53 protein-coding genes (2 of these 53 cut by a window edge) are annotated in these 56,920 nt (G+C 60.0%); 18 read left to right on the forward strand and 35 right to left on the reverse strand.

Annotated elements, in window-relative coordinates; genetic code table 11:
- Positions 1-1,593: the 3' portion of a PAS domain-containing protein gene (locus tag V6S97_RS20165; protein WP_334427665.1), read on the forward strand. 1,383 nt of this gene lie to the left of the window's left edge; only the last 1,593 of its 2,976 coding nucleotides appear in the window; its start codon lies beyond the left edge, outside the window; the stop codon is at positions 1,591-1,593.
- A gap of 24 nt (positions 1,594-1,617) precedes the next feature.
- Here the strand turns inward: V6S97_RS20165 and V6S97_RS20170 are convergent, their stop codons facing one another.
- The 10 genes from V6S97_RS20170 to V6S97_RS20215 form a co-directional block, all read right to left on the reverse strand.
- A complete protein-coding gene (locus V6S97_RS20170) occupies positions 1,618-2,562 on the reverse strand; it encodes a 2-hydroxyacid dehydrogenase (RefSeq protein WP_112294090.1) in 945 nt (314 codons plus the stop codon).
- Between the two features lie 127 nt (positions 2,563-2,689).
- Positions 2,690-5,038 (reverse strand): polysaccharide biosynthesis tyrosine autokinase, encoded by a 2,349-nt coding sequence (locus tag V6S97_RS20175; RefSeq protein ID WP_003508505.1) that lies wholly within the window; start codon positions 5,036-5,038, stop codon positions 2,690-2,692.
- Between the two features lie 107 nt (positions 5,039-5,145).
- Entirely contained in the window at positions 5,146-6,051 is a 906-nt protein-coding gene (locus V6S97_RS20180; RefSeq protein ID WP_003508507.1) for a UTP--glucose-1-phosphate uridylyltransferase, read from the reverse strand.
- Between the two features lie 67 nt (positions 6,052-6,118).
- On the reverse strand, positions 6,119-7,114 hold the full coding sequence (locus V6S97_RS20185) for a glycosyltransferase family 2 protein (RefSeq protein WP_003508509.1): 996 nt from the start codon (positions 7,112-7,114) through the stop codon (positions 6,119-6,121).
- The gene (locus V6S97_RS20190) at positions 7,114-8,058 is read right to left on the reverse strand and encodes a glycosyltransferase (protein WP_003508511.1); all 945 of its coding nucleotides are present in this window, start codon (positions 8,056-8,058) and stop codon (positions 7,114-7,116) included. The genes V6S97_RS20185 and V6S97_RS20190 overlap by 1 nt, the downstream gene beginning before the upstream one ends.
- On the reverse strand, positions 8,055-9,053 hold the full coding sequence (locus V6S97_RS20195) for a glycosyltransferase family 2 protein (protein ID WP_112356994.1): 999 nt from the start codon (positions 9,051-9,053) through the stop codon (positions 8,055-8,057). Before V6S97_RS20195 ends, V6S97_RS20190 begins: the two co-directional genes overlap by 4 nt.
- A gap of 17 nt (positions 9,054-9,070) precedes the next feature.
- Positions 9,071-10,252: a glycosyl transferase family 1 gene (locus V6S97_RS20200; RefSeq protein WP_113081238.1), complete on the reverse strand. Its 1,182-nt coding sequence runs from the start codon at positions 10,250-10,252 to the stop codon at positions 9,071-9,073.
- Between the two features lie 83 nt (positions 10,253-10,335).
- Positions 10,336-11,127, reverse strand: coding sequence for a glycoside hydrolase family 16 protein (locus V6S97_RS20205; RefSeq protein WP_003508517.1), 792 nt, complete (start codon positions 11,125-11,127; stop codon positions 10,336-10,338).
- A gap of 4 nt (positions 11,128-11,131) precedes the next feature.
- A complete protein-coding gene (locus tag V6S97_RS20210) occupies positions 11,132-12,280 on the reverse strand; it encodes an acyltransferase family protein (protein ID WP_077998598.1) in 1,149 nt (382 codons plus the stop codon).
- 371 nt (positions 12,281-12,651) lie between these two features.
- Entirely contained in the window at positions 12,652-14,130 is a 1,479-nt protein-coding gene (locus V6S97_RS20215; protein ID WP_112357034.1) for a lipopolysaccharide biosynthesis protein, read from the reverse strand.
- Positions 14,131-14,247: 117 nt separating this feature from the next.
- Here V6S97_RS20215 and V6S97_RS20220 point away from each other — a divergent pair, with 117 nt between their 5' ends.
- Positions 14,248-15,213, forward strand: a complete 966-nt coding sequence (locus V6S97_RS20220; RefSeq protein WP_060723447.1) for a glycosyltransferase family A protein — start codon at positions 14,248-14,250, stop codon at positions 15,211-15,213.
- 52 nt (positions 15,214-15,265) lie between these two features.
- Positions 15,266-16,234: a polysaccharide pyruvyl transferase family protein gene (locus V6S97_RS20225; RefSeq protein WP_099086343.1), complete on the forward strand. Its 969-nt coding sequence runs from the start codon at positions 15,266-15,268 to the stop codon at positions 16,232-16,234.
- A 257-nt stretch (positions 16,235-16,491) separates the two neighbouring features.
- On the opposite strand, the gene V6S97_RS20230 is transcribed toward V6S97_RS20225, so the two are convergent.
- The gene (locus tag V6S97_RS20230) at positions 16,492-17,481 is read right to left on the reverse strand and encodes a glycosyltransferase family 2 protein (protein ID WP_111793073.1); all 990 of its coding nucleotides are present in this window, start codon (positions 17,479-17,481) and stop codon (positions 16,492-16,494) included.
- Between the two features lie 110 nt (positions 17,482-17,591).
- The gene (locus V6S97_RS20235; RefSeq protein ID WP_003508530.1) at positions 17,592-17,870 is read right to left on the reverse strand and encodes an exopolysaccharide production repressor protein; all 279 of its coding nucleotides are present in this window, start codon (positions 17,868-17,870) and stop codon (positions 17,592-17,594) included.
- Positions 17,871-18,210: 340 nt separating this feature from the next.
- Between V6S97_RS20235 and V6S97_RS20240 the strand changes: the two genes are divergently transcribed.
- On the forward strand, positions 18,211-18,477 hold the full coding sequence (locus V6S97_RS20240) for a DUF6074 family protein (protein WP_020812422.1): 267 nt from the start codon (positions 18,211-18,213) through the stop codon (positions 18,475-18,477).
- A gap of 71 nt (positions 18,478-18,548) precedes the next feature.
- On the opposite strand, the gene V6S97_RS20245 is transcribed toward V6S97_RS20240, so the two are convergent.
- Together V6S97_RS20245 and rpsU are read right to left on the reverse strand one after the other, a co-directional pair.
- Positions 18,549-19,445 carry a tetratricopeptide repeat protein gene (locus V6S97_RS20245; RefSeq protein ID WP_003508539.1) on the reverse strand — a complete coding sequence of 299 codons (897 nt, stop codon included), beginning with the start codon at positions 19,443-19,445 and terminating at the stop codon, positions 18,549-18,551.
- Between the two features lie 133 nt (positions 19,446-19,578).
- The gene (gene rpsU / locus V6S97_RS20250) at positions 19,579-19,806 is read right to left on the reverse strand and encodes a 30S ribosomal protein S21 (RefSeq protein ID WP_003508541.1); all 228 of its coding nucleotides are present in this window, start codon (positions 19,804-19,806) and stop codon (positions 19,579-19,581) included.
- A gap of 317 nt (positions 19,807-20,123) precedes the next feature.
- On the opposite strand from rpsU, the gene V6S97_RS20255 reads away from it, so the two are divergent.
- The 5 genes from V6S97_RS20255 to V6S97_RS20275 are packed head-to-tail and all read left to right on the forward strand — an operon-like array spanning position 20,124 to position 25,620.
- Entirely contained in the window at positions 20,124-21,377 is a 1,254-nt protein-coding gene (locus tag V6S97_RS20255; protein ID WP_003508543.1) for a sarcosine oxidase subunit beta family protein, read from the forward strand.
- Between the two features lie 2 nt (positions 21,378-21,379).
- On the forward strand, positions 21,380-21,790 hold the full coding sequence (locus tag V6S97_RS20260; protein WP_035213317.1) for a hypothetical protein: 411 nt from the start codon (positions 21,380-21,382) through the stop codon (positions 21,788-21,790).
- 11 nt (positions 21,791-21,801) lie between these two features.
- On the forward strand, positions 21,802-22,116 hold the full coding sequence (locus V6S97_RS20265; protein ID WP_020809520.1) for a sarcosine oxidase subunit delta: 315 nt from the start codon (positions 21,802-21,804) through the stop codon (positions 22,114-22,116).
- A complete protein-coding gene (locus V6S97_RS20270; RefSeq protein ID WP_112357033.1) occupies positions 22,113-25,073 on the forward strand; it encodes a sarcosine oxidase subunit alpha in 2,961 nt (986 codons plus the stop codon). The genes V6S97_RS20265 and V6S97_RS20270 overlap by 4 nt, the downstream gene beginning before the upstream one ends.
- Positions 25,066-25,620 carry a sarcosine oxidase subunit gamma gene (locus V6S97_RS20275; protein WP_020809522.1) on the forward strand — a complete coding sequence of 185 codons (555 nt, stop codon included), beginning with the start codon at positions 25,066-25,068 and terminating at the stop codon, positions 25,618-25,620. Before V6S97_RS20270 ends, V6S97_RS20275 begins: the two co-directional genes overlap by 8 nt.
- Positions 25,621-25,707: 87 nt before the next feature.
- On the opposite strand, the gene V6S97_RS20280 is transcribed toward V6S97_RS20275, so the two are convergent.
- The 10 genes from V6S97_RS20280 to V6S97_RS20325 form a co-directional block, all read right to left on the reverse strand.
- Positions 25,708-26,316, reverse strand: coding sequence for a hypothetical protein (locus V6S97_RS20280; RefSeq protein ID WP_003508557.1), 609 nt, complete (start codon positions 26,314-26,316; stop codon positions 25,708-25,710).
- Positions 26,317-26,458: 142 nt separating this feature from the next.
- Positions 26,459-26,998: a hypothetical protein gene (locus tag V6S97_RS20285; RefSeq protein WP_162697156.1), complete on the reverse strand. Its 540-nt coding sequence runs from the start codon at positions 26,996-26,998 to the stop codon at positions 26,459-26,461.
- 107 nt (positions 26,999-27,105) lie between these two features.
- Positions 27,106-28,143 carry a DUF2332 domain-containing protein gene (locus V6S97_RS20290; RefSeq protein WP_112357032.1) on the reverse strand — a complete coding sequence of 346 codons (1,038 nt, stop codon included), beginning with the start codon at positions 28,141-28,143 and terminating at the stop codon, positions 27,106-27,108.
- 23 nt (positions 28,144-28,166) lie between these two features.
- Positions 28,167-28,655 (reverse strand): MaoC family dehydratase, encoded by a 489-nt coding sequence (locus V6S97_RS20295; protein WP_003508562.1) that lies wholly within the window; start codon positions 28,653-28,655, stop codon positions 28,167-28,169.
- Between the two features lie 54 nt (positions 28,656-28,709).
- Positions 28,710-30,665 (reverse strand): glycogen debranching protein GlgX, encoded by a 1,956-nt coding sequence (gene glgX, locus V6S97_RS20300; RefSeq protein WP_112278397.1) that lies wholly within the window; start codon positions 30,663-30,665, stop codon positions 28,710-28,712.
- Positions 30,666-30,770: 105 nt separating this feature from the next.
- A complete protein-coding gene (locus V6S97_RS20305; RefSeq protein WP_003508565.1) occupies positions 30,771-32,399 on the reverse strand; it encodes an alpha-D-glucose phosphate-specific phosphoglucomutase in 1,629 nt (542 codons plus the stop codon).
- 4 nt (positions 32,400-32,403) lie between these two features.
- Positions 32,404-33,846 (reverse strand): glycogen synthase GlgA, encoded by a 1,443-nt coding sequence (gene glgA / locus V6S97_RS20310; protein ID WP_060723437.1) that lies wholly within the window; start codon positions 33,844-33,846, stop codon positions 32,404-32,406.
- Positions 33,847-33,851: 5 nt separating this feature from the next.
- Positions 33,852-35,114: a glucose-1-phosphate adenylyltransferase gene (gene glgC, locus V6S97_RS20315; RefSeq protein ID WP_003508574.1), complete on the reverse strand. Its 1,263-nt coding sequence runs from the start codon at positions 35,112-35,114 to the stop codon at positions 33,852-33,854.
- 21 nt (positions 35,115-35,135) lie between these two features.
- Positions 35,136-37,343, reverse strand: a complete 2,208-nt coding sequence (gene glgB / locus V6S97_RS20320; protein ID WP_003508576.1) for a 1,4-alpha-glucan branching protein GlgB — start codon at positions 37,341-37,343, stop codon at positions 35,136-35,138.
- Positions 37,343-39,805 carry a glycogen/starch/alpha-glucan phosphorylase gene (locus tag V6S97_RS20325; RefSeq protein ID WP_003508578.1) on the reverse strand — a complete coding sequence of 821 codons (2,463 nt, stop codon included), beginning with the start codon at positions 39,803-39,805 and terminating at the stop codon, positions 37,343-37,345. Before V6S97_RS20325 ends, glgB begins: the two co-directional genes overlap by 1 nt.
- 36 nt (positions 39,806-39,841) lie before the next feature.
- On the opposite strand from V6S97_RS20325, the gene V6S97_RS20330 reads away from it, so the two are divergent.
- On the forward strand, positions 39,842-40,174 hold the full coding sequence (locus V6S97_RS20330; protein WP_223564973.1) for a hypothetical protein: 333 nt from the start codon (positions 39,842-39,844) through the stop codon (positions 40,172-40,174).
- A 123-nt stretch (positions 40,175-40,297) separates the two neighbouring features.
- Here V6S97_RS20330 and V6S97_RS20335 read toward each other — a convergent pair whose 3' ends face one another.
- Together V6S97_RS20335 and V6S97_RS20340 are read right to left on the reverse strand one after the other, a co-directional pair.
- Complete coding sequence (locus tag V6S97_RS20335) at positions 40,298-41,068, reverse strand: class II glutamine amidotransferase (RefSeq protein ID WP_112278394.1); 771 nt, start codon at positions 41,066-41,068, stop codon at positions 40,298-40,300.
- Positions 41,069-41,782 (reverse strand): aspartate/glutamate racemase family protein, encoded by a 714-nt coding sequence (locus tag V6S97_RS20340; protein WP_003508582.1) that lies wholly within the window; start codon positions 41,780-41,782, stop codon positions 41,069-41,071.
- 167 nt (positions 41,783-41,949) lie between these two features.
- Between V6S97_RS20340 and V6S97_RS20345 the strand changes: the two genes are divergently transcribed.
- The gene (locus V6S97_RS20345; RefSeq protein WP_003508584.1) at positions 41,950-42,411 is read left to right on the forward strand and encodes an Lrp/AsnC family transcriptional regulator; all 462 of its coding nucleotides are present in this window, start codon (positions 41,950-41,952) and stop codon (positions 42,409-42,411) included.
- Positions 42,412-42,428: 17 nt separating this feature from the next.
- Here the strand turns inward: V6S97_RS20345 and V6S97_RS20350 are convergent, their stop codons facing one another.
- From V6S97_RS20350 to V6S97_RS20360, 3 genes are all read right to left on the reverse strand, one after another.
- Positions 42,429-43,412, reverse strand: coding sequence for an aldose 1-epimerase (locus V6S97_RS20350; protein WP_112346914.1), 984 nt, complete (start codon positions 43,410-43,412; stop codon positions 42,429-42,431).
- A gap of 149 nt (positions 43,413-43,561) precedes the next feature.
- Positions 43,562-44,455, reverse strand: coding sequence for an NAD(P)-dependent oxidoreductase (locus V6S97_RS20355; protein ID WP_112346900.1), 894 nt, complete (start codon positions 44,453-44,455; stop codon positions 43,562-43,564).
- Between the two features lie 89 nt (positions 44,456-44,544).
- Positions 44,545-45,300: an SDR family oxidoreductase gene (locus tag V6S97_RS20360; protein WP_107677826.1), complete on the reverse strand. Its 756-nt coding sequence runs from the start codon at positions 45,298-45,300 to the stop codon at positions 44,545-44,547.
- A 219-nt stretch (positions 45,301-45,519) separates the two neighbouring features.
- On the opposite strand from V6S97_RS20360, the gene V6S97_RS20365 reads away from it, so the two are divergent.
- Entirely contained in the window at positions 45,520-46,551 is a 1,032-nt protein-coding gene (locus V6S97_RS20365) for an L-idonate 5-dehydrogenase (protein WP_003508592.1), read from the forward strand.
- Positions 46,552-46,688: 137 nt separating this feature from the next.
- Here V6S97_RS20365 and V6S97_RS20370 read toward each other — a convergent pair whose 3' ends face one another.
- Positions 46,689-46,943, reverse strand: a complete 255-nt coding sequence (locus V6S97_RS20370) for a hypothetical protein (protein WP_334427666.1) — start codon at positions 46,941-46,943, stop codon at positions 46,689-46,691.
- On the opposite strand from V6S97_RS20370, the gene V6S97_RS20375 reads away from it, so the two are divergent.
- The 6 genes from V6S97_RS20375 to cydX all read left to right on the forward strand — a co-directional run bounded on the left by V6S97_RS20375 (position 46,933) and on the right by cydX (position 53,958).
- Entirely contained in the window at positions 46,933-47,511 is a 579-nt protein-coding gene (locus V6S97_RS20375; protein WP_003508593.1) for a GbsR/MarR family transcriptional regulator, read from the forward strand. The two genes, V6S97_RS20370 and V6S97_RS20375, sit on opposite strands and share 11 nt — an antisense overlap.
- A 17-nt stretch (positions 47,512-47,528) precedes the next feature.
- Positions 47,529-49,316 (forward strand): thiol reductant ABC exporter subunit CydD, encoded by a 1,788-nt coding sequence (cydD, locus tag V6S97_RS20380; RefSeq protein WP_112357031.1) that lies wholly within the window; start codon positions 47,529-47,531, stop codon positions 49,314-49,316.
- Complete coding sequence (gene cydC, locus V6S97_RS20385) at positions 49,313-51,004, forward strand: thiol reductant ABC exporter subunit CydC (RefSeq protein WP_112346903.1); 1,692 nt, start codon at positions 49,313-49,315, stop codon at positions 51,002-51,004. Before cydD ends, cydC begins: the two co-directional genes overlap by 4 nt.
- A 67-nt stretch (positions 51,005-51,071) precedes the next feature.
- Positions 51,072-52,649, forward strand: coding sequence for a cytochrome ubiquinol oxidase subunit I (locus V6S97_RS20390; RefSeq protein ID WP_111820660.1), 1,578 nt, complete (start codon positions 51,072-51,074; stop codon positions 52,647-52,649).
- 6 nt (positions 52,650-52,655) lie between these two features.
- A complete protein-coding gene (cydB, locus tag V6S97_RS20395) occupies positions 52,656-53,813 on the forward strand; it encodes a cytochrome d ubiquinol oxidase subunit II (RefSeq protein WP_060723432.1) in 1,158 nt (385 codons plus the stop codon).
- 22 nt (positions 53,814-53,835) lie between these two features.
- A complete protein-coding gene (gene cydX / locus V6S97_RS20400) occupies positions 53,836-53,958 on the forward strand; it encodes a cytochrome bd-I oxidase subunit CydX (protein ID WP_107677753.1) in 123 nt (40 codons plus the stop codon).
- Positions 53,959-54,191: 233 nt separating this feature from the next.
- Here cydX and V6S97_RS20405 read toward each other — a convergent pair whose 3' ends face one another.
- The 5 genes from V6S97_RS20405 to V6S97_RS20425 form a co-directional block, all read right to left on the reverse strand.
- Positions 54,192-54,380 (reverse strand): hypothetical protein, encoded by a 189-nt coding sequence (locus V6S97_RS20405; RefSeq protein ID WP_080864605.1) that lies wholly within the window; start codon positions 54,378-54,380, stop codon positions 54,192-54,194.
- Between the two features lie 22 nt (positions 54,381-54,402).
- Positions 54,403-54,819, reverse strand: coding sequence for a DUF3597 domain-containing protein (locus V6S97_RS20410; RefSeq protein WP_080867088.1), 417 nt, complete (start codon positions 54,817-54,819; stop codon positions 54,403-54,405).
- A gap of 12 nt (positions 54,820-54,831) precedes the next feature.
- Positions 54,832-55,083, reverse strand: coding sequence for a GlsB/YeaQ/YmgE family stress response membrane protein (locus V6S97_RS20415; RefSeq protein ID WP_003508605.1), 252 nt, complete (start codon positions 55,081-55,083; stop codon positions 54,832-54,834).
- 144 nt (positions 55,084-55,227) lie between these two features.
- Positions 55,228-56,085, reverse strand: a complete 858-nt coding sequence (gene nadC / locus V6S97_RS20420; RefSeq protein ID WP_112278391.1) for a carboxylating nicotinate-nucleotide diphosphorylase — start codon at positions 56,083-56,085, stop codon at positions 55,228-55,230.
- A 1-nt stretch (position 56,086) separates the two neighbouring features.
- A protein-coding gene (locus V6S97_RS20425) for an L-aspartate oxidase (protein WP_112278390.1) crosses the window boundary here: on the reverse strand, positions 56,087-56,920 show its 3' portion. The gene runs 738 nt beyond the window's last position; the window shows 834 of its 1,572 coding nt (coding positions 739-1,572); the start codon falls outside the window, past its right edge; it ends in the stop codon at positions 56,087-56,089.

Consider the following 56,920-nt stretch of genomic DNA (forward strand, 5'->3'; position numbering starts at 1 on the left):
CTGCAACAGGCGCAGAAGATGGAATCCATTGGCCAGCTGACCGGCGGCGTCGCGCATGATTTCAACAATCTTCTGCAGGTGATCGCCGGCAATCTGCAATTGCTCTCCAAGGATGTGATCGGCAATGAGCGCGCCGAAAGGCGGCTGGAAAATGCGCTGGCGGGTGTCCATCGCGGCGCAAAGCTGGCCAACCAGCTGCTGGCCTTCGGCCGTCGCCAGGCGCTGGAACCGCGCGTCATCAATATTTCCCGTTTCGTGACCGGCATGGACGATCTGCTTCGCCGTTCGCTCGGTGAGGCGATCGAGGTGGAGGTTATCACCTCGGGCGGTCTCTGGAACACCTATGCCGATCCCAACCAGGTGGAGAACGCGCTTCTCAATCTCGCCATCAATGCGCGCGACGCCATGGAAGGGCACGGCAAGCTGACCATTGAAGTGGGCAATGCGGTGCTCGACCGCGATTATGCCCGCAAGCATTCGGAGGTTTCGGCGGGGCAATATGTCATGCTCGCCGTCACCGATACCGGGTCGGGCATGTCGCCGGAGATCCTCGAAAAAGTCTTCGAGCCGTTCTTTTCGACCAAACCGGAGGGCAAAGGCACCGGTCTCGGCCTTTCGATGGTCTATGGTTTTGCAAAACAGTCCAGCGGCCACGTCAACATCTATAGCGAGGTGGGGCAGGGCACGACGGTGAAGATGTATCTGCCGCGCTCCGCCGCCGATGAGGACCGGGAAGTAGTGATGCCGACCGGCCCCGTGGAGGGCGGAACGGAAACCATTCTTGTGGTGGAAGATGACGAGGAAGTGCGCAACACCGTCGTCGAGACGCTGAGTGATCTCGGTTACCGGGTGCTCACCGCCCGTGATGCGCAGGCCGGTTTGACGGTGGTGGAAAGCGGCATTCCGATCGATGTCATCTTCACCGACGTGGTAATGCCCGGGCCTTTGAAAAGCCGGGAAATGGCGCGCCGCGCGCAGGAAAGGCTGCCCAACCTCGCCGTTCTCTTCACCTCGGGTTACACCGAAAACTCCATCGTGCATGGCGGCAAGCTGGATGCCGGGGTGGAGCTTCTCTCCAAGCCCTATACGCGCGAAGCGCTGGCACGGCGCATCCGCCATGTGATTGCCAACCGCAAGCAGGTTTCTTTGGCGAGAGCGCGGCCGGCAGTTGCGCCGGGTTATTCCAAGCCTTCCGAACCGGTGAGGACGGTCGAAAACGAAAACCGGTCCATACGCGTCCTTCTGGTCGAAGATGACGAGCTGATCCGGATGAATTCGACGGAGATGCTGGCGGAGAGCGGCTTTGCCGTCGTCGAGGCCGGAAATGCGGCTCAGGCGCTGAAGGTGATCGAGGCAGACCGCATAGATGTTCTCGTCACCGATCTCGGTCTGCCCGACATGGAGGGCGGCGAGCTGGCGGTGGAGGCTCTGCGCCGCAAGCCGGGGCTTGCCATCGTGTTTGCGACGGGCGACAGCCATTTGCCGGAAGGGGCGCCCGAAAGCGCGGTGCTGCTCACCAAGCCCTATGACGAACAGCAGATCGTTTCGGCGGTCGAGCAGGCCCATACGGCAAAGAGCGCCGTGGCGGAATAGTACGCCCGCCGTTTTGTTGCCGGCTCAGTAACCTCTGATCATGTCAACCGTTTCCGGCAGCCTGCCGGTCTCGCGCCATGCGCGAACATTGCCCGCGACGATCCGCGCCGAACTTTCGCGGCTTGTCGGGGCGGAAATATGTGGCAGGACCGTGACTTTCGGGTGCTGCCAGAATGGCGAAGCCGTGGGCAGCGGCTCCTGTTCGAAGACATCGAGAACGGCATGCGAAAGGCGGCCGGAATCGAGCGCCGCGATCAGGTCGTCGGCGACGATGACCGCACCGCGGGCGAAGTTGATCAGCGCCGCCCCCTGTTTCATTGCGGCGAAACGGCCGGCATCGAGAAGGCCACGCGTCGCGTCGGTGAGCGGGACGAGGCAGACGAGAATGTCGCTTTTTTCCAGCAAGGCTTGCAGCCCGGCATCGCCGGTCAGCGTTTCCACGCCTTCGATCACCTTGGCCGAGCGGCTCCAGCCGGCGACATTGAAGCCGGCATGGGTGAGGCGCTCGGCTGCAGCGGTGCCAAGCGCTCCAAGGCCAAGGAGACCGATGGTCATCTCGCCGGGATGGCGGTAGTCCAGCTCCTGCCAAAGGGCCTTTTGCTGGTTTTCACGATAGGCCGGCATGTCGCGCTGCAGATAGTAGGTCCATGCCAGAACGGCTTCGGCCATCACGCGGGAAAGCTCCGGGTCCTTCAGCCGGACGATGGGGGGAGCCTTGTCGCCCAGCTCCAGCACCAGCCGCTCGACGCCCGCCCACAGGCTGTGAATCCATGTGAGGCCCGGAAGCGCGGCGATATCGGCGGGATCGGGATTGGCGACGATGGCAAAGTCCACTGCCCGTCGCTGTTCGTCCGTCAATTCGGAGAAGGAGAGGATGTCCTCCTGCGGCATGGCGGCGCGCAGCGCCTGTTTCCAGACGGCTTCCGTTTCCGCATTCATCCGTGAAACAAAGGCGATGGGTGATGGCATGGCATTGGTCCTGCTTGCGGTTGGCTTTCTGCCATCAATGCGCAATTTCGGGGGGCAATACCATGGGTTTATCGTTCGAATCTTCCACAGAATAAAACGGCCCGGTTTTCACCGGGCCGTTTCACGATTACGCCTCTTCCTTCACCGGCGGCTTCGCATCGCCGTAATAGGCCGAGAATTTCTCGTGATAGTGCTCCGAACCGCCGGGGCCGGCATAACGCTGCAGTTCCGTCATGTCGGTCTTGTTCAGCACGATGCCGAGCGTCTTGTTGGCGATCTGCGGCTCGTTGGCCATCAGGTTCTGCACCATCTGGATCGGCGTCTTGCCCCATTCGGTGACGAAGACGAAACCGTCCACCTGCGGTGCAAAGGCCTTGGCATCGATGACGGGGACGACAGGCGCCAGGTCGACGATGATGTAATCGCAGGCCTCGCGCGCCGAGTCGATGAATTTGCGCATGCCGGAGGAGGACAACAACTCGCTCGAATGGGCGAACTGGTTGCTGGTCGAAACCGGCAGGATGCCCATTTTCGTGCGCGTATCGACCTTTACCGCCTGCGTCCACGGAATTTCATCGAGCACAACTTCCACCAGACCGGCGGATTGCCGCGTCGTCAGCATGCGGCTGAGGCCGGGATTGCGGATATCCGCATCGACGACGAGGGTGCGCTTGCCGGTGGAGGCGATCAGACCGGCGAGATTGAGCGCCACGACCGACTTGCCCTCGTTCGGCAGGCAGGAAATGACGCCGATGACCCGGCATTGACGTTCCTGAATGACGACATCCGCGGTCAGCTTCACGTTGCGCAACGTTTCCGCGAAACTGGAGCGCGGGCTGTCGACGGCAAGGCGCAGCATTTTCTGGAACGAGACCTGCCCGCTTTCGTCAAGCGTGGCATGTTCGCCGCCGGGGGTGGCGGCGCTGGTGCCGGCCTTGGCGTTTTCCACGCCCCTTTCCCCAATGAAGGGGAGGTAGCCGAGAAAGCGCATGCGCAGATTGTCACGCACGTCATTGCCGGTGTGGAAGAAGCGGTCCCGGAACTCGAGAAGCGCCGCGATACCCCCGCCCAGCATCAGGCCGAGAACGACCGAAAGCGCCATGGTCATGGTCTTTTTCGGGCTGGAAGGCGATGTCGGCAGGCCCGCTTCGGAGATGATGCGTGCCTTGGCGATCGGCAGCGACTGCTTTTGCGAGGCTTCCTCGAAGCGGCCGAGATAGGACTGATAAAGGGTGCGCAGCGCCGTGGACCGCTGTTCGAGTTCACGCAGCTGCACCATGGTGATGTTGGCTTGAGAATTGCGACCAGCTACCTTGTCGATACTGTCACGCAACGACTGCACGCGCGAATTGGCAACGTCGACCTCGTTCTTGAAGCTGCCGGTCAGCTGCTGCAATTCCTGGAAGATTTGCTGCGAAATCTCTTTTTTCTCGGCGTCGAGCGCGGCTGCCTGCGGATGGTCGGCGCCGAATTGCTGGACGATGCCGCGCTGCCTGTCGGAAATGGTGATGTAGCGCTTGCGCAAATCCTGAATGACCGAGTTGTCGGTATCACGGGCCGACACGACGGCATTGTCGACAGCTGTCTCCGGCCCGCGGTCGATAATCGACTTGTACTGGCTGTAGCGGGCAGAGGCAGTAGCTGCATCCGCCTGTGCGGAAATCAGTTGGCCATTAAGATCGGCAAGCTGGCTTTCCGACATAAGCTCACCGCGTGAGGATACGATATTGTTGTCAGACCTGTATTTCTGAACTGCAAGTTCGGCTGCCTGGGCGCGCTGGTTGAGGTCGGTCATGCGTTCCTGCAACCATACAGAAGCGCGCTCGCTGGCGTCGAAATTGGCGTTCAGCTGTTCGGTGAGGTAGGCCTGTGCATAGGTCTTGGCGATCTGCGCTGCGAGCTGGCGGTCGGTCGAGCGGGTGGAAATCGCGATGACCGAGCTGCGGCCGACACGTTCCACCGTCAAGGACTGCTGCAGCACGGCGGCGGCCTTTTCGCGGCGTCCGGCGCGGATTGCGGCTTCGGAGACGGGCGGATCGCCCGGCAGGACGAGATCAAGGATACCACGCACGGAGGTTTTGACGAGTTCGACCGGCGACATCGGCGGATTGACGATGATGTCATTCTCGTCGAACTTGGCCTTGTCGACCACTGTCAGCGCCATTTCCTTGGATTTCAAAATTTCCACGGCGCTGGCGATGCGGTTGTCGACGATCTGGGCGGCGGGCACCGGCGATTCCTCTTCCGCATAACGGGAAAGGCTTTCATCCAGCAGCACCTGCGTCATCGCGGTGTAAACGGGGGTCGCAAGCACCAGATAGAGGCCGGCCAGAACCACGGCTGCAATGACGGAGGCGGCAATGACATTGGCACGACGCACCACGGCGGCCCACAGGCGGTCGAGGTCGATGAACGTGTCGGAATCCTTGCCGGACTCCGGAAAACCGATATTGGATTTAAAGGTCTTGTGGTGCATGGACCTACCTTGTGAATTAAAAATGGTACGCGGGAAGCCGAATAAACTCGCCTTCCCGCCCCCCGTTATTGGTGCGCCGGCCGCCTCCCCCGGCGGCGCGATTAAAGTCAGGCCGCCTGGACGCGGCTTTCGTGGTTCGCCACCAGTTCCTTCACCGAAGCGAGAACCTGGGCTTCCATGTCCGCGCGCAGCAGCGAGAAGGCGACGTTTGCGGCAATGAAGCCCTGCTTGCTGCCGCAGTCGAAGGTGCGACCGCTATATTTCTGCGCATGGAAAGACTGCTTTTCCGCAAGCCGCCTCATGCCGTCGGTCAACTGGATTTCATTGCCCGCGCCGCGCTCCTGCTTGGCGAGAATATCGAAGATTTCCGGCTGCAGGATGTAACGGCCATTCAGGTAATAATTCGAAGGCGCCTTGGATGGTTCCGGCTTTTCGACCATTTCGGTGACCGCAAAGCCGTGATTGACCTTCTGGCCGACGCCGACGACGCCATAGGACGACACTTCCTCGGGCAGGCATTCCTCGACGCCGAGAATATTGCCGCCGACTTCGTCATAAAGCTCCATCAGCCCGGCAATGCAGCCGCGTGCGCCATAGGACACCATGTCAGGCAGAAGCAGCGCGAAAGGCTCCTTGCCCACCAGTTCGCGAGCACACCAGACGGCGTGGCCGAGACCAAGCGGCACCTGCTGGCGCGTATAGCTGACGGTGCCGGCAACCGGCAGCATCTTTTCAAGCTGCAGTACCTGCACGGTCTTGCCGGAGCGGGTCAGCGTATTGATGAGTTCAGGCGCGCTGTCGAAATAGTCTTCGATGGCGGTCTTGTTACGGCTCGTGACGAAAATAATATGCTCGATACCGGCCTGCATGGCTTCGTCGACAGCATATTGCACGACCGGTCGATCGACGATCGTCAGCATTTCCTTTGGCATCGCCTTGGTGGCGGGCAAAAACCGCGTGCCGTTGCCGGCTACCGGAATGACGGCTTTTCTGACAGTTTTGTTCAGGTCCATCGCGTTCTCCTTCATCAAGGTTTGATCTGTCCCCAGTCCCCGCGCAGATTTCGTCTACGCGTAAATTTCACGAAATCTGTCTTTTCACCCCTGTATTCGCTCCGGGCGCAAACATGGCGTCCCGCAGCCTCCTCAGCCGCACTGCAATCGGCATTCTTAAGTGCCCCAGCACGGCAGGATCTCGGATTGTGGTCTTCAAGGCGCCCAGTACCGAGCGGCTCTTGATGTTTTCCACCAATGTCAAAAAATTATGCGCCAGCCGCAGGCTGCGGGCTCTCGCCTGCTGCGCATCCATGGCGGCGGGCAGCAGAGTGTAATGGCTCAGGAATTCCTGATCCGCCCGCATCATCGCTTCGACGTGATGAAGTTCGAGCACGCGCGAAATCGAGCCTTCGCGGATATTGTAAATGTAACCCGGCTTCGGTTCGATGACGCAGAGGCCGCCGGCGGCGAGCGCCGAGGCGAGCAGGATATAATCCTCGCCGATGCGGATATCCTCGCGGAAGCGCAGTGCCTCGCTATTGAGGAAATCGCGCCGGAACATCGGTTTCATGTAGCCGAAATTGAAGGTGGAGCGGAACAGGATGTTGGAGGAAATGAAGTCCTCAAGCGTGAGGGTGGATCGTTCCTCCAGAAACTCTTCCGGAAACATCGTCTCCATCGGCCTGCCGTCGGTATAGACCACATCGAGATTATCGACAGCGATGTCAGCATTGGCGGCCTCCGCCCGGCACATCATGCAGGCAGAACGCTCCGGGCGGATGACGTCGTCGGAATCGAGCACGGCGATCCAGCGTCCCGTCGCGGCCTCGATGCCGGCATTGCGTGCACCACCCGGACCGCGGTTTTCTTCGAGCGCAAGCAGGCGGATGCGGGGATCGATGGCGGCAATCGCCTCAACGAAGGGGATGGTATCGTCGGCGGAACGATCGTCGACGACGATGACCTCCAGCGTCACACCCTGCTGGTCGAGCGCGCTTTGAACGGCGGCTTCGATCGTATCGGCGGCATTATAGGCGGCGATGACGAAGCTGATATCGGGCGGGGAGGTGAGATTTTCCATCAGGTCGCCTCCACCGCGCCATACTGGCGGATTTCGCGCACGCCGAAAGCGCCGCTCATCGAACCCATATGCAGCGCGCCGCGCAGCGCATAACGGTTGCGGCGCACGGCGTTGAAGCCGCTCAAGGCGGCGAATACGCCACAATACAGGACTTTCGAACCTGCCTTCAGCACCTGAACCACACGGCGTGCACCGGGTTTCTTTTCAGCCAGCACGCGGCCGTGGGTCTGGCCGGAGCGGAAGCGGCGTTTGGCAAGCCACATGAAGCTTGCCCGATTTTCCGGAACCGGCTCCGACAAGACGGCGTCTTCAGCAAAGACAATACGGCCGCCTGCGGCGTGGAGATGCGAGAAGAAATGGGTGTCCTCGCCGCCGCTCTGGCCGAGCGCCAGCGCGAAGCGCCGGCCCTTCACCGAGGGCGCATCCATCTTGAGCAGCGTGTTGCAGGTATAGCCGGTGATGATCTCGCCATTGACCCAGACCGGAACTGTCGAGTGGAAATCGCCGCGTTTCATCCAGCCAGGCGCATTGTCCCGGTAAACCGCCGTCACGGGGCCGAGGACGGTTTCCGCACCGGTCTCGTCGGCTTTTTCCAGAAGGGCGGCCAGCCAGTGCGGCGGGGCGGTCTCGTCATCATCGATAAAGGCGAGATAATCCGCGCTGCATTCCGACAGGCAGGCATTGCGGGCAATCGAAATATTCGATTTCGGGCAATGAACATAGGTGATCTCGAAGGGTGCGGTTTCACGCAGGCGATCGACGCTTGCCTTGGCGCTCGGCTCCTCGTCATTATCGGCCACAATCAGGCGAACTTTCACGCCTTCCGGCACGTCCAGCTCGAAGAGTGACAGAAGTGTGGCGACGAGTGCCGGGCGTCTGTAGGTGCAGATGCCGATATCGACGGTCTTGAGATTTTGCGTGCCGGTGACGGTGTTGTCGGTCATGAGACAGCCTTTCTTCCCCGGGATTTCAGGAGTTCCAGCCAGAAGCCGGTGGACCAGGCCAGATGCATCACCATCGCCGAAAAGGCGGCGAGCGGGCCGTATGGGTTTTGCTGACCTATTGCCATCCACAAGCCATAACCCACACATGCGGCGATCCAGAGGCCGAGCGGAATAAGTGCTGCCCAATGCACGAGCGACAGCAGCGCGAGAATGAAAACCGGCAGGACGGCGAGCGGAATCATCTGGCGGATTTTCGGGATCGAGCGATGTTTCAGGAGGTTCTTCGCCCGGCCACGACCATAGGCGAGATATTGCCTGAAGAGCGGCATGACGCTTGAACGCGGATAATAGGTCATGCGGGTCTTGTCGGTCATCCAGATGCGGAAACCGGATTTGCGCAGCCGGAAATCCAGTTCGGCATCCTCGTTATGGCTGAAGCTCTCGTCATAACCGCCCACCGCATCGAAAGCGGCGATCCGCATCAGTGCGTGGTGGCCGTGGTCGATCCAGTGGCCTTTCGCGCCCTCGCGGTGCTTGGAGCCGCCATTGCCGAGCTTGGAATTCTGGGCGATGGCCGTCGCCTTCTGGAACAGGCCGTGGCCGACCGTATCCATGGCGACGACGACGGAATCCGCACCGGTGCGCTCGGCGTCCTCGATCAGCCACTGGCAATAATCATCGGGATAATCGCCATGGGCGTCGATGCGGATGAGATAGTCGAAATCCTCGCCGAAGGTGGCGACGGCAAGATTGATGCCGGCGCTCTGGATGCGCTTCGGATTGGCGAGAAGCGTGACGCGATCGTCCTTTGCGGCAAAGGCGGAAACGATATCGCGGGTCCCATCCGTGCTGCCGCCATCGGCGACCACGATGCGGAAGAGACGTCCCTGCATCGCACCGGTAAATTTGACAAGCAGCCCCTCGATCGTCTTCGCCTCATTGAGGCAGGGTATGACGATCAGCGTTCTGATGCCGGAATGACCAAGACCTTCCATGATTTGCCCCCTACGCACTACACGGGTGAAAACTGCGCTTCGCGGGCGTGGCCGGAGGCGGATTTGGCGAAAGAGGACAAGTGCTGGACCAGCTGACGGCAATCGTCGCGGTCGGTCAGCCATTGTTTCCTGTCTGTTGTCGAGAGGGTGTTGAAGGCGTCCGCATAGATTTGCGGGTTCATCTCCGCAAACAGGGCGGCGAGATCGTCAGCGCCGGCATTCTGCAGGACAAAGCCGATATCGCGCTTTTCGATGAAACGCGCGGTTTCCGTGCCGGCAAGCGCAATCGGCAGGGTGCCATAAAGGCAGCCCTCATAAAGCCGGTTGGGCAGAAGCCAGCTCGAATTCTGGCCTTCCTCGAAAAAGTCGATCGCCCAGGTGAACTGCACCTCGTTATAGATGGCGGCGAGGTCTTCGGGGTTCTTGTAAGGCCCGTGGAAATGCACATGCGGGGCGGCGGCTACGAAACCGTCGAAATCTGAAAACTCCGAATAGGCCGGCCGGCCGCGCAGGATGATTTCGACCCTGCCTTCCATGCGTCCGGCAAATTCGGCAAGGATTTCAAGTGATTTGCGGCAGCGAAGCGCGCCGAACCAGCCGATTTTCCACGGCTCGCCGGGGGCGGGCGGGCGCGGTTGCGGGGCGGCGGCAACGGCGGTGTCGAGCGCCAGCACCTTGTTTTCCTGCAGCAGGACGGGAAGGTCGAGGCCCGACACGGGCTTGAAATAATGCTCCACGAAGGCCGGAGAACTGGTGATCAGCAGCTTCGCGTCGCGGGCGAAATAACGCTGGGCGGCATTCAGCATCTGCCCGGGCTTGCCCTTGTTGAGAAGCAGGCGGTGAATGTCGAGACATTCATAAACCAGTGCCGGCTGCCCGGCATAGATCGACATGGCCCGCTTTGCCAAAGCCAGCATTTCCAGGTTTCTGGCAAGAATGACATCGGGCGCGGGGATGTCGTTCAGGGTCTTGCCCAGCGAGAGGCTGGCTTTCGCCACCGCCGCCATGCGCTGCAAAAACTGCCCGTCGGCGGTTTCCCCGAGCACAACGGGCACGACGCCTTCAATCTCCGCCAGCCGGTTCTGCCCACGCCGGAAACCGGCCAGCGTGACCCGTGCCCCGCCCGCAAGCAAGGTCAGCACCCGCCGACGAATGGCGGGGTCCGACAGATCATGCGCGAGATAAAGAACATGGGTCATGCAGGGTTCCGGTTGGTTTCATGCGTCAGAGACGCCGCAGCTTGGGTTTTGGTGCAAAAAATCGGAGCGGTTCAAAAATGCGGTCAGTTAAGGGCGCAGGCGATGGACTCTGGAAACTGGCATTTGTCACCGAGCGCCGTGAAGGCAAACCGGTCAACGATCATTTGTGATGGTCCCGCATAGGAGAACCGGCCCATCCAGTCCTTCAGCGTGTCGGTGCCCCACAGGCTGAAGAAAATCTTCTGGGCGTTCTGGGGGATTTTCGTCTCGTCCGTCACTTCATGGACGAGCTTGCCGTTGACGTAATAACGCAGGCGCTGCGGCTCCCAGACGAAGGCGTAGTCGTTGAAGCCGGCATCGGCGCCGCCTTCCACAGGCACCAGCTTCTCATTACCGCCCTTGGCGGAAATATACTGGTTCAGCTGCACCTTGCCCGTGTTCTTGCCGAGAACCTCGAAGTCGATTTCATCGTGCGGCTTCTTGTCGGTCGGGCCGATATAGGTGAAGAAGGCGGAGTTCAGGCCGGAGCCGGTGGCGGCCTTCATCCGTGTTTCATAGGTGCCGTAGCGATAGCGCCCCTTGGTCTGGATTTCACCGCAGGCGAAGTTGCGATCACCGGCCTTGGCTTCCTCGAAACCGAGCGTGAGCTGGCCGTTTTCCACCGTTGCCAGCTTCTTCGACCAGGTGCAGTTCTGATGCGCGCCGTTGTTCCAGCCGTCGGAAACGTACCAGAAAGATCGGTCCATGGAATCGAAGTTCTCGATGAAGGACGTGCCGTTGCCTTCCTGCGCGTGGATCGGCGTTGCAAAAGCTGCGGCCGAAAGGGCCGTGGCAAGAAGAATGCGTGTCTGAACGCGGGTGACAAATGTTGTCATTGGTTCACCTCTGTCGTTGCGAATAAAGTGTTTCGGATGTGGGCGGGCCGATCATGGAGGCCCGTTTGGTCGCAAAATCGGTCATCGTCTTGCGTTTGCCGTTGCGGCTTCCGGTGAGCACGGAATAGACGGCCGGTAGATATTTCCGCGTCTGCGCGTTGCTGATGATCAGAATGACAAAGGCGGAAAGTGTCGCGGTGATATAGAAGGCGGGATAGAAGTCCGGCCCGCCCTTGTTCCAGACCATCCACATGATGACGAGCAGGGGATAGTGGGCGCAGAATATCCAGAAGCTCAGGCTGCCGGTTTCGGCAAGCCGCTGGCCAAGCCGGCTGCGGATCAACAGCGCGGAGGATGCCCAGAAGCCGAGCGCGCCGAAGACGGCAAGCAGATTGCGCGACATGTTGAGCCAGAAGGTGAATTCCGGCCCGGTGAGATAAAGTCCCGTCGCCAACATGGCCGAGGCGACAAAGGTCAGCGCCATGATCGGCACGGCGTAGGGGTCGAGCGCCTTGACGTCGATACGGTGGAGAGCAAGCGCGATACCGAGCGAGAAGCTGAAGAGAATGGATTTCTTCTGGACGATGAAGATCGTCAGGTCAGGCATGGCGGTGATGAAGAGCAGGATGGCGAGGGTCGGCAGGGCGAAGCGGCGCATCAGAAAGGCGAGCACCGGCGACAGCAGGATGCAGACGAACAGGTCGCGCAGGAAATAAAGCGGCACATTTACCGGCAGCTCTTCGAGTGCGGTTCCATGGCTGATGATTTCACGCGGGCTGGCATTCCACAGATCGGGGAAATACCCGATGCCGACATCGAAGAGCTGGATCAGCAATACGGCCGCAAACAGCGCGCCATTCCACAGAAGGAAAGGCAGCAGCACGGTTTTTGACTTGGAGCGGATCGTCGCCGGATAATCGAACCCGCTCATGCCGCGGCGAAACAGCAGATAGCCGGAAATGGCGCTGAGACAGGGAACGCCGATGCGAAACAGCGCATCGCCCAGAAAAACCCGCAGCCAGTCGAAGAAGCCGTAAAGGCCGAGAAACGGGCTGGTCTCGGCATCGTGCGGCACATGGACGAACACGATTCCTGATATCAGCAATATGCGCATCAAGTTGATACGGGAGGATAGGTTCTGATCGACAGTCACATCAGTCACCCCTATTGGGCGGCGTCCACCCACGCCGCGTTGCAACCAGAGCGAACGTAAGCCCGCACTGGAAAGTCTGGTTTCGACTTTGGGATAAAATGTGGCGACGCGGGAAAAACACAAGATTAGATTTTGCGGGTGAATGTCTGGCGTCGGCGCCATTTCTTCGCCGAATAGAAGTCAAATAATTGAAATAAATGTAATTTTTGCAAACTCACACATCGTTAAAAATCGCTGAAGCGTGTGAATTTGTCATTTGTCGTGATGTTGCGCTGCAAAAAGACGGCTGACTTGACCTCGCCGCGGTGAATGAAAACCTCGCGGCGAGGGCGCTTAACGGCGGAAATGAGGCGTATTTTTCCGCTATATTCCTAACCTTGGGTTGCAGTATCCCGCATACGCCGCGATTTGACCATGCCTAAGATTTTCCCAAGCAGCGCGCGTTCGGTGAGCAGGATCAGCACCCCGTAGATGACGCCGCCCACGGCTGCGCCGATGAGAACCTGAAGGGTGGCACTGGGAATGCGCTCAGCCAGAACGTGAAGCAGATAACGTACCGCAACGGCCATCACCAACGCCGCGATCATCGGCCTGCTGCTGACATAAAGGCCGCGGAAGAACGGTGTGTCGCTCGCCTTGAACACCGCCCAGGAATAGGCGACCAGCGTTACCGCATTGACGATGCAGAGCCAGACCATGGCGTCGATCAGCGTGCCGTAAAGTGCTGCGAGCCACACTGCCACCGTGGTGACGATGGCGCGGATCGTCGCCGACCAGAACAATACGCGGCCGTAACCTGCACCCTTCAGGTAGGGAATGAAGGTGCTGCATGGTGTTAGAATGGCTTTTGATAGCGCCAGCAGGCCGAGAACCGGCCAGGCATAGGCCCAGTTCTGCCCGAAGATGACAAGCATGGCGGGTTCGGCCACGGCCCAGAGGCCGAACATCATCGGCGCCAAAAGCACGGTCAGAACCTGCGTGCTGAACATCAGCGCATCACGACGGCGCTGCGGATCGTCCATCATGCGGCTGAAGGCGGGAAACAGAACGCCCATGACGGCGGACAGAACCACCTGATTGGGAATGCTGGCGAAACGATTGGAGGCGGAATAGGCGCCGGCATCCGCCAGACCCAGGTGTCGGGCAATGACCACCATCGGTGACTGGAAGGTGACGAAATTGGCGATTTCCGATCCCATCAGCCCCGAACTGAAGCCGAGAAGCTGCACGAGACGGCGCGGTTTCATGACAAAACGCGGGCAGTAGCGGGAAACGGCATAAAGCCCGACAAGCCGGATGAGGGCGGCGGCGAAAAGCTGGATGATGAGCGCCCAGACGCCGAAGCCGAGAAGGGCGAGCACCACGGCGACAACCGCGGCGATGCTTTCCGACGCCATGCTCCAAAGCGCGTCCTTGCTGAAATTCATGCGCCGGGCGAGCAGCGAATAGGCGACATCGCCAGCAAGCTGCAGCGGAATGAGGAAGGCCATGATGCGCAGCAGATAGGCGCTTTCCACTGCACCCAGCAGCCCGCCGAAAAACTCCGCCCATATGTAGAGGACGGCAGCCATGGTGCAGGAGATCGCCAGATTGGCCCAGAAGACGGTATGGATCGTTTCCATATCCTCTTCCTTTTCGACGATGAGGGCAGAGGTGAGCCCCGCGCCGGCGATCATGGTCAGAAACTGTACAACCGTTAGTCCTACCGCCACGACCCCGAATTCCTCCGGGGAAAGCAACCGTGCAAGAATGGGGACCGTGACAAATTTAAGCCCGAATGTCCCTGTTTTTGATAAAACGCTCCAGCCGACATTCGTGGTGATGGTCTTTACATTTGGCGCTGGGGGCATACAAGCATCCTGTTTCTGGAGGCCGGCGGGAGGAAGCCGGTTGGGAGTTGCCGATACCATCGGGGCCGCTTTTAGGATCGGGCCCGACACTTCTTGATCAACGCAAGGGGCGAAACAATGGCAAGATTTACTGTCGTCATTCCCTACTACCAAAAGCAGCACGGTATCTTGGGACGTGCACTCGCATCGGTTTTTGCGCAGACTTACCAGGACTTCGATCTTGTCATCGTCGATGACGAATCGCCATACCCGATCGATCAGGAACTTGCGGAAATTTCGCAGGAACAGAAAGACCGGATTATCGTCATTAAACAGTCCAACGGCGGACCGGGCGGCGCCCGCAATACCGGTCTGGACAATGTCCCTGATGGCACCGACTATGTCGCCTTTCTGGATTCCGACGATATCTGGACACCCGATCATCTGCGCAATGCCGCCTTCGCGCTTCAGACCTATGGCGGCGAGTGCTACTGGGCCTCAATGCAGGCAAGTGATGAATTTTATTATCATTTCGCCATTTCCGAGCTGGAAAAAAATGAGGGTGCGGCAAGGCTTTCCGAGAAGCCGCTGGTGATCGAACTGCCGGATCTGGCAAGTGTCATGCTGCGCAACTGGAGCTTCCTGCATCTCTCCTGCATGGTGATCGGCCGTCCTCTTTTCGAGAAGATCCGCTTCGACCCGGCGCTGCGTCTGGCGGCGGAAGACGTGCTGTTTTTCTGTGATTCCATTCTCGCATCGAAGCGGACGCTTCTGTGTGACGATGCCGGCGCGATGCGTGGCATGGGCGTCAATATCTTCCACAGCATCGACAATACCTCTCCGGAATTCCTGCGCCAGCAGTTCAATACCTGGGTGGCGCTCGATACGCTGGAGGGCCGTTTTTCACGCCGGCCGGACGATGTCGCCTCCATCGCTTCCTATAAAAACACGGCGCGCAAACAGGCGCTGTGGAGTCAGGCGGGCAATCTGAAACGGCGCAAGGCGCCCGAATTCGGACTGCTTCTGAAATGGGCGATGCGCGATCCCGCACTGCTGCGTGCTGCTTTCGAACTCGGTGCCGGAAAAATCGTCCGCTCGAGATGAGCGAATTCTCGCCCGCAAGAATTTATATGTTTTTTCACCCAGGAGTGACCTCATGAAACCTTACCACTGGGAATCTCATCACGGCAATTTCGGTGACGATCTCAACCTGTGGCTGTGGGACTTTCTGCTTCCGGGCCTGCGCGATGTGCATGACGATGTCATGCTGGTCGGCGTCGGCACCGTGCTGAACGATGTTCTTTTGCCCGCAAAGCAGCGCAAGCTGGTGATCGGCAGCGGCTATGGTTATGGCGCAGTGCCGGATACCAGCACCGAGTTCTGGGATATTCGCTGCGTGCGCGGCGACAAAACCGCCGCCAAGCTCGGGCTCGCCCCTGAAAAGGGCATTGTCGACCCGGCCGTCATGGTCACCGAGATGCCTGACTTCAAAGGCCTGCCGAAGCTCTACAAGAAGACCTTCGTTCCCCATTGGGAATCGGCGGAATTCGGCATGTGGGAGACGGTCTGCGAACCGGCGGGGCTAACCTATCTCGACCCGCGCGGCGAGGCGAAGGCTGTCATCCGCGCCATCGCCCAGTCGGAATTCATCGTCGCCGAATCCATGCATGGCGCAATCCTTGCCGATGCCTTCCGCGTGCCGTGGGTCGCGGTCAGCACCTCGCCGTCGATCAACAGCTTCAAATGGAGCGACTGGGCCGGCAGCGTGGGTGTCGAATATCAGCCGCGCTACGTGCCGGTTTCAACCCGCGCCGAGGCGGCGAAAAAGGGCTCGCGCTTCTGGGGCATGAGTTTCCCGCCGCCGCCAGGCCCGGTCATTGCCGAGACCGGTTCCGTTTCGATGCATGGGAACCCGACACATGAGGGCGATGTGCTGGTGCGACCGCAGGAGACCCAGTCCCGATCCCTGCGCAAGCTGGCCAAGCAGGTGCTGGCCGCGCCTTCCACACTGGCGCTCTGGCAGGCAAGCCGAGCGGAGCCACGCCTCAGTCCGGATGGCCGGCTGGAGGAGCGCAAGGAGCGTTTCGCCGCCGTTCTGGAAACGGTGAAGCGGGACTATCTCTGAGGGTCCAAGATAGTCCGCGGCGGTGCTTCCTTTCGCGCCACGGATAAAGTGCAGCGGCACCTATGCGTTTGGCAAAAGCGGAGCATCCGCAGGCCGTCACCCCGGGCTTGATCCGGGGTCCAGCGCGATCAAGTCATTGATCGCGAAAGACTCTTTCACGGAGCAGGCGTGCCGTGGCTGGATGCCGGATCAAGTCCGGCATGACGGAGGAGGGAACGGCGGACTTGTCGTCGTTCTTGCGGCAGTGGGTTCTACCCTCACGAAACCGGCGTGCCATCCAGCAGATAACGAACATCCCGCACCGGCGGCGGTTTGCGGAAGCGCGCGGTCTTGTCGGTCCAGATGCCGCGCGTGATGGCGGGCAGGGCGGGCAGCCGCGTCAGGGCGTGGCTCAGCGCACCGCCCATGCCCTTCTGCTTTTTCGCATCGAGAAAATGACGGAGTTCGAATTTGGCGCGGATATGTTTTTCATGTTCGCGCAGGATCGCCGTTTCCTCTGCCGAGAGCCGGCAACCGGCGAGAATGGCCTTGTCCGCCTCATATAGGCGGCGAAGATCTTCGGTGCGGTGACGGCCGCTCAGCGAGTTGCCGCGCACGATCGCGCCGTAACCGCAATGGCGGATGACCTTGTAACGTGCACCGGCGGCAAGCGCCCGCACGTAAAGTTCGTAGTCCTCGCCAAGCCGCAGACCGTCATCGTAACGCAATGCATGTTTGTCGAGAAAAGCGCGGCGTATCACCGGTTTCAGAAAGCCGGTCTCCCCGCGCTCCACACCGGGCCTGGAAATATTACCTTCCACAAATTCCGTGAGCGACAGAAACCGCGCCTGCGGTTCGAAACGGACCGGCTGCATGGAGGATGCGCCGGGGACCGATTGCTGGATGAAGGCAATATTGTCGGCCACGAGATCCCAGTCGTCATCGGCCAGCATGGCGGCGAAACGACCCCGGAAAAAGAAGTCGTCCGCATCGAGAATGCTGATCAACGGCGCGGATGAAATCGAGATGGCGTGGTTGCGCGCGGCCGAAGGGCCGCGATTGACATCGAATCGCACGACCCGCAGACGGCCCGTGCCATCATCCGCCGCATGCGCCACATCGCTCGTCGTATCGGTGGAACCGTCGTCGATAACCACGACTTCCCCGACCTCCGGCTCCACAAGGGCGGAGCGGATGGCTATATCGATCGTTTCGGATGCATTTTTCGCAGCGATGATGACGCAAATGGGCTGTGAACCACTCACCATGTGTTGTCCTTCTGCTTTGACCAACCGTCAGGATTTGGCCAGCAGAAAGTGTCAGGCGTGTGGATGCAAGCGATTTTTTTGCGGCGCAATAAAAGAAGCTGCGTAAAAACTCACATATCGGTCAGTTTGGCGCCATGCGGCGGCGGGCTTTTTACGGCGTCCGCCTGTATTGCCTCGGTGCCACGGTCCCCCGCGAAGGTTTCCCGCATGCGCCGTTTTTCCCGGGCGACCAGAACGAGAATCCCAATAAAATAACCGACTTGCAGAATGACCGCACAGATGAGGGTCTGGATGAATGCCGTATAGAAGGAGCCGTGGATGAAATATGTCGCAACCGCAAAGGCAAGCAATGCACCGATCATGCTGAAAAAAACACGAGGTGCATACATGGTGCTCTCCTCCCGAGAACGATTTCTCCATTTTTGACTGCGCTGCGGCATTTTTTTTCTTTGCAAGAAATATACGATGAGACCGGTGCTGTTTCAACACACATATACTTCTTCTAACGGTTGCGGCATGAAATTTCGGTAATCTTGATTGGTAAATTCCTCGGTAATTGCTGACTTCCCCCGATCGGGGCTGCCTTACCATGCGATTCCATGCTTTTGAGAGGCATAAAAGCCTTCTCTTGCGGCCATTGCTCGCTGTCTTACGTCCTCTGCAGACTTCGTTAACCATCTCGCCTTTAAAAAGTCGGTATTGATTCCTCAGCAAGAGCAAGGTGCCCGCGTGACAACGAGTTCAGAAGTAATAGCCTTTCCGGCAAAGAACCGTATTGCCGACGTTAAACGATGTGCAACCATGCTCGACCGGCTGCATGGTGTGGAGGCGAATGATTTCTGGCGCAGGGAGTGCCGTGAACTGGCCGCCTATCTGACGGAACTCGGTTATGAGGACGCCGCTATGCGGCGTGAAGTCATGGAGTTTCAAAATGCGGTGCAGGCGGAATTGTGGGCGGGTGACGCCACACCCGAGGCACGCCGAGACAGCCATTGAAACCTCAGCATTTTCCATAAAAAAGCCGGCGGGTGACAGACCCGCCGGCTTTTTTGTTCGTGCCCGTTTGATCAGGAGGCGCCGGCGCCGCGTGTGCGGGCAACGCCGTCAAGTGCCGGCTTATATTTCGGGTCGAGCCGGGCCGCATGCCCATAGGACTTGGCGGCCTTGGCCATCTCGCCGCGCCGCTCATAGACGAGCGCCTGGTTGGCCCAGGATTCTGCCACATTACCGTCAAGCGAAATAGCGTGGTTGAAATCCGCGAAGGCGTTTTCGTCGTCATTGAGTGCGACGTAAGAAAGACCGCGGCCATTATAGGGCTCCGGCGATGTCGACGACAGCGAGATCGCCTTGGAGAAGTCTTCGATGGCCTGGGCATGCTGGTTGCGCAGCTGGTAGATCAGGCCGCGATTGTGCCAGGCGCGTCCGTCGGTGGTTTCAAGCTCGATGGCGCGGGAGAAATCGTTGAAAGCTTCGTTCACGCGTCCGGACTGGCGGTAAAGATTGCCACGGCCGATCAGCGCCACGTCATAGCTCGGATTGATCTGCAGGGCGGCGTTGTAGTCCTGCAAGGCCTGCTGCTGCTGTCCGCTATTGCGGTAAACCAGCGCGCGGTTGGCATAGGCCTGGTAAAAGCGCGGGTTGAGCTGCAGCGCCTTGTTGAAATCTTCGATGGCGCGGCGCGAATCACCGGCGCGGCCGTAAGCCGAACCACGGACGTTATAGCCTTCGGGATCCTGCGGATTGGCGTTGATGACCGAGGTAAGCGAGGCGATATTTTCCTGCGAACCCTGGGCGCGGTCGATCCTGAACACATCTTCCGTCTGGTTGGATGTCGCGCAGCCGGAAAGACCGGCAAGGACGGTACAGACGACCAGAGAAGCGCGGAACCCTCTGTTGTTTTTTAATGGCACCCGGCGAGTGGAGGCATCGGAGTTTTTCACAACACAGGCGTCGACAGCGATCATTCGGTGTGGGTTCCCTCGCAGGCCGGTCTCACGATCGTTCTCAAGAACATTCTCCGGCCACAAACACAAAGAGCGGCGGCGAATTGATCGCCCCCGCCCAACAAGCATTCAAAAACGTCCAAAAGACGGCCTATTAACGGCCTGCGCGGGGGCCTGCAACCAGACCTTCGCGCTGTGCACGCTTGCGTGCCAGCTTGCGAACGCGGCGAACGGCTTCAGCCTTTTCGCGGGCGCGCTTCTGGGAGGGCTTTTCGTAGTAATCGCGCATTTTCATTTCACGGAAAATGCCTTCGCGCTGCATCTTTTTCTTCAGGGCGCGGAGCGCCTGATCAACGTTATTGTCGCGGACTAGTACCTGCACGTTAAACCCGTTCCTTTAGTTTGGTTATCTTGCTGTGTGAATAAAGGCATTCACACGCAAACAAAAAATGGTTCGTCCGGCTGTCGAGCTGGGCGATTGGTGACGTGCAATAACAGATCATTTGCAGCAAGTCCAGCCGCTAGCGCATAATCAACCAGCAAAATGCGGCCTGCCCGGAATTCCGCCTGCGATGTCGAAACAAAATCATTGCGACGTCGCAAAATGAATATTGCCTCCCATCCCGATTTGCCATGTGTATGATACGGGCCGGAACTATGTTTACGGCCTCTGGCCGGTTCTTGAGGAGCAGACTGCGAATGCGCAAATATTCCGTTTTTGCCGTGGCGCGTGAGGCGTTGCGGGGTCATAAAGGGTGGGATGCGCAATGGGCTTCACCCGAGCCGCGCAAGGATTATGATGTCGTCATCATCGGCGGCGGCGGGCATGGGCTCGGAGCGGCCTATTACCTTGCCAAGGAACACGGCATTACCAATGTCGCAGTTCTGGAAAAAGGCTGGCTCGGCGGCGGCAATACCGGCCGCAACACCACCATCATCCGCTCCAATTATCTCTATGAAGAGAGCATGGATATTTACGAGCATTCCCTGAAACTGTGGGAAGGCTTGAGCCAGGATCTCAATTACAACGTCATGTATTCGGCGCGCGGCGTGATGATGCTGTCGCACAATATCCATGATCGGCAGTCCTTCAGCCGCCATATCAATGCCAACCGTCTTTATGGCATCGACAATGAATGGCTGACGCCGGAGCAGGCGAAAGCCTATTGCCCGCCGCTCGATATATCCGGCAATGCGCGTTACCCGATCAATGGTGCAGCCCTTCAGCGTCGCGGCGGCACGGCCCGCCACGATGCGGTAGCCTGGGGTTATGCGCGCGCGGCTTCAGACCGCGGCGTGCACATCATCCAGAATTGTGAGGTCACGGGCATTCGCCGCGGGCCTGATGGCGCGGTGACGGGCGTGGAGACCAATCGCGGTTTCATTGGCGCGAAAAAAATCGGTGTTTCCGCCGCCGGTCATTCCTCGGTCATCATGAAGATGGCGGACGTGCGTGTTCCCCTGCATTCCAACCCGCTGCAGGCGCTGGTGTCGGAACCGCTAAAGCCTATCTTCCCCTGTGTCGTCATGTCCAACACGGTGCATGCCTATATCTCGCAGTCCGACAAGGGCGAGCTGGTTATCGGCGCTGGCACGGACCAATATAACTCCTATTCGCAGACCGGCGGCCTGCAGATCATCACCCACACGCTCGACGCCATCTGCGAGCTGTTCCCGATCTTCCGCCGCGTCAAGATGATGCGGCAATGGGGCGGGATCACCGACAACACGCCTGATCGTTCCGCTATCCAGAGCGTGACGCCGGTGCAGAACCTCTTCGTCAATTGCGGCTGGGGCACGGGCGGTTTCAAGGCGACGCCGGGTTCGGCCAATCTCTTCGCGCATCTCATCGCCCGTGGCGAACCGCATCGCCTGGCGGCGGGGCTAACGCTTGACCGCTTCCGCACCGGCCGTCTTATCGACGAGGCTGCCGCTGCCGCGGTGGCGCATTGATGCTGGCGGCGGCGGCTATGCTTGCGCTCAATATATCTGGCGCGGCTGCAGCCGTGCCCGCCGGCAGCGTCATTCCCGAGGCTAAGGATTTCCGCAGCCAGAAGATTGCGAAAATGCAGGGTGAGAAAGACTGGCCCTTCGTGGCGGAAAAGGGCCTGCTTCTCTGCGCGCCGAGCCTTACGACGAAGATGGTTTATTTCGTCGGCGAGCAGGACGACGGTAAGCAGGACTACCCCTTCGCGATCGACACCGACATGATGGCGGTTGCCATCGTCAATATGGGCCGGGCCTCGGCGCTGAGGCCATTCGATAATTTCGAGCAACTTTTAAAGCGGCTTTCTCCGTTCGTTTCGATGGGCAGACGGCTGTGTGACCAACCCGCCGGAACAGCGCTTCCGGAAAATTCTCTCTAGGTGGAGCGACGATGCTTCTGATCCATTGCCCCTATTGCGGGGAAGACCGTTCCGAACTGGAATTCCGCTGGGCGGGCGAAGCCCATATTGCCCGGCCGGAAAACATCGCCGATATTTCCGACGAGGCCTTCGCGGAGTATTTCTTCATCCGCGACAATGACAAGGGCCTCGTTTTCGAGCGCTGGCGTCACATTCACGGCTGCGGCCGCTTCTTCAACGCCGCCCGCGATTCGGTGAGCGACAAATTCCTGATGACCTACAAGGCGGGTGAACCTAAACCCGATGCTGAAACGGTCCTTTCCGCAGAAAAGGGAGCCGGGAAATGAGCGGCGATTATCGTATCAAGGGCGCTGGCCGTCTGACCCCCGCCAGAACCGCACGCTTCACCTTCGACGGCAAGATCTATCCGGCGCTGGAGGGCGACACGGTCGCGTCAGCGCTTCTGGCAAATGGCGTGCATCTGATCGGCCGCTCGTTCAAATATCACCGGCCGCGTGGTTTCCTTTCCGCCGGACCGGAAGAGCCGAATGCGCTGATCGATGTCTCACGCGACAGCCTGCGTAAGCAGCCCAATGTTCGCGCCACGGTGCAGGAGGTTTTCGACGGCGCCATCATCGCCTCGCAGAACCGTTTCCCGTCGCTGTCCTTCGATCTGAACGCCATCAACGACGTTCTGTCTCCGATGTTCGCGGCCGGTTTTTATTATAAGACCTTCATGTGGCCGAAGGCCGCCTGGCACAAGATTTACGAACCGCTGATCCGCCGCGCCGCCGGTCTCGGCAAGGCGCCGAGCGAACCGGATGCGGATCACTATTCCGGTCGTTATGCCCATTGCGACGTGCTGGTCGCCGGCGCCGGCGTTGCCGGCCTGACGGCGGCGCTCGCTGCTGCAAAGACCGGGGCCAGCGTCATTCTGGTGGATGAAAATGCCGAAGTTGGCGGCGCGCTGCGTTTCGATACCGGTGCAGTCATCGATGGTCTGCCCGGTTATGAATGGGCGCAGAAGGTTTTCGCCGAACTGAAAGCCCTGCCCAATGTGCGGGTTCTGACGCGCACCACCGCCTTTGGTTATTACAACCACAATTTCGTCGCGCTGGCCGAGCGCGTGACCGACCATCTCGCCACGCCCGCCAGACACCAGCCGCGTGAGCGGCTGTGGCAAGTGCGTGCGAAGAAGATCGTGCTCGCGGCGGGCGCAATCGAGCGCCACATGGTCTTCGCTAACAATGACCGCCCGGGCATCATGCTGGCTGCGGCCGCCCGCACCTACCTCAACCATTATGGTGTGGCCGTCGGCCATAATGTCGGGGTCTACACCGCCCATGATTCGGCCTATGAGACGGCCTTCGATCTCAAGAAGGCGGGGGTGAAGATCGCCGCCATCGTCGATTGCCGCGAGAACCCGGATCAGCGCCTGCTGGACGAAGCACGGGCGCTCGGCATTGAAGTGCTGGCGGGTCACAGTGTTTACAACACCGCCGGCCGCCTGCGCGTCTCCTCGATGACCGTTGGCCGCAATGGCGGCTCCAACAAGCGCAAGATCGCCATCGATGCGCTTGTCGTTTCCGCCGGCTGGACACCCTCGGTGCATCTCTTCTCGCAATCGCGCGGCAAGCTGAAGTTTGACGCGGCTAACCAGCGTTTCCTGCCGGATATCCATGTGCAGAACTGCGTTTCCATCGGCGCCTGCAACGGCACGGATGATCTTTCCGCGATCATTGCCGAAGCGGCAGCTGCCGGTGGCGGTTCGGTGGCGTTTTCCGGCGAGAATGCGCGCGCCTGGACGGGCGGCATGATCGGTGCCGCCGAAGGCGCGGGTGAGGGCACCGGCGTCAAGGCCTTCATCGATTTCCAGCACGATGTCTGCGCCAAGGATATTCGCCTTGCCGTGCGCGAAGGCATGCATTCGGTCGAGCATATCAAGCGCTTCACCACCAACGGCATGGCGTCGGATCAGGGCAAGATGTCCAACATGCATGGTCTCGCCATCGCATCGGAGGCACTTGGGCGGGATTTGCCCAAGGTTGGTCTCACCACCTTCCGCCAGCCCTATACGCCGGTCACCTTCGGCACGCTCATCAACCATTCGCGTGGCGCGCTGTTTGACCCCACCCGCAAGACGCCGATGCACGAGGAAGAGCTTGCGGCCGGCGCGGTGTTCGAGGATGTCGGCAACTGGAAACGCGCCTGGTTCTTCCCGCGGGCGGGCGAGGACATGCATGAGGCGGTCAACCGCGAATGCAAGACGGTGCGTGAGAGCGTCGGGGTGTTCGATGCCTCCACGCTCGGCAAGATCGAGGTGGTCGGCCCGGATGCGGCGAAGTTCCTGAACCTTATCTACACCAATGCCTGGGATACTCTGAAACCCGGCCGCTGCCGTTATGGCATCATGACCCGTGAAGACGGTTTCGTTTACGATGACGGTGTTGTCGGCCGTCTTGCCGAAGACCGGTTCCATGTCACGACGACGACGGGCGGCGCGCCGCGCGTTCTCCAGCACATGGAAGATTATCTCCAGACCGAATTCCCCGATCTCGACGTCTGGCTCACCTCGGCAACCGAACAGTGGGCTGTCATTGCCGTGCAGGGGCCGAAGGCGCGGGAAGTCATCGCGCCCTTCGTTGAGGGTATCGATCTGTCGCCGGAAGCCTTCCCGCATATGGCGGTAGCCGAAGGCAAGTTCTGCGGTGTGCCAACGCGCCTCTTCCGCGTCTCCTTCACCGGCGAACTCGGCTTCGAAATCAATGTGCCGGCCGATTACGGCGCCGCCGTCTGGAGCGCGATCCGCGACAGGGCGGAAGCCGTCGGCGGCTGCCTTTATGGCACCGAAACCATGCATATCCTGCGTGCCGAGAAGGGTTACATCATCGTAGGGCAGGATACGGACGGAACGGTGACACCTGACGATGCCGGGCTTGCCTGGGCCGTTTCGAAAAAGAAGACGGATTTCGTCGGTATCCGCGGGCTGAAACGCCCCGATCTCACGCGCTCCGGCCGCAAGCAGCTTGTTGGCCTGAAGACCAAGGACCGGCTGACCGTTCCGGATGAGGGCGGCCAGATCGTCGTTGATCCGAACCAGCCGAAACCGATGACCATGCTCGGCCATGTCACCTCCGCCTACTGGTCGGAAAATCTCGGCCATTCCATCGCTTTTGCGCTGGTGGCGGATGGCAGGGCGCGCATGGGCGAAACGCTCTATATTCCACTTGCCGATAAAACCATTGCCGTCGAAGTGACCGACATGGTCTTCCTCGACAAGGAAGGAGCCCGTCTCAATGGCTGACATGCTGCACGCAAAACGCAAATCCGTGCTTGAGGATTTTCACGGCGGCTCTCCCTTCGTATCGCTCAAGCCTGCGGCTTCCGCCTCGCGGCTGTCGCTACGCGCACGGGAAAGCGCCGTACCGGCGCTGTCCGAAGCGCTCGGTCTTGCGCTGCCCACCAGCCCGAAGAGTTCCGTCACGTCGGGCCTGCGTTCCGCCCTGTGGATTGGGCCGGATGAATGGCTGGTGATTGATCAGGGCGAAAGCGACCTGATGGCAGCGCTCGCCAATGTTGCGGGCCTGTTTTCGGCAACCGATGTTTCCCACCGCAACACGGCCGTCATCGTCTCCGGCGCTGGCGCGGAAGCAGCGCTCAATGCCGGCTGCCCGCAGGACCTTTCTCACGCAAAATTCCCTGTCGGCGCTTGCTCACGCACCGTCTTCGGCAAGGCGGAAGTGGTGCTGCTGCGCACCGCGGACGATACGTTCCGGGTGGAATGCTGGCGCTCCTTTGCCGAATATGTCGGCGGGCTGCTGCAGGAGGCGGCGGCGGACGTGGCGGTTTAGACTCTTCAAGCGCTTTAAAAAGAGAGCGGCTTATATCTGTCTGAAGACATGGAGTTTTTAAAGCCAAAGTCAGGCAGGGTGTTTAATTTAGAGGGTTTGGACATATGCAACGCCGGCTTCCAGTGCATCTTTGAACTTTAGGCGTTGACGATAACTGGCAAGAAAACCGGCTTTTACGGCATTTCCGCGCTCGTCCGGCGTGCCGTGGTGCCCGGGATTATCAACTGCGTGATCTCCCACGCTGAATTGTGCCTGGGCGATAACCGCTGCCGGGAAATTTGCGTTATCTAGCTTGCGGTTGCCCGCAAAATATCCCGCTAGATAGTCCGCATGTAGCTCTATTCTTTTTACGGTCGGCTGCCCGCGCAATCGGTCGTCTATTCCATATTTATATTGTGCGATATGCCCGAACTCATGAGCGCATACGGCTGCGATGTAAGCGGCGGGATAGGCTGGCTGATTGAGAAATTCCTGTAGAAAACGTAGGCCAAAAAGAACCGTACCGTCCGAGCGCCCCATATAGTTGGCCGAACTGGCATAGGCATTTTTCCCCTTCGCGTCGTCGAGATAAGTGAAGCCGGGCAGGACATCGAAAAGATTACTGAGATAGTTCAGGGTCTGCGCCAGCGCGTAGTCGAAGTCTTTGTCTCCAGACGTGGCGATTGGAGCCTGGCCGTCGACGTAGGAGAACTCCATCGTTTTGTTATCCGTTTCGGATGCAATCTCCGAGGCGGTTAGCGTGCATCCGTTATATGTCTGGCATCGGCATATCCCGGGTAGTGCGAGGCTTGCGCCGCATCCGACAATAAGACTGCGTCTCGTAATCATGGCGTTCACCTCAGGGGCAAAGTTCGGGAAATTTTTGACAGGCCTGATTATCCGAAGGTGGTTTTGGCACCGGATTCGGGTTGGGATTCGGGTTGGGATTGGGATTGGGATTTGGCGTCGGATTCGGAGTCGGGTTTGGATTTGGGTTTCCACCAGGCACCGAATTGAACTGAAAATTCTCAAATCTCTGCGTCATTTGAGAAAATGCAAGCTGCCAATCCGCATATCCATTCTGATGAACGGTCCGGCAAGTCAAAAAACTGCCCAACGGAAGTACATTTTCCCCGCCTATCATAACGTTATGAACAGGTCCAAGTTGTACTAGGGGTAGATAGCGACCTGTTCCACCAGTTTGTTGAAAAATTGCAAATAGTGCATGCTGCCCAAATGCAGATTGCAGTTGTGGCCCTCCCATCTGCAGTAAGGTGGCAATGTTTGCGCACGCATTCATGGCGGCTTGCGATCCCATTTGTTGCTGGGCGAGCACCGGGGTCGAAATTAACGTCCAAAACATAAGAATATTTATGATTTTTGGGGTTTTGATACGCAATTAGAATCCCCCTCTAGATAAGGTCTCAAGAAGAGGAGCATGGTTGTATTCATTTTACAAGTACTAGTTGGATTTTGGGCGATCTCTTCGTCTAAATTTTTTTGCCCTTATTTCCAGCCCCGCCATTGCACCCATCGCCCATGGAAATCGGCGCGGCCGATTTCCTGCTTCTCGCCGGTCGGCCAGATTTGCAGGGTAATGGCGGCACTGCCGGACGTCGCATCCACCTCCATTTGCAGGCGGGCAAGCGGGGCCTCCAGCGTGGCACGGGTTCCGGCCTCGGCGATCAGTGCCTCGCCTGCCTGTTTCAAGGGATCGGGCAGATATTGCCAGGCGACGGTATGATAGACGACGTGGGCAGTACCCGGATATTGCGTGGCAAGGCGGCGTTTCAGCCAGTCTACGGCGTCGGCCTTTTCGACCTGCAGGCCGTTCTCCACCGCAATCCGTAATGCGGCGGCGGTACGCTCCAGCCGGTCGGTCTGGTCGGCCCAGACATAGGACATCAGCCGCAGACGATCCTTGGCCGATGACGGATCGAGCGGGTTGAGGTCGCAGCCGGCGCGCTCGATAACCTCGATCCGCCCATGGGGTGGGGTATTGCCGCGCCATTCTGGTGACAGGATAACATCGGATTGTTCGCCCCAGGTGAGTTTGCCGAGGTGATATTGGTAACGGTCGAATTGCAGGTTGAGGCCGGCGCTGGCTCCCACTTCGGAAAGCACCAGCGGTTTGCCGGTCAATTCCGCAATCGAAAGAAAGCCCGGCAGCAGCACGGCGGAACGGCGAACCTCGTTGGTCTGCGGTGGTGATTTCAACCTTTCAAGGATGAAGGCGGAATGAAAACGCAGGGCGCTGGCGCAAGCCTGCCAGAGAGCCTCCTCGTCTTCCGGCGGGATATCGACAAGCGGCGCGATCTTTTCCTTGATGGCAAGCGCATGCAGGGCGCCCGCCAACCGCAGGGGAACGGAATCGCCGGAGGGGCCGACATCGCCGGGCCAGGATAAAATCCGCTCGCCCACCTCCGTCTGGCGGTCGAGCCTTGCTGCCACCGCGCGGCATAGCCGTGCGGTAAAGGGCGAGCCAAGGCTGTCGCAGGCTCTTGCCTGCACGAGAAACGCATTCCTTACGGCTTCGTCATGCATGCGCTCTCTCCCTTGCGGCGGTTTCAGGCGTCTTGCGGCCTGTCCTCCGGGTTGAACTGGCTGATGGTGGTCCAGCGTGCGGTAAGCGCCGGTTTTTTCTCGTTTTCGATTTCCACCGTCACGTCATAAGTCGTCATCAGCATGGCGGCCCCGCGAAAACGCGCTTCCGCCAGCGTGAACCGGCCACGCACCCGCGCGCCGCTTTTGACCGGCGTGACGAAACGGATGGCATCGAAGCCGTAATTGATGCCCATGGTCTGTTCGCGAATGCGGGGCAGGGCATCGTAATTCAGGGCCGAAAGCAGGGAGAGCGTCAGGAAGCCATGGGCAATGGTGCCGCCGAAGGGGCTTTCCGCTTTGGCGCGTTCCGGGTCGGTGTGGATGAACTGTTCGTCCAGCGTCGCTTTTGCGAAGGCATCAATCATCGTCTGGTCAACGGTGATCCAGTTGGAAACGCCCATTTCCGTGCCGACGCGATCCTTCATTTCCGCCAGCGCAATTTCTTTTGTCATGTTACCTCGTCCGCATTGTTTCCCGCGACTTATACGGCTCGTGACGCGAAGGGATCAACTGCGCAGATAAAACACCACCGAACGGGCGGGCAGGAAGGCGGGATTGCCGAAATCCGTACCTATGGCGCGCCAGCCATCACCCGGCAGGGTGAAGGGAACGATCTCGCGGCCGCGATTGATAAGAACGGCAAGCTCGGTATCCTCGCCGGTCTCCCGGTCCGGGGTGGAAAGCAGCATGGCGAAGGCCTGCGCATCCGGTCTTTCCCAATCTGCTGTCGTCATCGGTTCTCCGGCGGGGGCAAGCCATGTCACATCGTCCCTGCCGGAAAAGAAGCCCGTCTCAGAAAACACGCCGAAACGTTTGCGCAATGCGGCAAGAAAGGCCGTGTGGTCGATCAGTTCGGGGACAAGCGATGACCAGTCGACCCAGTTGATCTCATTGTCCTGGCAATAGGCATTGTTGTTGCCCTGCTGGCTGCGGCCGCCCTCGTCGCCTGCCGTCAGCATCAGGGCGCCGCGGCTGACGAAAAGCGTGGAAAGCAGCGCTTTCACATCCGCAAGCCGGGCGGCGACAATGGCGGGATCATCGGTCAGCCCTTCAAAACCGTTGTTCCAGGAATGGTTGTCATTGTGGCCGTCGCGGTTGCTCTCGCCGTTCCTTTCATTGTGCTTGCGTTCATGGCTGACGAGATCGAACAGGGTAAAACCATCATGGGCGGCAAGGAAATTGACGCTGCGGCTTTTCGCGCGGCCATGCCGGGAAAAGATCGGCGATGAGCCGGACAGCGCATTGGCCAGCGCCCCGGTCGTGCCGGCATCACCACGCCAGAAACGGCGCATGTCGTCGCGGGCGCGATCGTTCCACTCGAGGAAGCTTTCAGGGAAATTGCCGAGCTGATATCCGCCGGGACCGATATCCCAGGGTTCGGCGATCAATATCCGGTCGTAAAGCGCCGGGTCCGAATGCATGGCGGCCAGCGTCTCGCTCGCCATGTCGAAGCCGGCGGTCGTTCTCCCGAGCACGGGCGCGAGATCGAAACGGAAGCCGTCCACACCGGCATTCAGAACAAAATGCCTGAGGGAATCGACGATGAGCTGGCGAATATAGGGATGGTCGCAGGCAACCGTATTGCCGGTGCCGGTATCGTTGACCAGCACGCCCGGTTTTCCCTGTGGGTGGCGGAAGGCGGTGAGATTGTCGAGCCCGCGCAACGACAGGATCGAGCCCTCGATATCGCTTTCACCCGTATGGTTGAAGACAAGATCGAGGATGACGCCGATGCCTTCCGCATGCAGCGCCGCAACCGTATCTCGCAATTCCCGCACGCCGCCGGGGCAGAGGCGCGGATCGAGCGCCATGAAGCCGACGGGATTGTAACCCCAGGCATTGGAAAGGCCGAGCGGCGGCAGGTGGCGCTCATCGATCCATGCGGTGATCGGCATCAATTCCACCGCATCGACGCCGATTTTTTTCAGGTGTGCGAGAATGGCGGGATGGGCAAGTGCTGCGACGGTGCCTCTGATCTCTTCCGGCACATCGGGATGCAATTGCGTGAAGGATTTGACGGCAAGCTCATAAATCAGCCCGCCTTCGGCAAAATGCGGCTGATGGCGCTTGACCGGCTCATATTGGGAAAGGACCGCCTTCGGCATGATCTCGCCGGTCTCCGCGCCTAAGGCGTAAAGCGCTGGATCGTGTCGGAAGGGGCGGTCGATCTCCGTGGCATAGGGATCGAGCAGCAGCTTTGCGGGATCGAACCAGAGGCCGTGTTCAGGGGCGTAAATGCCGTGAGCGCGAAAGCCGTATCGCGTGCCGAGGCCGACGTCGGCGACGATCAATCTGTGAATATCGTCTTCGCCGCGCACCATCGGCAGGCGCGCCGTTTCTTTTTCGCCGGTTTTATCGAAAAGGCAGAGATCGATCTGGGAGGCATGCCGGGAATAGACCGTGAATTCCGTTCCGTTTTCCGTCTGGATTGCGCCTTTGGGGAAAACGGAAGTTGTCTGCATGATCAGTCTCTCCGGGGATGGTGTTTCTCTCCCAGAACGGAAAAGGGAGGCAAGGCCGAATGAGGGACGCTTTCAGTGCGTCCCTCATGAGCGGGCGACAAGCCCTTACGTAATAACGCTCGGCGCGTTGCGGCCGGTATGGGCCCTGATGCCGGCGATCGTATCGGCAACGGCAATCAGGTCGGAAAGCGCTTCCTGCGTTTCGATGCCATGACGGGCCGCATCCGCCTCGTAACGCTCGACATAAAGGCGAAGCGTCGCGCCCGCAGTACCGGTGCCGGAAAGGCGCAGCACGATGCGCGAACCGCCTTCGAAGAGGATGCGGATGCCCTGATTTTTGCTGACGGACTGATCGACCGGATCGTGATAGGCAAAATCATCCGCCGCCGCGACCTTCAGATTGCCGTAGCTGGTGCCGGGAAGCGTTGCGAGTTTTTCGCGCAGGGTGGCGACCAGCGTGTTCGCCGCATCCGAATCCACTTCCTCATAATCGTGGCGGGAATAATAGTTGCGGCCATATTCGGCCCAGTGCCTGGTGACGATGTCTTTCACGCTTTCCTTGCGCGCGGCGACGATGTTCAGCCAGTAGAGCACAGCCCAGAGGCCATCCTTTTCGCGCACATGGTTGGAACCGGTGCCGAAGCTTTCTTCGCCGCAGATCGTCACCTTGCCGGCGTCCATGAGGTTGCCGAAGAATTTCCAGCCGGTCGGCGTCTCATACATGCCAAGGCCGAGCTTTTCGGCGACACGGTCGGCTGCCGCACTTGTCGGCATGGAGCGGGCGATACCGGAAATGCCGGCGGCATAACCGGGGGCGAGTTTGGCATTGGCGGCGATGATGGCCAGACTGTCTGATGGTGTGACGAACATGCCCTTGCCGACGACCATGTTGCGGTCGCCATCGCCATCGGAAGCGGCGCCGAAATCGGGGCCTTCCGGGCTCATGACGTCGTCATAAAGCTCCTTGGCGTGGACAAGGTTCGGGTCGGGATGATGGCCGCCGAAATCCGGCAGCGGTGTGGCGTTGCGGACGGAACCCTTCGGTGCGCCGAGGCGCTTTTCGATGATTTCCACGGCATAAGGGCCAGTAACGGCACTCATGGAATCAACCACGACCTTGAAGCCGCCGGCGATAAGCGTGCGGATGGCGTCGAAATCGAACAGCTCTTCCATCAGGGCGGCGTAGTCGGCAACCGGATCGATCACCTCGACCGTCAGCTCGTCCACCTTGAAGCTGCCGATCTTGTCTAGATCGATATCGGCGGCATCCGAGATTTTGTAGCTGTCGATGACTTTCGAGCGGGCATAGATAGCGTCCGTGATCTTCTCAGGTGCGGGACCACCATTACCGATATTGTATTTGATGCCGAAATCTTCGGTCGGACCGCCGGGATTATGGCTGGCGGAAAGCACGATGCCGCCGAAGGCTTTGTATTTGCGGATGACGTTGGAGGCGGCGGGTGTGGAGAGAATGCCGCCCTGACCGACCAGAACCTTGCCGAAACCGGCAGCGGCGGCCATCTTGATCGCCTTCTGGATGACTTCGCGGTTGTAATAACGGCCGTCGCCGCCAATCACCAGCGTCTGGCCCTCAAAGCCTTCGAGCGCGTCGAAGATCGACTGGATGAAGTTCTCCGCGTAATTTTCCTGGGCGAAGACCGGCACCTTCTTGCGCAGGCCGGATGTGCCCGGCTTCTGGTCCTGATAGGGCGTCGTCTTGATGGTTTTGATCATTGTTTCAATGGCCTTTCGAAATAAGCTGGCTGTAAAGCGCGGCGTAGAGACCGGCGCTCTTTTCCCAGGAAACATCGGATTTCATTCCGAGTTTCTGCATTTGTGTCCACAGTTTCGGGTCGTGATAATAACGAACGGTCCGGCGGATCGCCTGTTTCAGACCATCAAGCGTGACGGGTGAAAATTGCACGCCTGTCGCCGATTTATTGGCGATGGCGGCATGGTTGGCGTCGATCACCGTATCGGCAAGGCCGCCGGTGCGGGCGACGACCGGAATGCAGCCATAACGCAGCGCGTAAAGCTGGGTGAGGCCGCAGGGTTCGAAACGCGAGGGAATGATGATCGCGTCGCAGCCCGCCTGCATGAGATGCGAGAGCGGTTCGTTGTAACCGATGGCAACGCCGACGCGGCCATGGTGCCGGGATGCCGCCGCCAGAAGCGCGCCTTCCAGCGCCACATCGCCCGCGCCAAGCACCACGAGACGGCCGCCGAGCGAAACGATCTCATCCACGGCTTCCGCCATGAGGTCGATGCCCTTCTGCCAGGTGAGGCGGGAGATGACGCAGAACAGCGGGCTGTCATCATCATCGATGCGGAAATGTTCGGCGACCGCCTTCTTGTTCAGCGCGCGGTTCTTGAGATTGGCGGCCGAATAATTGTCGTGGATCAGATGGTCCGTTGCCGGGTTCCAGACATCGGCATCGATGCCGTTGACGATGCCGTGCAGCACATGGGCGCGGCTGCCGATGACGCCGTGCAGGCCCATGCCGAATTGCGGGGTGAGGATCTCCTCGGCATAGGACGGGCTGACGGTGCTGAGCGCCGTTGCCGTCTGCAGGCCGCCCTTCAGGAAGCTCACATCATTATAATATTCGATGCCTTCCATGCCGAAGGAATGCGGTGGCAGCGCCAGTTTGCTGAAGATATTGGCGCCGAACTGGCCCTGAAAGGCGATGTTGTGGATGGTGAGAAGGCTCGGAATCTCAGGCGTTTCGGCATAACGCATATAGACCGGCGCCATGGCGGCCTGCCAGTCATGGGCATGCACGATATCCGGCCGCCAGCCGGGAAGCGCGCCGGCGGCAATACGGGCTGCCGCGAGCGACAGTGCCGCGAAGCGCTTCCAATTGTCTGGATAGTCCTTGCCGGTCTGGTCGAGATAGGGGCCGCCGGAGCGCTCGTAATAGGCGGGCGCATCGAGAATGAGGAGATCGAGCCCCTCATGCCGTACTTCGAGCACATCGGCTTTTTCGCCGAGCAGATCGGTAAATTCCAGACATTTGACGGGGTCCGTCACGGCGGCTTTCACCGCCGGATATCCGGGTATCAATGTCCGCGTCCTGACGCCAAGGGCCTCGAGCGCGATGGGGAGCGCGCCGGCAACGTCGGCGAGCCCTCCGGTCTTGATCAGGGGATAGACTTCGGATGAAACCGAAAGGACATTCATGGGCTCTACAGGTCCAGCTTGTCGATCATCGATTGGGTGATAAGGCAGATGCCGTTTTCAGTGCGGCGGAAACGTTTGGCATCCAGTTCTGGGTCTTCTCCTACAATCAGTCCTTCCGGAATGACCACGCCATGGTCGATGACGACATTGCTGAGCTGGGCATGACGCCCGATCTTCACACTCGGCAGTACTACGGCATTCTCAAGGCGGGAGTATGAATTGGCGCGCACGCCGGTAAACAGGAGGCTGCGGGTGAGGGCCGCACCGGAAATGATGCAGTCCCCGGAAACAACCGAAGACACGGCCGAACCGCGGCGGTTCTCATCGTCATGCACGAATTTCGCCGGCGGGGTGATTTCCGCATAGGTCCAGATCGGCCAGGACTTGTCGTAGATATCAAGGTCAGGCACCACATCCGTGAGATCGATATTGGCCTGCCAGTAGGCATCGATGGTGCCCACATCGCGCCAGTAAGGACCATGCTCGAAATCCGAGCGGACGCAGGAGTCTGCGAAGCGGTGGGCGACGGCTTTGCCGTGCTTTACGATATAGGGAATGATGTCCTTGCCGAAGTCGCGGCTGGAGGTCGGATCGGCGGCGTCGCGGCGCAGCGCTTCCATCAGAAATTTCGTGTGGAAGACATAAATGCCCATGGAGGCAAGCGCAAAGCCTTCATTGCCGGGAATGCCTGGCGGATCGGCCGGCTTTTCGATGAAATCGATGATCTCGTCTTTTTCATTCACATGCATCACGCCGAAACCGGTCGCATCCATGCGCGGCACTTCAAGGCAGCCGATCGTCACGTCGGCGCCGGAATCGACATGCTGCTGCAGCATGTATTCGTAGTCCATCTTATAGATATGGTCGCCGGCGAGGATGACCATATATTCCGGCGCATAGGGCTCGATGATGTCGATATTCTGGTAAACCGCGTCGGCGGTGCCTTCATACCATTGCGTTTCGGAAACGCGCTGGGAGGCGGGAAGAATGTCGAAGCTCTCGTTCCGTTCAGGGCGGAAGAAGTCCCAGCCGCGCTGCAGGTGGCGAATGAGGGAGTGCGCCTTGTATTGCGTGGCGACGCCGATGCGGCGAATGCCGGAATTGAGCGCGTTGGAAAGCGCAAAATCGATGATACGCGCCTTGCCGCCGAAATAGACGGCGGGTTTTGCCCGGCGGTCCGTCAGTTCCTTCAGGCGGCTGCCTCTGCCGCCTGCGAGGACATAGGCCATTGCATCACGCGCCAAAGGCTGAACTCTTTTTTCCGACATGGTGTCCTCCCTCTCTGTCTGTCAGTTTTCCGGTTCGAGCATGATCGTGGCAAGCGGCGGCAGGACGAGCATCGCCCCGATATCGCCGCCGGCATCGACCGCCTGAACGCGTCCGCCATTTCCCTTGCCGCTACCGCCATAAATTTCGGCATCGGTGTTGAGAATCTCCCGCCACCGCCCCGCCAGAGGCAGCGGCACATAATAATTTTCCCGATAGACCGGGGTGAGGTTGCAGATGACCGCCACCGGCTTTTCGCCGGGCGCCGTGCGCAGCCAGGCGAAGACGGAATTCTCGTGATCATCGACCACAAGCCAGCGGAAGCCGTCAGGTTCGCAGTCACGGGCGTGCAGGGCAGCTTTGGATCGATAGGTGAGGTTGAGATCGCGCACGAGGCGGCGCATGCCCTCATGCATCGGATATTGGCGCAGGTTCCAGTCGAGCGACCCCTTTTCGCTCCATTCGCTCCACTGTGCGAACTCCTGCCCCATGAACAGCAGCTTCTTGCCGGGATAACCCCACATGAAGCCGTAATAGGAGCGGAGATTGGCGAATTTCTGCCAGTCATCGCCGGACATCTTGGCGATCAGCGATCCCTTGCCGTGCACCACCTCGTCGTGGGAAAGCGGAAGCACGAAATTCTCGGTGAAGGCGTAAAGCAGGCCGAAGGTCAGTTCCTGATGGTGGAACTTGCGATGCACCGGCTCACGCGCGAAATAACTCAGCGTGTCGTGCATGAAGCCCATGTTCCATTTGAAGCCGAAACCGAGACCGCCCTCGTGGACGGGCTGGGACACTTTCGGCCACGAGGTGGATTCCTCCGCGATCGTCATGACGCCGGGATGGGTGCCGTAGACGAGCGAATTCATCTTCTGCAGGAAGCGGACGGATTCGAGATTTTCGCGTCCGCCATATTCATTGGGGATCCACTCGCCTTCCTTGCGGGAATAATCGAGATAGAGCATCGAGGCGACCGCATCGACGCGCAGGCCGTCGAGATGGAATTTCTCGGCCCAATAAAGCGCGTTGTTGATGAGGTAGGACATGACCTCGATACGGCCGAAATTGTAGATCGCCGTGTTCCAGTCGGGGTGAAAACCCTGACGCGGATCGGCGTGCTCGTAAAGCGCGGTGCCGTCGAACCAGCGCAACCCGTGCTCATCGGTCGGAAAATGCGCCGGAACCCAGTCGAGAAGAACGCCGATACCGACCTTGTGCGCGCCATTGACGAAACGGGCAAAGCCCTCGGGATCGCCGAAACGGGCGGATGGCGCATAAAGGCCGGTCGTCTGGTAACCCCAGGAGGGATCATAGGGATGTTCGGTGATGGGCAGGAATTCGATATGGGTGAAGCCCATATCCGTACAATAGGGAATGAGCTGGGCGGCGAGTTCATCCCAGCTGAGGAAGGTGCCGTCCTCGCGGCGCTGCCAGGAGCCGGCATGCACCTCATAGATGCTGATCGGTTGGCGGCGCTGGTCCACCTGCGCCCAATGTTCCCGGTGGGCCTGATCTTCCCATTTCTGCGTCAGTTCCGGCGCGGTGACGGAAGCGTTCTTCGGCCGCAATTCGGCGCGGCGGGCATAAGGGTCGGCCTTCAGGGGCAGAAGCTCGCCATTGGCGCCGAGGACTTCGAACTTGTAGGCGCAGCCGGCATAGACGTCAGGCGCGAAGATTTCCCAGATGCCGGTATCCTTGCGGAAGCGCATCACATGCCGGCGGCCATCCCAATTGTTGAAATCGCCGACGACGGAAACACGCCGCGCATTGGGCGCCCACACGGCGAAGTGAAAACCTTCGACGCCTTCGAGTTTCAGCGGATGCGCGCCCATCCTGTCGAAGAGCCTGAGATGCGATCCTTCACGGACGAAATAATCGTCCATGGGTCCGAGAACAGGGCCGAAGCTGTAGGGGTCGGTCACCGCCCATTCGGCATCGTCGCGGCTGGCGCGGTACCGCACCGGCTGGCGCTTTGAAAGATCGATCCGGCCTTCGAAAAAACCATCAGGATCAAGCCGCTTCAATTCACCTACGAAATTTCCATCCAGCGTGAGGACGGAAACCTCCTCGGCGCCCGGAATGAAACAGCGGGCGGAAAACCCTTCCGGCGTCTCGTGAACGCCGAGAAGGGCAAAGGGATTGGAATGCAAACCGCTCTTGATCGCCTCGATTTCAGCCTTCGTGATTTCGCCAGTCTTTTTCTCTTCGGCCGAATTGAGCGGTTTTTTCATCAGGCTCTCCAGATCTCGGTGGCATACTGGCGGATCGTCCTGTCGGACGAGAACCAGCCCATACGCGCCGTGTTGCGCACTGCTTTGGTGTTCCAGCTATCCTGATCGCTCCAGATCGCGTCCACCTTGCGCTGTGCGTCGGCATAGGCGTCGAAATCGGCGGCGACCATGAACCAGTCGCTGTTGTATATGCCGTCGATGAGGGCAGAAAACCGCGAACGATCATCCGGTGAAAACACACCCGACGCGATGGACGACAGAGCCTGCGACAATTCCGCAGACCCTTCGATGATGGCACGCGGATTGTGGCCCTCGGCGCGAGCTCTGGCCACTTCTTCCGCCGTCATGCCGAAGATGACGATGTTCTCAGCGCCGACATGTTCGAGCATTTCCACATTCGCGCCATCGAGCGTGCCGATGGTCAGCGCGCCGTTCAGCGCGAATTTCATGTTGCCGGTGCCGGAGGCTTCCATGCCGGCCGTCGAAATCTGTTCCGAAAGATCGGCGGCGGGAACCATGATTTCGGCAAGCGAGACGTTATAGTTCGGAACAAACACCACTTTGAGAAGCCCGCGCACGGCCGGATCGTTGTTGATGACCCGGGCAATATCGTTGGCAAGCTTGATGATCAGCTTCGCGTTGTGATAACTCGGCGCCGCCTTGCCTGCGAAGAACTTAACGCGCGGCACCCAATCCAGTTCCGGGTGGGAACGGATCTGGTCGTAAAGGGCGACAGTCTCAACAAGGTTCAGAAGCTGGCGCTTATATTCGTGGATGCGCTTGATCTGGATGTCGAACATGGCCGAGGGATCGACGCGGATGCCCATGCGCTGCGCCACCGTATTGGCAAGCCGCACCTTGTTCAGACGCTTCACCTCGGCAAATTTCTCGCGGAAACCGGCATCGTCGGCGAAACGGTCGAGTGCCGTCAGCTTTTCCGCATCATCGAGGAAATCGTCGCCGATCGCTTCCCTGATCAATCCCGTCAGGCCGGGGTTGCACTGCATCAGCCAGCGGCGCGGCGTAATGCCGTTGGTCTTGTTGTTGATACGATCAGGATAAAGGCTGTGCAGGTCGGCAAAGACAGTTTCCTTCATCAGCTCGGTATGAAGTGCGGAAACGCCGTTGATGGAATGCGAGCCGATGAAGGCGAGGTTGCCCATGCGCACCCGGCGCTCGCCGCCTTCATCGATGAGAGAGATGGAACGGATCTGTTGATCCGCCATCTTCTTTTCCTTGCGGGCGAAGAGCAGCGTATTGGCGTTGATGGCGTAAACGATCTGCATGTGCCGCGGCAAAAGGCGCTCGAGCAACGGCACCGGCCAGCTTTCCAGCGCTTCCGGCAGAAGCGTGTGGTTGGTGTAGGAGAAGGTGCCCTGTGTGATCTTCCAGGCTTCGTCGAATTCAAGGCCATGGACATCGCAGAGCAGGCGCATCATTTCGCAGATGGAAATGGCCGGATGCGTGTCGTTAAGCTGGATCGAAACCTTGTCGGGCAGCGAGGTGAAATCCGGGTACTGCTGCAGATGGCGGCGCAGAATGTCCTGCAGCGAAGCGGAGGAGAAGAAGAACTCCTGCCGCAGGCGCAGTTCCTGACCGGCCGGCGTCGCATCGGCGGGGTAGAGAACCCGCGTCAGGCTTTCCGCCTTGTTGCTTTCGCGCAATGCGCCGATATGGTCGCCGGCATTGAAGGCGGCCAAAAGAATGGGATCTATCGGCTGCGCCGACCACAGGCGAAGCGTGTTGACGCGGGTACCGCGCCAGCCGACGACCGGCGTGTCGTAAGCCATGGCGATGACGCGTTCGGCCGGTTTCCAGACGAAGCGCTGCGGATCTTCATAACCGCCGATCGTCTCCACCGATCCGCCGAAGCCGATTTCATAGGAGCTTTCGCGGCGTTCGAATTCCCAGGGGTTGCCATGCGCCAGCCAGGTTTCCGGCAGTTCCACCTGCCATCCATCCGCCATCTGCTGGCGGAAGAGGCCGTGCACGTAACGGATGCCATAGCCATAGGCGGGAATATCGACGGTCGCCATGGATTCCATGAAACAGGCGGCGAGACGGCCAAGGCCGCCATTGCCAAGGGCTGCATCCGGCTCCAGACCGGCGATGACGTCAAGATCGACGCCGAGCGAGGACAGCGCATCGCGGATTTCGTGCATCAGGCCGATATTGGAGATGGCGTCGCGCATCAGGCGGCCGATCAGGAATTCGAGCGACAGGTAATAAACGCGCTTGGAATTGTTGTGATAGGCCTTGCGGGTGGATTCCATCCATTTGTCGATGATGCGGTCGCGGACGACGAGGATGGTTGCGGTCAGCCAGTCGTGCGGCTTGGCGACCTTGACGTCCTTACCGATGCGGTAGGTGAGGCGTTCGATGATTTCCGACGCCATGATTTCCGGGTTGGAACTGCGCGGGGCGGGGCGGGGAAGATCGGCGGCGTTTAGATTATTGATCATTGGTCGGTCAGCACCTTGGTGGGAGGAGAGGGTCTGATGAGGTCGATCCGTGTTGCCTTTGCTGATGCCAGTTTATGCATCGATATGGAGGTGTGGCAACAGCATTTTTTGCGGAAAGTTGAACGGCTTAGGTTTATGAAAAATAAGAATTTTTCTTCCGCGTCCCAAGGATCGCCGAAGGCATTGCCGGCCCTTTATCCGCCGTTCCTGAAGAGGTTTGCGTGGTGGTCGCGATGCCGGGCATCGTTCAAAAAAGGGAGAGAGGCTGCAACACTTTTAAATGGTTCACCGGTCCTGAAATCTGTTTCGCTCTATTATCTTTACACACCAGACCGAAAACCGCGCATATGTTTCGGTCCGATGCTCTAAATCACACACTAGCCTTCGCGGCCGCAAAAATTCAATGAAAATAAATGGGTCGCCGCCACAGCCATGTTTGTCTCGCGTGGCGGCGGTGTGAAAACGGGGCAACACCGTCGTCGAAGACGATGTTTACGGCAGAAAAAAAGGCTCTGTCGTCATTTCCCCGGCGCGGATCGTCACGCGGGTATTCGGCGGAACGGCGCACCAGGGAGTGCAATCGAAGGAAAAGGGCTCCGAACTCAACGCGATGCCTTCTTCCAGGCCGCGCCAGTAGAGCGTCGGCGGCTTGTCATCGCTCGACCAGCGGAAGGCGTGCACGCAATCGCCGTCCATCAGCACGGCGCTGAAGCGCAGTGCGGAGGAAACGCCCGCCGCGACCATCTTTTCCTGACAGAGACGAAGGGCGGTGGAAATTGCGCGCACGGGATCGGCATCAAGGCCAAGGCCGGCGGCGATGAGGAATATTGCTTCGCTGTCGCCGGTGCCGCGTCGGGATGCATAGATATCATCGGGGATAAGGGAGTCGATGTCGCGCCTGATCTGCTCGTAGCCGCCGATCTGGCCGTTATGCATGAAGAGATATTGGCCATGGGCAAAGGGGTGGCAATTGGCGCGGGATACTTCGCCTGAGGTGGCGGAGCGGACATGGGCCATGAACATGCCCGAGCGAAGCTGGTGGCAGAGTGCAGCGAGGTTGGCATCCGACCAGGCGGGCCTGGTATCACGAAAGACGCCGGGCGTTCCGCGTTCGCCATACCAGCCAAGGCCGCAACCGTCGCCATTGACGACGGTTTTCGCTTCTCTTGCGGCCATGGACTGGCTGACCAGTGATGCTTCTGGCTCGATCAGCAGGCTGTCGAGCCAGACGGGTTTACCGGAATAGGCAAAGAGGCGGCACATTCATGCGGCTCTGTCGAAAGCCTTGTTTCCGAGCGCGAAGCCGACGGCGGCCTTCGCGTGAATGGCGGTCGAATCGTAACCGGGCAGCGGCAGGGCGTCGGGGTCGATCAGCAGCGAAATTTCGGTGCAGCCGAGAATGACGGAATCGACGCCGAGTGCGCGAGCCTTGTCGATGACCGCGAGATAGCGTTCACGCGAGCAGGACTTGATCTCGCCCTGGCAGAGTTCGCCGAAGATGATGTCGTGGATCGCAGCCCTGTCTTCCGCATCGGGCACGACCACGTCGACGCCGTGGCGGCGCATGCGGTCGGTGTAGAAGCCGTGCTCCATCGTGTAACGGGTGGCGAGCAGAAGCGGCTTGCGGCGTCCATCCGCCTTCAGGGCTGCTGCGGTTTCATCGATGATGTCGATCAGCGCCACGCCGGACATTTTCGCTACGGTGTCAGCGACAAGATGCATGGTGTTGGTGCAGATCAGCACGCAATCGGCACCCGCATTGGCAAGGCGCGCACCGGCAGCGCCCAGAAGAGCGCCTGCCTCATCCCAGCGATCGGCCTTCTGGAGGGCGACGACCTCGGAAAAATCGAGCGAATGCATGACGATATCGGCCGAGACCAGGCCGCCGCGGCTGTCGCGCACGGCCTCATTGATCATGCGGTAATAGGTTGCGGTAGATTCCCAGCTCATGCCGCCGATCAGGCCGATCCGTTTCATAAGAGTTCCCTTATCAAGTTTGATTGAAGACAAGAATGCCATCACCGAAACGAAAACGGCATGCGTTTTTTGGAGGATTGCGCGGCAAGTATGCAAATGTAACGCGCCATATTAGATAATATCGCAAATTTCTTGCGCTGTTGCGTTAACCGCTGCATTCTTAACGGATGATTGACGACCGTGACCGCCGAATCCTTGCGATTCTCCAGGAAAATGCCGAGACCCCACTCGCGGATATCGCAGAGGAGGTTTCCCTGTCGCTATCGGCCTGTTCGCGCCGCATCACGCGGCTGCGAACGGAAGGTTATGTGACGGGCACGATGGCGCTGCTGGACCGACGGAAGATCAACCTGCCGACCACGGTTTTTCTGCTGGTGAGAACGGGCCTGCATGCGGAGGACTGGCTGGACCGGTTCCATGCCGCCGTCAGCACCATACCTGAGATTGTCGAGGTTCACCGGCTGACCGGCAATTTCGACTATATTCTGAAGCTGGTGCTGCCGAATGTCGAATATTACGACACGGTCTATAAACAGATCCTGCGCCGCGTGCAGCTTTACGACATGTCCGCCTATATCTCCATGGAGACGGTTAAGCTGTCGTCTTCGCTGCCGACGACGCATATCTGAGGGCTTATCGAGCCTTATCAGCGCGCCGCCTTGAAACGGACGCCAAAGCGGAAGCCTCGAGTCTCGCCGGGTTGCAGGGTAATCGCATCCGCGAGTTCCTGGTGGTTGAAGGCGTTGGTTGGTGTTTCCACGGGTTCAAGCGCGATGGAGTGCCGCCTGTCGCGGGCGAGCGTATCGCCGGTGAAGACATGCATGTGCCCACGCTCCTGCCATACCGTCAGGCTCGAACCATCGTGCCGGTTTTCGAGCCTCGTCTCGTAAAGCCCGTTTTCGGATGCGACCAGATCGGTGAAGCAGACATCGAGTACATGGCCGGCCAGCGGCGCATAGAGAAAGCGGGTGTCGTCCCGTTTGACTATCCCGCCCTGTGGGTCGCGAAGGGGGATCAGGTCCTCGTCTGTTTCAATCGCCGTTCGCGAGGGCAGCGTGAGAAGAAGGTCGTCGATAGACGTCGTGCCGGGCAGGCGGAAATAGGGATGCCAGCCGGCGGCGAAAGGCAGGGGCCGGTCGTCGCGATTGATGCCGCGTATGTCGATGGTGACCTCATGGCCGGCGAAGCGATATTCCACCTCGATGGCGAGACGGTAGGGATAACCCTTGAAATCCGCAGGCAATATTTCAGTGCGGAAGATAAGGATGCGAGCGCCGTTTTCCTCAAGAGATTGCGCGAGGGCGAAGGGCAGGGCTCTGGCAAATCCGTGGAAGACGAGAGTTTCATGGGCAAGCACCGGTTCAATGCGGTGCGCCTGCCCGCCAAAACTGAATTGGCCATCCGGAATGCGATTGGTGAAGGGTGCGAGAATGCCGTTTCTCACGCCGTTCTGCGATTGCAGTTCGGCAGGCGTCGAATATCCGTCGACAAGATCTTCGCCTTCTCCGCCATCGGCAGAGATCGGCCGCCAGCTCAGAAGCGTCGCGCCCTCAAAAGCGATTTCGGCAATGAAACCGTCTCCGGAAACGGTCAGACCGGCAATCCCCGTGCCTGTCGTGGAGGTAGTCATCGGGAAATTGTCCTTTGCATGCATGCGTCTGCGATGATCGGGGCAATTGCCATGCCGATTCGCCCGATCATCTTCGCTGAAGGACAATTTCGCAATGGCCCGTGGGGGCTGTATCAACAGGCTCCTGCCATTTCATGCCCATCGGGCAATCAGTCCGGAAAGGTGCGTTTCGCGCCGCTGAAAAACTCCATCAGTGCGGCCTGATCCTCTCCACCCAGCCCTGCCGCCGTCAGCATGCGGTGCACTTCGGCGCAAAGTGCCGTCAGTGGCATGGCCGTGTTGGTGCGCCGGGCGAGATCCTGCGCGCCGTTGAGGTCTTTCACCATATTGTCGATACGGCCGGTGCGGCGGTAATCCTTTGCCACGTAACGCGGCATATATTCCTGCAGGATGGCGCTATCGGCGCGGCCGCCCTTCAGCGCCTGCGGGATTTTGGTGGCATTGACGCCGGCATCCAGCGCAAGCTGTGTTGCTTCCGCCACCGCAAGGAAATTCAGCCCGCAGAGAACCTGATTGATGAGTTTCGTCGTCTGTCCCGCGCCGCAGGGTCCCATGTGGGTATAGTTGCTGGCCACATGCCGCAGCACGCGATGCGCATCGGCGACATCCTTTTCGCTGCCGCCGGCCATCAGCGTCAACTGGCCGACAAGCGCCTTGGGCGCACCGCCCGAAAGCGGGCTGTCCACCCAGCGCAGGCCCTTTTCCGCAGCATCGGCCGCCAGCTCCTTGGTCGCTTCCGGATCGATGGAGGACATGTCGATAATGAGTGTGCCGGGCTTTGCCCCCGCCGCCACGCCATCCTTGCCGAAGACGGCGATGCGAACGATTTTCGGGGAATTGAGGCTGAGGATCACCACATCGGAAACTGAAGCCGCTTCCGCCGCCGTGCCGGCGCTCTGCGCGCCGAGGCTCGTCAACGCCGCCACCTTTTCCGCATCCAGATCGAAAACCGTCAGCTGATTGCCGGTCTCGATGAGCCGTGTGCCGATCGCGCCGCCCATGGCGCCGGCGCCGATCAGCGCGACTTTGTTCTTCTCGGTCATGGTGTTCACGGCCTCCTCCCAAAGTGTCGTGGTGTCATCGGTTCAAAACCGGATGGCGGCCGCAGCCGGCCATCCGGTTTTGGTGTTTGTTAAAGCGAAGCGGTGATGCCGCCATCGACGTAAAGAATATGCCCGTTCACGAAGGACGAGGCATCGGATGACAGGAAGATGCAGGCGCCGACGAGCTCTTCGACCTTGCCCCAGCGACCGGCCGGCGTGCGCTTTTCAAGCCATGCCGAAAAGGTGGGGTCGGCAACCAGAGCCGCATTGAGCGGCGTATCGAAATAGCCGGGCGCGATGGCGTTGCATTGCAGGCCGTATTTGGCCCAGTCCGTCGCCATGCCTTTCGTCAGATTGCCGACGGCGCCCTTGGTGGCGGTGTAGGGCGCGATGCCGGGGCGGGCAAGGGCGGTCTGAACGCTGGCGATGTTGATGATCTTGCCACGGCCACGGCTGATCATATGGCGCGCCGCGGCCTGTCCGGCGTGGAACACCGAGGCGATGTTGGTCTGCAGCAGGCGCTCGAAGGCATCCGCCGGAAAATCCTCAAGCGGCGTGCGGTGCTGCATGCCGGCATTGTTGACGAGAATATCGATGGGGCCGACCTCCGCTTCGAAACGGTCGATGGCCTCGCGCACCGCGCCATGATCGGTAGCGTCGAAGGCAAGTGTTTTCGCACCCTTGATGCCAGCGGCGGCGGCCTTCAGCTTCGCTTCATCGCGCCCGTTCAGCACCACTTCCGCTCCGGCTTCCGCCAGCCCCTGCGCCAGCGCGAAGCCGATGCCCTGGGACGAACCCGTGATCAGGGCGCGGCGGCCGGAAAGATCGAACAAATTAAGGCCCACTGTTTCCTCCAGTCTCTCGACATTGCATTCATACCGGTTTATGTTATCGATAACATTCATCCCTTTCAGACGTGGATGTCAAGGCTTAAACGCCCGGTTTCGGTACGGATCGGGCGGGCGGGGAGGCTGCACGGCGTGCAAATGCACGGCAGGCGGCGGTGACAGGGATGCGGATTATTTGTCGTGCTGCTCAGGCGCGATGTCGAACGGGAGATATTTATGAGAGCGATTGTTGCCCATGGGGCCAAGGATGTGCGCATCGAGGAACGGCCCGAGGAAGCGCCGGGAGCGGGAGAAGTACGGCTTCGTCTGGTCCGGGGCGGAATTTGCGGCAGCGATCTGCATTATTACAATCACGGAGGCTTCGGCGCGGTGCGGCTTCGTGAGCCGATGGTGCTGGGCCATGAGGTCTCGGCCGTCATCGAAGAACTGGGCGAGGGCGTCGAAGGGCTGAAGGTCGGCGGTCTGGTGGCCGTTTCGCCGTCCCGCCCCTGCAGAACCTGCCGCTTCTGCCAGGAAGGCCTGCACAACCAGTGCCTCAACATGCGCTTTTATGGCAGCGCCATGCCTTTCCCGCATATTCAGGGTGCGTTCCGTGAGGTTCTGGTGGCGGACGCCCTGCAATGCGTGCCGGCCGATGGCCTGAGCGCCGGCGAGGCCGCCATGGCCGAGCCGCTCGCGGTGACGCTGCATGCCACCCGCCGCGCCGGTGATTTGCTGGGAAAACGTGTGCTTGTCACGGGTTGTGGCCCGATCGGAATCCTCTCCATTCTGGCCGCGCGCCGTGCCGGCGCGGCTGAAATCGTCGCCACCGATCTTTCCGATTTCACGCTCGCCAAGGCGCGTGAGGCGGGTGCGGACCGTGTTATCAACAGCAAGGATGAGCCCGACGCGCTTGCCGCCTATGGGGCAAACAAGGGAACTTTCGATGTTCTCTATGAATGCTCGGGTGCCGCCGTGGCGCTTGCCGGTGGTATTACGGCGCTTCGTCCGCGCGGCATCATCGTCCAGCTCGGTCTTGGTGGCGATATGAACCTGCCGATGATGGCGATCACCGCCAAGGAACTGGATCTGCGCGGCTCTTTCCGCTTCCATGAGGAATTCGCCACCGGTGTGGAATTGATGCGCAAGGGCCTGATCGACGTCAAGCCGTTCATCACCCAGACCGTCGATCTCGACGACGCCATCTCGGCCTTCGAATTCGCCTCCGACCGCAGTCGCGCCATGAAGGTGCAGATCGCTTTTTCGTAAGCGCTTTTGCCGCACGGGGAATGTGCGGACGTTTCGATCGGCGGCGGATCTTTCCGCCGCCGATTTTTTAGGGGTGGATTTTTGCCTGCGGCGGCCTGCAGCTATGTTATCGATATCATAAACTGCTTTGGAGTGCGTTATTCCAGCTCAAGGCCGGAATGACGGAGAGAGGGTGACGAACCCGAGCAAACGCCCAGCCTGTCATAAAGCCCCAACACGACTGCCGCATATTTTGCCCTGGCTGCACCCACGAGCATCTTCACCGATGTCGTCTCTGCCCATTTGCACATTTTGACGCAGGTCAAAAAGGTGATTTGCCGCCTGTCTTTTTTTGCGTTATCGATATTTTCAGAAATTACTGAAAATTCAGGAAACAAAGAAATGCCAACCAATCTCTCCCCGCTCGTTCAGTCCTTTGTGCTGCATTTCGGTGAGATGGGCAGCCGCTGGGGCATTAACCGCACCGTTGGCCAAGTCTATGCTTTGCTTTACATTTCGCCGCAGCCGTTGTGTGCGGACGATATTGTGGAGGCGCTTGGCATTTCCCGTTCCAACGTGTCGATGAGCCTGAAGGAGCTGCAGGCGTGGAACCTTGCAATTCTCAAGCATTTTCCCGGCGACCGGCGCGATTTTTTCACGACGCCTGATGATGTCTGGCAAATTCTCCGCACCCTTGCCGAAGAGCGCAAGAAGCGCGAGATCGATCCGACGCTCAGCGTGCTGCGTGAAATTCTGATGGAGACGCCGGAAAACGAAGATGAGCGGCATGCGCAAAAGCGCATCGACGAGATGAAGACGCTGATCGAGCAGCTCACCGGCTGGTATGACGATGTGAAGCGGCTGGAGACGGAAAGGCTGGCGTCGCTTCTCGCGCTCGGTTCGAAGGTCACGAAGCTGCTGGAGGCCAAGGACAAGATCGTCTCCCTCGCCAGACCCCGTGGCGCGAAGAAGGACGGGTGAGGAGAGCGGCCGTGAGCATGTCAGTGGAAATCCGCCAGGGGGCCGACGGTGACGGCGCAGTCTGTCCCGCGCCGGCTGCAGTCTCGCCCGATGCGATGGGTCGGCGTAACGCCAACCGCAGAACCTCTCGCGACAGAGCCGATGGGCGGGCGAAAATGACACGCGCGCCGGTGGTGGGGAGATCCCTTGCCCTGCTGCATGTGCTGGCGGCTTTACTGTGGCTGCCGCAGGCGGGTTTGCTTGCCTTTTCCGTCGGAAGAATTGCCGATGGCGCGCCGATGATGGCGATCGTGCCGGCCGCCGCTGCGGTTCTCATCCTCGGCCTCGTCAAGGCGTGGCTGGAAAAGATGGCGGCGCGGCTGTCGTTTCGTGCCGCCCGCGCGGTGCTGTCGCAACGGCGGCTGGAAGCGCTGCAGGCTGTGGCGAAGGTTTCCCCGCTCGATCTGTCGCGCACCGCCTCGGGTGAGGCGGCGGGCGTCGTGGCTGAGGCGGCGGAAGCGCTGGTGCCCTATCTTTCCCGTTTCCAGCCGGCGCGGATGAAGGCCACCATCATTCCCCTGGTTTTCGTGCTGGCGATCTTGCCATTTACCTGGATCGCGGCGCTGGTGCTGTTGCTCGCCATGCCAACCATCCCTCTTTTCATGGCGCTCATCGGCTGGCAGGCGAAGGCCGCCAGTGAAAAGCAGCTTGCCGAGACGGGCAATATGAATGCCTTCCTGCTTGATCGCCTGCGCGGGCTGGAAACGATCCGCACGCTCGAAGCCGTCGATCTGACGGCGGAGCGTCTCAGCGCCGATGCGCAGAACCTCAAGAAGCGGACGATGGCGGTGCTCAGGATCGCCTTTCTCTCCTCGGCGGTGCTGGAGCTTTTCGCAGCGCTCGGCGTTGCCATGACCGCCGTCTATATCGGTTTTCATCTGCTCGGTTTTCTGGATTTCGGCGCCTGGGGCCACAAGCTGACGCTAGCCGAAGGCCTCTTCATCCTGCTTCTGGCGCCGGCGTTTTTCGAACCGCTGCGGGAACTCTCCGCCGTCTGGCACGACCGCGCGGCCGGCGAAGCGGCGCTTGATGCGCTCGGCAAACTGACGGCGGGCGGTGCGACCATCGCGGGAGAGGGTGCGGATGTGGCGTCTGTCCCATCCCCGACGCCTGGCCTCTTGGAGATCGACAATCTTTCCTTTGCTTATCCGAACGCCCGGTCTGTCATCCAAAATCTCAACCTGACGGTTCAACAGGGTGAGCGAGTTGCGATTCTCGGGCCTTCCGGTTGTGGCAAATCCACTGTACTCTCCTTGATTGCCGGGTTGGCCGAGGCTGGAGAGGGTTCGATCAGGATCGGCGGCGTAAAGCTCGACAATGCGACGGCCGATGGGCTGCGCAGGACGATCGGCTGGGTCAGCCAGAAGCCGTTCTTTTTTGCCGGTTCGCTGAAGGCGAATATTCGTTTCGGTCGTTCCGGTGTCAGTGATGGCATGGTGGAAGAGACGCTGCGCCGCACCGGGCTCGATGAACTGACGCATGCGCGCCGGCATCTGCAGATCGGCGATGGCGGATATGGAATCTCGGGCGGGGAGGCGGTGCGGCTTGCCATTGCGCGTGCTTTCGCAGACCCCGCAACGCAGCTTGTTCTGGCCGATGAGCCGACAGCCCATCTTGACCGGGAAACGGCTGCTCTCGTCACGGATAACCTGCTGCAACTGGCAAATGGCAGGACATTGATCGTCGCGACCCATGATCCGGTGCTTGCGGCGCGCATGGACAGGATCGTGGATATGACGGCGATCCATTCGAGGGGGCAGCCATGATCGCGCGTTTTGCGATATTGAGACCCGTTATCGCCCTGTTCTGGTCGGCGCGGCGCGGCATGCTGCTGGCGGGCGCGGTTCTGGCGGTAACGACGGTGCTGGCGGGCATTGGCCTTCTCGGCGTTTCCGGTTGGTTCATCACCGCAACGGCGATTGCCGGTCTTCTGCCCGCAACGGCCTATGCTTTCGATGTCTTTGCCCCTTCGGCCGCCATTCGTCTTCTGGCGCTGGCGCGCACCGCCGCCCGCTATGGCGAGCGCATGACCACCCATGAAGCCACGCTTTCCGTGCTTGCAGCCCTTCGGGAAAAACTGTTTCGCGGTTTTGCCGCGCCGCAGGCCGCGAAATCCCTGGAGGCAAGGCCTGCCCGCCTGCTGAACCGGTTGACGGCGGATATAGACGCGCTTGATTCGCTTTATCTGCGCGTGCTGGTTCCCGCCGCCGTGGCGATCCTCGCCGCGATTGCAACAGGCTTCGGGCTTGCTTTTCTCCATCCGATGGCCGGCATTCTGGCGGCAGCTTTCCTGATCGTGGCGGGGCTTGGAATTTCGGCGCGCTCCGCCCTGCGCGCGGAAACATTCTCGCGCCGCCGGGCAATCGGGCTTGAAGCGCTTCGGGCCAGCACGGCCGACCTCGTGAGCGGACAGACGGAGCTCTTGACCACCGGCCGCCTTTTCGCGCAGGTCGCGGCGGTGAAACGGGCGGATGATTACCTCTCTGCCTGCGACGATAACCTGAACCGTATCGAGACCAATGCCGGTTTTTCCTTCGGAGTTGCAGCGGCCGTTCTTTTGAGCGCAGCCCTTCTCGGCATGGCCTGGCTTGCGGAACAGGGGGCGGTGAGCGCGCCTGCTGCGGCGCTCGGGCTGCTCGTCTGTTTTGCTGCGCTGGAGCCTTTCACGGCGCTGCGTCGTGGGGCGATGGAACTTGGGCGTACGCTATTCTCCGCACGGCGCATCGCGCCGCGTCTCTCGGCAACGGTTGAGGGTCGCTGTCCCGTCTTGCCGGTCAGCGGGATGGCGGCAAAACTCGAAGATGTGCGTCTGGAGCGGGAGGGGAACGACAATCCGGTCCTGACGAATATCAACCTTGCAATCGCTGCCGGGGAGAGGGTTGCGATCGTCGGCCCGAGCGGCGCGGGCAAGACGAGCCTCATCCAGCTTCTGGCGGGTGAATTGCGGCCGGCTGCGGGCACGGTTAGCGCGCTGCCGTCCACTCTTATGACGCAACGCAGCCAGCTTTTTCGCGACAGCATCGCCGACAATCTGCGGCTGGCGAAACCCGCCGCAACCGCGGATGAATTGTGGGATGCGCTGACGGCGGCAGGCCTTGCCGAACATGTCAAATCCCTGGCCGCCGGGCTGGAGACAAGGCTTGGCGAGGCGGGCCAGGGGCTTTCCGGCGGCCAGTCGCGCCGGCTGGCGCTCGCCCGTTTCCTGCTCGCCGACCGGCCGCTCTGGCTTCTCGACGAGGTGACGGAGGGGCTCGACGGTGAGACTGCCCGCGACGTCCTCACCCGGCTGTTTGCCAGGGCGCAGGGAAAGACTGTCGTGATGATCACCCATAATCGCCGCGAGGCGGAATTTGCCGAGCGCATCATCGTGCTGAAAGAGGGGCGTCAATTTGATGAATGTCAAAGCGGCGCCCCGGAATACGGCGTAGTGCTGAATACACTGCGCCCGGACTGAGATTTTTTGAGAGCCGGCGTCGTCTTTGAAATGGAAGGCCGGCCTTCCGGAAAAGGTGGGTAAGACTATGGAACTCGACATAGTGGCGCTGTCGCGCCTGCAATTTGCAGTGACGGCCTTGTATCACTTTCTGTTCGTTCCCCTGACGATCGGACTGTCGGTGGTGATCGCCATCATGGAAACGGTCTATGTCATGACCGGCCGCACGATCTGGCGGCAGATGACGAAATTCTGGGGCACGTTGTTCGGCATCAACTTCGTGCTTGGCGTTTCCACCGGCATCGTCATGGAATTCCAGTTCGGCATGAACTGGAGCTACTACAGCCACTATGTCGGCGATATTTTCGGTGCGCCGCTGGCGATCGAGGGCATGATGGCCTTCTTCCTGGAAGCCACCTTCGTCGGGCTGTTCTTTTTCGGCTGGGATAAATTGTCGAAACTCGGCCATCTCGTCGCGACATGGTGCGTGGCGCTCGGCTCGAATTTTTCGGCGCTATGGATATTGATCGCCAATGGCTGGATGCAGAACCCCACGGGCTCTGCCTTCAATCCCCAGACCATGCGCATGGAAGTGACGGACTTCTTCGAGGTCCTGTTCAACCCGGTGGCGCAGGCGAAGTTCGTTCACACGGTTTCCGCCGGTTACGTGACGGCCTCCATCTTCGTGCTCGGCGTTTCGGCCTGGTATGTGCTGAAAGGCCGCCATGTCGATTTGGCCAAGCGTTCGATGACGGTCGCCGCTTCCTTCGGTCTCGCATCGGCGCTGTCGGTCGTCGTGCTGGGTGACGAAAGCGGTTATCTCTCGACCGAACACCAGAAGATGAAGCTCGCCTCCATCGAGGCCATGTGGGAAACCGAGCCGGCCCCGGCACCCTTCACGGTCATCGGTTTTCCCGATCAGGAAGCGCGCGAGACGCATTTCGCGGTGAAGATCCCGTGGGTGATGGGTCTTATCGGCACCCGCTCGCTCGATACGCAAATTCCGGGCATCAACGATCTGGTGGAGCAAGCCAAGACCCGCATCCGCGACGGCATCAAGGCCTATGACGCGCTGATGCAGATACGCGCCACCGGTAAAGGCGCGCAACTGCCCGAAGAGGTGCGCGGCACCTTTGCGGAACTCGGCCACGAGCTTGGTTATGCCCTGCTGCTGAAACGATATGTCGATGATCCGCGCCAGGCGAGCGAAGAGCAGATTGCGAAAGCTGCGGCGGATACCATTCCGCATGTGCCGACGCTGTTCTGGGCGTTCCGCATCATGGTCGGCCTTGGCATGTTCTTCATCCTTCTGACGGCGACGTTCTTTTATCTTTCGGCCCGCCGCCGGCTGGATCACTATCCGTTGCTGCTGAAAGTGGCGGTCTTCGCCATTCCGCTGCCGTGGATCGCGGCGGAAATGGGCTGGGTCGTGGCCGAATTCGGCCGCCAGCCATGGATCATCGAGGGTGTGCTGCCCACTGCCGCTGCCGTCTCCAGCCTCAGCGCCTCGACGGTTCTGATTACGCTTCTGTGCTTCATCGCCATCTACACGGTGCTGTTCATCGTCGAGATGGGGCTGATGCTGAAGGCGATCCGCAAGGGGCCTGATCCGGACCATGAGCCGGAAGCGCCGCTCGTTCCTGAAAAACTCGTCGCTGCGGAGTAAACGATCATGATATTGCACCAACTCATCGACTACGAAATCCTCCGCGTCATCTGGTGGCTGCTGCTCGGCGTGGTGCTGATCGGTTTCGCCGTTACCGGCGGTTTCGATCTCGGCACCGGCGCGCTGCTGCCCTTCGTGGCGAAAACGGATATCGAGCGGCGTGTCGTCATCAATTCCATCGGCCCGGTCTGGGAAGGCAATCAGGTCTGGCTCATCCTTGGCGGCGGCGCGATCTTCGCCGCCTGGCCGCCGCTTTATGCGGTGTCGTTTTCAGGTTTTTACCTGGCGATGTTCGCCACCCTGTTTGCGCTGATCCTGCGGCCGGTCGGTTTCAAATATCGCTCCAAGCGTGAAAGCACCGCATGGCGCACCGGCTGGGACTGGGCGCTCTTTATCGGCGGCTTCGTTCCCGCGCTGATCTTCGGCGTGGCGATCGGCAATGTGCTGCAGGGCGTTCCCTTCCACCTCAATGACGACCTCAGGATTTTCTACGACGGCACGACGCTGTTCGAACTTCTGAACCCCTACGCCATCCTCTGCGGCCTCGTATCCGTCGCCATGCTCATCATGCATGGTGCGGCATGGCTGGTGCTGAAGACGGATGGTCCGGTGGCGGCCCGCGCCCGCGCTTTTGGCAGCATCGCGGCCCTTGCCACGTCAGTTCTGTTTGCGCTCGGCGGCGTCTTTCTGTGGCTCGGTATCGATGGATATCGCTTCACCTCTGACATCGTGACCGACGGTCCGTCCAATCCGCTGTCGAAGACGGTCGAGGTCGCAAGCGGCGTCTGGTTTTCCAACTATGCGGCGCATCCATGGATGATGCTGGCGCCGGCGCTCGGTCTTGTCTTCCCGCTCGTGGCCTTCATCTTGTTCAGGGCCCGCAAGGAGGTGCTGGCGCTGCTTTCCAGCTCGCTCGCCATTTTCGGCATCATCTCAACGGTAGGGCTAGCGATGTTTCCCTTCATCCTGCCGTCCTCGGTTGATCCGAAATCGAGCCTGACGGTATGGGATGCATCGTCCAGCCATATGACGCTGTTCATCATGCTGGTCGTCGCCCTCATCTTCATCCCGATCATCGTCGCCTATACATCATGGGTCTATCGCGTGCTGTGGGGCAAGGTGGACGAAAAGGCGATCCGCGACGACAGCGGTCACGCTTATTGATCAAGAAAGAAGGAGATCGAACATGTGGTATTTCGCCTGGCTGCTCGGCCTGCCTCTCGCCGCCATCTTCGCCGTCATGAACGCGATGTGGTATGAGCTGATGGAAGAAAACGCGAAAAAGGTCGAAGCGAAGCTGGATAAATAAAGCTTTGGCGAAAACCTCTCCTCCGTCATGCCGGACTAGATCCGGCATCCAGCCACGGCGCGTCTGCGCCGTGAGAAGAGTCTTTTTGCGATCAAGGACTTGATCGCGCTAGACCCCGGATCTGGTCCGGGGTGACGGAATGCGGATGATGCAACTCTGCCAAATATACAAGGGCGGCATCCGGTTAGGATGCCGCCCTTTTGTTACAACCGCCGTGCCTGCGATGCGCGGCTTCAGTGGATCGCGATGCCGCGCTTGTCCGCTTCTTCCTTGATGATGTCTTCGACGATGGCTCTGTTGAGATTTGGATTTCCCAGAAGATAGTCGTCGGCGATCTCGAAGATCGACTTCGGATGCTCGGTCCTGTGCAGGGTGTCGAGGTCCTGGCCGATCTGCTCTCGAAGGCTGGAATAGTCGTCCATCGCGGCTCTCCCGTTTATCGGTTCAATCCAGAAGGTCGGCCGGAACCTTGCCACCGTTCTCGGACAGTTTCTTGATGACGGCCTTGTGCAGCCAGATGTTCATGGTCGCCGAATCCGAGGTGTCGCCGGTATAACCGAGCTCGCCGGCGAGTTCCTTTCTGGCCGTCAGGCTGCTGTCGAGGTCGAGAGCCTTGAGAAGATCGACGATGGAGCGTTTCCAGTCGAGCTTCTGGCCGTTCTTCTTGACAGCCGCATCCAGAATCGAAGCGACGTCCACATTGCCGGCGGGTGCCGGAGCCGCCGCTGTCGGAGCGGGCGCGGCCGGGCTTGCTGTGGTCGGGCTGGCGGTGGTCGACGGTGTTCCGGCCGGAGCCGAAGTCTGCGGCGCGGCCTCGGCCTTGCCGAAAATAGCGTTCTTGATCTTGTCGAAAAAGCTCATGGTGTCCTCCCCTTAGCGGCGAAATGCCCGCCCGATGGCGATGAGAATGCAGGCGCCGATGAAACCGGCGATGAGATAACCAATCCAGCCTCCGAGCGAAATGCCCACGAGCCCCAGAAGGAAATTGGCGACGATGGCGCCGATAATGCCGAGAATAATGTTCATGAAAACACCCATATTGCTTTTCATGAACTGTTCCGCGAGCCATCCGGCTACGCCACCGATGATGATTGCTGCAATCCAGCCAACTTGTGCGTCTTCCATAACAGGCCTTTCCTTTCTAAAGAGGTCAGAAGGCACTGGACCCGCATTTTTTGCGCACGTCCCCCCGCCTTGAATTGACCCCAGGCGGGATACTAACGATGACGCGGAACTTTTGTTCCGTGCGGCGTGCACGCTATCGCAAACTCAACCCTGGTTCTCAAAATCCAGCCCGATATCGAGAACCGGTGCGCTATGGGTCAGCCAGCCGACAGAAATGAGGTCGATGCCGGTTGTGGCGATGGCCGCGGCCGTTTGCGGATTGATGCGGCCGGACGCTTCGGTCATGGCGCGACCGGCGACGATCCCTACGGCCTCGCGAAGCTGTTCGGGTGTCATATTGTCGAGGAGAACCGCATCGACGCCCTCGTCCATGACGTCACGCAGCTGCGCAAGCGTATCGACTTCCACCTCGATCTTGACGAGATGCCCCACGCCCTGCCGGGCGCGGCGGATGGCGTCGCGCACGCTGCCGGCCACGGCGATATGGTTGTCCTTGATGAGAACAGCGTCATAGAGCGCAAAACGATGGTTCATGCCGCCGCCGGCGCGCACGGCATATTTTTCCAATGCTCTCAGCCCCGGCGTCGTCTTGCGGGTGCAGGCGACCGAGGCTTTGCTGCCGGCAATGGCGGCAACGATTTTTGCGGTGACGGAGGCGATGCCCGACAGGTGGCCAAGGAAATTCAGCGCCGTGCGCTCCGCCGTCAGAAGGCCGCGCGAGGGGCCTTCGATCGTCGCGATGATATCGCCGGGGGCCACGCTTGCCCCATCCTGCACATGCCGTTTCATCACGATGGCCGGGTCTACCAGCTGGAAAGCAAGGTCCGCCGCATCGAGACCGGCAATAACGCCCGGTTCGCGCGCAGCCATGACGACGACCGAGCGATGATCGGCGGGAATGACGGCGGCGGAGGTGATATCGCCCGCCAGCCCGAGGTCTTCCAGGAGGGCGTTGCGCACGAGCGGTTCGATGATGAGGCGTGGCAGGGGAGAAAGGATCATGTCAGGCGCTCCGCGCAAGGCTGGCCGAAGAATGGCTGGAAGAGGAAAATTCGTGGGCGATGGTAATCACGTCGCTAAGGCTCAGCCTGCGCCTTGTCGCCGCTGCGTCCTTTTCAGGAAAATCGTCGCGGAAATGCGCGCCGCGCGATTCCGTGCGTTGCGCCGCGAAGACGGCGACGGCCAGCGCAACAAGGGCGGGATCGGATGCCGGGCCGTTCCGCTCAGTCAATGGCAGAAGATCACGGATCGCGCCCGTCAGTCCTTCAGCATGTCTCACGATACCGAGATGGCGGGAAACGATGGGCCGGACGGGAGAGAGGTCGACTGCCGGGAAGTCAGGCACGGGGAGGGTTGCGATATCAGCTGGCTGTTTTCCAGCATATGTCGGCCTGCTGGCAATGTCTTCCGCTGCGCGCATGCCCATGGCGGCCGCTTCCAGCAGGGAATTGCTGGCAAGCCTGTTTGCGCCATGCAGCCCCGTGCAGGCGGTTTCGCCGGCAACCCAAAGGCCCGGCAACGAGCTTCGGCCTCTGCCATCGGTGGCGACGCCGCCCATATGGTAATGCACCGCCGGGCGGACCGGCACGAGTTCGCGGGCGGGGTCTATCCCTGCCTCCCGGCAGAGCAGGTCGATCGAGGGGAAACGGGTGGAAAAGCCCGAGCCGAGCGCCTTGCGGGCATCGAGAAAGACCCTGCCGCCGCGCAACATTTCGCGGTCGATGGCGCGGGCGACAATATCGCGCGAGGCGAGTTCCGCACCCGGAACATCAGCCATGAAACGTTCGCCGTTCTCATTAAGTAGAAGTGCGCCTTCGCCCCGCACTGCCTCGCTCAC

It is taken from the genome of Agrobacterium sp. CCNWLW155 (assembly GCF_036888815.1).
Taxonomy (GTDB): domain Bacteria; phylum Pseudomonadota; class Alphaproteobacteria; order Rhizobiales; family Rhizobiaceae; genus Agrobacterium; species Agrobacterium radiobacter.

Excerpts from the sequence above, each read along its gene's own strand:
- V6S97_RS20170 (WP_112294090.1), bottom strand. The coding sequence starts at position 2,562 with ATGCCATCACCCATCGCCTTTGTTTCACGGATGAATGCGGAAACGGAA.
- V6S97_RS20175 (WP_003508505.1), bottom strand. The coding sequence starts at position 5,038 with ATGCACCACAAGACCTTTAAATCCAATATCGGTTTTCCGGAGTCCGGC.
- V6S97_RS20180 (WP_003508507.1), bottom strand. The coding sequence starts at position 6,051 with ATGGACCTGAACAAAACTGTCAGAAAAGCCGTCATTCCGGTAGCCGGC.
- V6S97_RS20185 (WP_003508509.1), bottom strand. The coding sequence starts at position 7,114 with ATGGAAAATCTCACCTCCCCGCCCGATATCAGCTTCGTCATCGCCGCC.
- V6S97_RS20190 (WP_003508511.1), bottom strand. The coding sequence starts at position 8,058 with ATGACCGACAACACCGTCACCGGCACGCAAAATCTCAAGACCGTCGAT.
- V6S97_RS20195 (WP_112356994.1), bottom strand. The coding sequence starts at position 9,053 with ATGGAAGGTCTTGGTCATTCCGGCATCAGAACGCTGATCGTCATACCC.
- V6S97_RS20200 (WP_113081238.1), bottom strand. The coding sequence starts at position 10,252 with ATGACCCATGTTCTTTATCTCGCGCATGATCTGTCGGACCCCGCCATT.
- V6S97_RS20205 (WP_003508517.1), bottom strand. The coding sequence starts at position 11,127 with ATGACAACATTTGTCACCCGCGTTCAGACACGCATTCTTCTTGCCACG.
- V6S97_RS20215 (WP_112357034.1), bottom strand. The coding sequence starts at position 14,130 with ATGCCCCCAGCGCCAAATGTAAAGACCATCACCACGAATGTCGGCTGG.
- V6S97_RS20220 (WP_060723447.1), top strand. The coding sequence starts at position 14,248 with ATGGCAAGATTTACTGTCGTCATTCCCTACTACCAAAAGCAGCACGGT.
- V6S97_RS20225 (WP_099086343.1), top strand. The coding sequence starts at position 15,266 with ATGAAACCTTACCACTGGGAATCTCATCACGGCAATTTCGGTGACGAT.
- V6S97_RS20230 (WP_111793073.1), bottom strand. The coding sequence starts at position 17,481 with ATGGTGAGTGGTTCACAGCCCATTTGCGTCATCATCGCTGCGAAAAAT.
- V6S97_RS20235 (WP_003508530.1), bottom strand. The coding sequence starts at position 17,870 with ATGTATGCACCTCGTGTTTTTTTCAGCATGATCGGTGCATTGCTTGCC.
- V6S97_RS20245 (WP_003508539.1), bottom strand. The coding sequence starts at position 19,445 with ATGATCGCTGTCGACGCCTGTGTTGTGAAAAACTCCGATGCCTCCACT.
- V6S97_RS20255 (WP_003508543.1), top strand. The coding sequence starts at position 20,124 with ATGCGCAAATATTCCGTTTTTGCCGTGGCGCGTGAGGCGTTGCGGGGT.
- V6S97_RS20265 (WP_020809520.1), top strand. The coding sequence starts at position 21,802 with ATGCTTCTGATCCATTGCCCCTATTGCGGGGAAGACCGTTCCGAACTG.
- V6S97_RS20270 (WP_112357033.1), top strand. The coding sequence starts at position 22,113 with ATGAGCGGCGATTATCGTATCAAGGGCGCTGGCCGTCTGACCCCCGCC.
- V6S97_RS20275 (WP_020809522.1), top strand. The coding sequence starts at position 25,066 with ATGGCTGACATGCTGCACGCAAAACGCAAATCCGTGCTTGAGGATTTT.
- V6S97_RS20280 (WP_003508557.1), bottom strand. The coding sequence starts at position 26,316 with ATGGAGTTCTCCTACGTCGACGGCCAGGCTCCAATCGCCACGTCTGGA.
- V6S97_RS20290 (WP_112357032.1), bottom strand. The coding sequence starts at position 28,143 with ATGCATGACGAAGCCGTAAGGAATGCGTTTCTCGTGCAGGCAAGAGCC.
- V6S97_RS20295 (WP_003508562.1), bottom strand. The coding sequence starts at position 28,655 with ATGACAAAAGAAATTGCGCTGGCGGAAATGAAGGATCGCGTCGGCACG.
- glgX (WP_112278397.1), bottom strand. The coding sequence starts at position 30,665 with ATGCAGACAACTTCCGTTTTCCCCAAAGGCGCAATCCAGACGGAAAAC.
- V6S97_RS20305 (WP_003508565.1), bottom strand. The coding sequence starts at position 32,399 with ATGATCAAAACCATCAAGACGACGCCCTATCAGGACCAGAAGCCGGGC.
- glgA (WP_060723437.1), bottom strand. The coding sequence starts at position 33,846 with ATGAATGTCCTTTCGGTTTCATCCGAAGTCTATCCCCTGATCAAGACC.
- glgC (WP_003508574.1), bottom strand. The coding sequence starts at position 35,114 with ATGTCGGAAAAAAGAGTTCAGCCTTTGGCGCGTGATGCAATGGCCTAT.
- glgB (WP_003508576.1), bottom strand. The coding sequence starts at position 37,343 with ATGAAAAAACCGCTCAATTCGGCCGAAGAGAAAAAGACTGGCGAAATC.
- V6S97_RS20325 (WP_003508578.1), bottom strand. The coding sequence starts at position 39,805 with ATGATCAATAATCTAAACGCCGCCGATCTTCCCCGCCCCGCCCCGCGC.
- V6S97_RS20330 (WP_223564973.1), top strand. The coding sequence starts at position 39,842 with ATGAGGTCGATCCGTGTTGCCTTTGCTGATGCCAGTTTATGCATCGAT.
- V6S97_RS20335 (WP_112278394.1), bottom strand. The coding sequence starts at position 41,068 with ATGTGCCGCCTCTTTGCCTATTCCGGTAAACCCGTCTGGCTCGACAGC.
- V6S97_RS20340 (WP_003508582.1), bottom strand. The coding sequence starts at position 41,782 with ATGAAACGGATCGGCCTGATCGGCGGCATGAGCTGGGAATCTACCGCA.
- V6S97_RS20345 (WP_003508584.1), top strand. The coding sequence starts at position 41,950 with ATGATTGACGACCGTGACCGCCGAATCCTTGCGATTCTCCAGGAAAAT.
- V6S97_RS20350 (WP_112346914.1), bottom strand. The coding sequence starts at position 43,412 with ATGACTACCTCCACGACAGGCACGGGGATTGCCGGTCTGACCGTTTCC.
- V6S97_RS20355 (WP_112346900.1), bottom strand. The coding sequence starts at position 44,455 with ATGACCGAGAAGAACAAAGTCGCGCTGATCGGCGCCGGCGCCATGGGC.
- V6S97_RS20365 (WP_003508592.1), top strand. The coding sequence starts at position 45,520 with ATGAGAGCGATTGTTGCCCATGGGGCCAAGGATGTGCGCATCGAGGAA.
- V6S97_RS20375 (WP_003508593.1), top strand. The coding sequence starts at position 46,933 with ATGCCAACCAATCTCTCCCCGCTCGTTCAGTCCTTTGTGCTGCATTTC.
- cydD (WP_112357031.1), top strand. The coding sequence starts at position 47,529 with ATGTCAGTGGAAATCCGCCAGGGGGCCGACGGTGACGGCGCAGTCTGT.
- cydC (WP_112346903.1), top strand. The coding sequence starts at position 49,313 with ATGATCGCGCGTTTTGCGATATTGAGACCCGTTATCGCCCTGTTCTGG.
- V6S97_RS20390 (WP_111820660.1), top strand. The coding sequence starts at position 51,072 with ATGGAACTCGACATAGTGGCGCTGTCGCGCCTGCAATTTGCAGTGACG.
- cydB (WP_060723432.1), top strand. The coding sequence starts at position 52,656 with ATGATATTGCACCAACTCATCGACTACGAAATCCTCCGCGTCATCTGG.
- cydX (WP_107677753.1), top strand. The coding sequence starts at position 53,836 with ATGTGGTATTTCGCCTGGCTGCTCGGCCTGCCTCTCGCCGCCATCTTC.
- V6S97_RS20405 (WP_080864605.1), bottom strand. The coding sequence starts at position 54,380 with ATGGACGACTATTCCAGCCTTCGAGAGCAGATCGGCCAGGACCTCGAC.
- V6S97_RS20410 (WP_080867088.1), bottom strand. The coding sequence starts at position 54,819 with ATGAGCTTTTTCGACAAGATCAAGAACGCTATTTTCGGCAAGGCCGAG.
- V6S97_RS20415 (WP_003508605.1), bottom strand. The coding sequence starts at position 55,083 with ATGGAAGACGCACAAGTTGGCTGGATTGCAGCAATCATCATCGGTGGC.
- nadC (WP_112278391.1), bottom strand. The coding sequence starts at position 56,085 with ATGATCCTTTCTCCCCTGCCACGCCTCATCATCGAACCGCTCGTGCGC.